This is a genomic window from Pseudanabaena sp. PCC 6802 (assembly GCF_000332175.1).
In the GTDB taxonomy this organism is placed as follows: Bacteria; Cyanobacteriota; Cyanobacteriia; order Pseudanabaenales; family Pseudanabaenaceae; genus PCC-6802.
On sequence record NZ_KB235914.1, the window covers coordinates 1,393,064 to 1,450,734 of the forward strand.

Here is a 57,671-nt window from a genome sequence, read left to right on the forward strand (position 1 = left end):
CTTGTCAGAGCGCAATTGTACTCGCCGAGAAGGTAGAAACCGATCGACTTAGCAACATGAAAGGCAAATAAGGACTGATAACAGTCATGGGTTTCAAAGTAAGGCAGGATAACTTCTTCGTTGAAGAAATCTTCCGCCCACTTTAACGGATGAGGGGTGCTTCTTTGAAGGCTCAAACTCAGTTGCAGCCAGATTTTAGCATCGTAGATGGGATGTTCTTGTTTTAGCTTGAGGATAAGATCGAAATAGCTATTGCGATCGGCATTTAGTAGTTCCAGGTGTTCTCCCCGCAAAAACAAGTAGTTGAGATAGGCAAGGATGCAGTAGCTGCTATGCTCGATGTCTCCCGTGTCAATGCCTGCGTCAATACCAGTTTTCAATGCAGCTAGAGATGCGGTAATGTGCTCTCGGCACGGACAAACAAAAACCCCAAACACCAAATTCACCTTGGACGCAATAGACTTGGCGTTATATCGATTCAACAAGCTTAGACCTAACTTACCTGCGTCATAGGCTGCAACCAAATCCTGTTTGACCGACCATAAATAGAAGCCGTAGAGTTCATAGGCATAGGCCGCCAATTCCGAATAACCAAAGCGAATACATAGTCCCATCATTGCTTGCACGATGCCTGGAAAGAGTTCGGGCCTCGAACGATGCACGGGCGGTGTTATCGCGATCAAAATCCTAAAGGCTGCTAGCTTCTCCGGATCGGTCATGGAAGGGGCTCGATCCAACTCTTGTGGGGAAGGGAGCAAGAACTCAAACGCTCGAGTTTCTACCTCACTCGATAAATGAATTCCCAATCTGGAGAGAAAATCCAACCCGGTTTCGATGGCTTTGAGTTGTTGACCTTGAGCCATATATATCTGAATCGCTAGTTCTGATGATGCGATCCGATCTAGAAAACAAGTTGCCTGTTGCCAGATAACTGTTACCAAAGTTTCTGCCTGCTCAAAGTGGGTATTGAGATATGCCACTTCCGCAGTTTCCTCATGCAGTGCTAGGGTCAAGGCATACTGAGTTTGCCAACTGTCGGGAGCTAATAGCTCTAACCCCATATTCAAATAGGCGATCGCCGCTGCGTAGGCAGTAGCTAGCTTTGCTTTGCGTCCAGCCATTAGGTTTAACTGGGCTAGTTTGTTCCGCTCCGCTGGATCGACAATTGACTCGATACATTGGTTCAACTGATAGGTAATTTCAAAAATTCTTGCTTCCTGCTTGCAATCTGGGGTATTAGCTAACAACAGTCGCCCGATTTTGAGGTGGGTTGCTTGTTTTTGCTCTAGAGGAATGAGGGTATAGGCAGCTTGCTGAATGCGATCGTGTAAGAAGCGATAGGCGATCGCCTGTCCCTGAGCCAGAACATCGACAAGTTCATTGTCATTCAACATCTGAGGCAAGCGATAGCCTTCACCGACAGGTACGAGCAACCCCGTTTGAATGGCTTCCCACAACTCCTGAGCCGTCTGACTCAGGGATCGTTCGCCCACTATAGCGAGCGTCTGTAAGTCAAACAAATTGCCAATGCAAGCGGCTAACCGCAATATGCGCTGGGTCGGTTCTGAGAGTTTAGTGATTTTACCAATCATCAGTTCAACCACGTTATCGGCAATGTCCCGTTGTTGAATCTGCTCGAGATCCCATTGCCACCCGCCCCCATTGTTATCCTCCCCTGGTAAGGGGTGACAGAGGAGGGGAGCCTCAAACCAGATCGAGCCATCCTCATATAGCGATTTGAGCAACTGGGTTAGGAAAAAGGGATTTCCCGCCGATTTCTCAAACAGCAGCTTCGCTAGATGGATAACGGACATTGGTGAGGTATGGAGCGTCTCGGCTACCAGTTGGGTTACATGTTCTAACTCCAGTGGCTCTAGATTAATCTCGGTAATCTTTGTACCCGCTTGTCGAAGCACCTCAACGGTTTGCATTAACGGATGGGCAGGGCTGACATCGTTATCTCGATAGGCCCCAATTATGAGAGAATAGTGACTCTCTCTATTAGTCATGAAGGATTGTAAAGACTGGAGAGAAGCTATATCTATCCACTGCACATCATCCATGAAAACGATCTGGGGATGGCCTGGCCCCTGGAAAGCGTGAGAAAATTGATTAAAAGTACGAACTAAACGGTTCGCTGATTCGAGCGCCCCCAACTCTGGGACAGGCGGTTGCTGACCCACGATCGGTTCCAGTTCTGGAATGGTGTCAATAATCAGTTGGGCATTAGCCCCCAGGTTGTGTAGGAAGCGATCGCGCCAATAGTGCAGACGCTCCGTACTTTCGGTCAACAATTGGCGAATTAATCCACGAAAAGCCTGCATCACAGCGGACAGTGGAATATTTCGCTGAAATTGGTCGAATTTACCCGATGCAATATAGCCTTTATAGCGGGTTAATTGCCTCAGAATTTCATGCACGAGCGCAGTTTTGCCGATACCAGAATAGCCTCTTACCAACACCAGTTCGCAACTACCTTGACTGACGCGCTCAAAGGCTTCCGACAGCATTCTTACCTGAGTTTCCCTTCCATAGAGCTTTTGCGGAATGTTGAATTGGGTAAGGTCGTCCACCTGTCCCAGCCGAAATTCGCCAATGGTTCCAGTTGCGGTGTATTGCTCTAGACAGATTTCCAGATCTGCTTTTAACCCCAAAGCGCTCTGATAGCGATCTTCAGCATTCTTCGCCATCAACTTCAGCACAATATCCGAAACAGCCTGCGGAATTTTTCCTTTTTCCTTTTCACTTTTTCCTGCGCTCAAAGGCGCTGGTTCCTTAGCCAAATGACAATAGACCAACTCTAACGGGTCGTCACTATGGAAGGGTAACTGCCCAGCCAGCAGTTCGTAGAACGTGACACCCAAGGAGTAAAAATCACTGCGGTAGTCGATGCCTCGATTCATCCGTCCCGTTTGCTCTGGGGAGATGTACGCCAGAGTTCCTTCTAGGAGGCTCGGACTCTGAATCTCTTGGGTTTCTTGGGAGAGCAAAGAAGATACGCCAAAGTCGGTCAGCACAATCTGTTTGATTGCAGGCTGAATGAGGATGTTTTGCGGTGTGATATCTTTGTGGATAATACGATTGCGATATAGCCTATCGAGAATATCCGCCAGTTGTATCGCAATCTGCAAAAAATCAGCCAAATTTAGAGGATGAGAGGAGGTATAATCCTGGAGGGATATGCAATTATCGTCCGGCATAACCAGAACTAACCCATTGCCAACGGTTTCTAAACCAAGGGATCGAACTACCCCTGATATATTCAGATTCTTGGTAATTATATAGTGGTTGCGGAGTCGCAACAGGTCGCGATTTGAAGGGCGATCGCTCCTGAGCAATTTCAGGATCGCGGGTTGCCCATCTGTAGATCGAACACCTCGATAGACAAGAGTTTTGCTGCCAGTATAAACCATCTGGGTGATGGAATAGCCAGCGATTGTAGGAAAGCGATCGCCGGGACTGTTAGTTTGCTCCTTCATGACTGCACCTCACACTCAATGAATCGATCGAAGGACTTGTGAGGTTGACGATTAGCTCCAGGTTGAAGTTGTCAACCAGCTCTTTGAGGGAACTGGCTAAGTGGGAGTAGTTGGAAGGCACTTGCTCCAGCAACTCTACCAACGCTTCCTCATCCGCTATGCGTGCCGCTCGATGCAACTGATGCAACCACGCACCTGGCATCACTGCTAAATCTTCCCTGCTGAGGGTCTGCCGCTTTTCTGTCCCTGCGGCCACACCATTCAGCGTCACTTCCTCGGCATAGAGATACTGCACGCCCAAATGTTTGACTAACTTCTCCAGAATCACCTCCTCTGATGCCGGCTTGATCGCGAGGTCGTCGCAGCCCGTCGCCAGGATGCGCGCTCGTTCCTCCTCAAACGCACTGGCAGTGAGCGCAATAATTACGGTCTTTTTCGCAGTGCTCTGGTTTTGCTGCTGTTGGACGATCGATTGGGTGGCCTCATAGCCATCCATGACTGGCATGTGGATGTCCATCCAGATCAGGTCTGGTTGCCACTGCTCCCATCGCTCGATCGCTTGCTGGCCGTTCTCCACCGTTTCTACGGCAAATCCCAATGGCTCCAACATCTGCACCATCAGTTGTCGATTTGCCACATTATCCTCTGCAATCAGAATCCGAAAAGTCGGTTGATTGGGAGCTAGATGCAAAACCCGATGTCTGGTAACTTGGGCTGGCATGTCTTCTGCCATTACCACCTCGATGGGAATGTCAAATTCAAAACTACTACCTATCTGTGGCAGGCTGCTAACTCGAAGCTCTCCCCCCATCAGTTCTACGAATTGATAGCTGATGGCTAAACCCAAACCCGTTCCGGTTTTGGCTGCCTTGCCAGACCGAGTTTGCACGAAGGGTTTGAACAGATAGGCGAGTTCGTTGGCATCAATGCCAACTCCCGTATCCTTAACTCTAAAGTGCAGGCGTGTTCGCTGAGATTCCAAGGCATCGGAAATGACATCGATCTCTAGACTTACGCTGCCACTGTCGGTAAACTTAACCGCATTGCTCAGTAGATTAATCAGAACCTGGCGGAGTTTGTTCTCATCGGCGCGGACGAAGCGCGGTACTGTATCCTGTCGCTCGATTTGCAACGCTAACCCTTTTGATTTGGCTTTGAGTGCAAACATTTCTTGTAAATTTGCGATTGCAGTGTAAAGGTCGAAGTTAATGGGCAAGAGCGAGATCTGTCCTGCCTCAATTTTAGACATTTCCAAGATATCATTGATCAGGTGCAATAGGTGCTCGCCGCTACGGTTGATAATACCCAGTTGTTGCTGTTGCTCCGTGCGGAGCGCATCATCGCGTCCCAACAGTTGACTGAAGCCGAGAATGGCGTTGAGTGGGGTGCGCAACTCGTGGCTCATGTTGGCCAGGAAGGTACTCTTGGCCCGATTTGCTGCTTCGGCTACTTCTTTAGCTTCTCGCAGCTCAGCCGTGCGTTGTTCGACGCGCTCTTCGAGTTCCAGTTTGGACTGATGCAGGGCTTCCTCTACGGCTTTACGATCGCTGATGTCTGTATGGGTTCCCATCATACGGAGGGGTAACCCATTTTCCCAAGCAACAATTTTGCCCAGAGAAAGGATCCACTTCCAGTCTCCGCTTTTCGTCTGTTGGCGAAATTCCACTACGTAATCAGAAAGCTCGCCGCGAACGTATGCTTGATAAACGCTGGCAACCCTCTCCGCATCTTCTGGGTGCATCCGCTCGAGCCACTTTGCGTTTGTTTCGTGAAATTCATATGGATCGTACCCTAGCATCGTGGCATATTCAGGACTGACAACCACCTCGCCAGTTTGCAGGTTGCGATCGTATAGTCCTTGATTAGCAGCTTTCAAGGCTAGTCGCAGGCGTTCTTCGCTATCTCGTAATTCTGCCTCTGCTTGTTTGCGATCGGTAATATTTTGATAGGTCCCAAGCAAACCAACCACCTCACCATTAAGGTTATATAAAGGCAGTTTGTTCGTTTCTAACCAGATCGTCGATCCATCTGTTTGAATTTGGGTCTCGATAATTCCTAGTTTGGCAGTACCAGATTCGATCACCTGGAGATCGTCCGCACGATAGAGATCTGCTTCCGATCTGCCCCAAGGCATATCATAATCATTCTTTCCGATAATCTCAGTTGATGATGCTAAACTAGCATCCTTCGCAAAATTTTGATTGCATCCTAAATAACTCGATTCTCGATCTTTCCAAAATACTGAGAGAGGAAAGGTGTCAAGCACGGTTTGGAGAAATCGCTCGGACTCTTGCAGGGCAATTTCAGCTTGTTTGCGATCGCTAACATCTCGACAGACGCAGATCAGATCTCCATCCTCTGTAATAATCAACGAAACTTCCTCATCAAAGGTCGTCCCATTTTTTCGCTTTGCTGTCACCTCACCTCGCCAGTGCTTCTGTTGCATCAAAACGGGAAAGACTTCCTGTTCGAAGAATTGCAGCTCTTTGGGGTAATAAAGTCCTCGCCAGCTTTTGTTCAACAACTCTGCTGGCGAGTCATAACCAAAAATACGGGCATGAGCCTCATTCAGATAGATGTAGGTATCTCCATTGACAATAGCAATACCATCTAGAGCTGCTTCTACTGTGGCAACTTGTCGGCGCAGTAACAGTTCTGTGTGTTTGCGATCGCTAATATCTTCGGCAATCCCGGCAATGCGATACACCTGACCGGATTCATCTCGAATTGGAAAGGCGCGATCGCGAATCCAGCGAATCTCTCCATCAGGCCGAAGGATACGATATTCGCAATCGTATCCAGCTTCAATGGTTGCCTCCAGTTCCGCTCTCATGGGATCGCGGTCTTCTGGGTGGATGGTTTCTAGCCAGAGCATGGGCGAGCGGTAGAGTTCTTCACAAGCACGTCCCCAAATTATTTCAAAAGCTGGACTGACATAGAGTACCTGGCTATAATCTGAATTGGCAAGCCAAAAAACTCGATCGATGTTTTCAGCAAGCTGGCGGAAGCGCTCTTCACTCTCTTGTAATATATGTTGCGATTGCACTAATTCCTTAGTGCGCTCCTGAATTAGAGATTCCAGTTCTTCGTTCAATTTCTGCAACGCGGCTTCTGAGTGCTTGCGATCGGTAATATCTTCAGCAACTCCAGTAACCCGACAGATATTACCGGATCGATCGCAGACTGGGAAGGTTCTTACTCTCAACCAACATACACTACCATTGGGTTTGACGATCCGGTACTCTTCATCAAAATTCTCACCCGCTAGCTGCTGCTGAAAGGCTGCATTGACGCGATTGCGATCGTCAGGATGAACGATTTCCTGCCACAGCATTGGATTCTCGTAGATAGATTCTTCGGGAATACCTATAATCTGCTCAAAGGTTGGACTAATATAGAGCAACTCGTAAGATTTGGCATCATGAATGAAGAAAATCTCTTGAATGCTTTCCGCCAGTTGCCGAAATTTCTCTTCGCTTTCACGCAAGGCTATTTGAGTTAGTGTAGATTCCGTAATGTCCTGAGTAATGCCAAAGAGTTTGATTACCTGCCCGCGATCGTTGAAAACTGCCTCACCTTTACTGATGGCATAACGTATGGAACCATCCGGGCGAATCACACGATGTTCGATTTCGTAGGGAATGCCATCGGAAATTGCCCGACTGATTGCCCGTTCTAATGGCTCCCAATCATCTGGATGAACTTGTTGTTGGAATTCGAGATAGGTAGGTTGCCACTCGGCAGAATTTCGCCCATAAATCGGGAACAGTCCCTCTGACCAGGTAACGACTTGGGTCGCCAGATCGAATTCCCAATTGCCTACATGGGCGATGCGTTGAGCCGCCGCCAAACTGGCTTCGCTCTTTTGCAGCAATTCTTCCGCCTGCTTGCGTTCGCGAAGTGCAGCTTGCTGTTCGCTAATATCGCGGCATACGGCAACGATCGCGGTTATCTCTTCATTCTCGTTGCGAATTGGCGATTTGATCGTACTGAATTGTCGTACTGCGCCGTCGTAACGGGTTACGTTTTCTTCCGGGATCTCCAGCATTTGCCCCGTGGTAAAGACAAAGGCATCATCCCTGATATATTGGAGCGTATAGTCCGGTTCATTAAATGGAGCATCGATAATTCCCTGTAGTTCCTCCTGAGTCATGCCATAGTAATCTCGGAATGCCTTATTTGCCCACACGAGGCGGGAACCTGCTTCCTTCACAATTACCATATCAGCAATGGAGTCCAGGATTTGGCGATATCTGAGTTCTCTCTCTCGCAGAGTCGCTTCTGCTCGTTTGCGATCGGTAATGTCCGCGATCGCCGCTAGCGATTGCACCACCTGCCCCGACTCATCGCGTTCCACAAAGGCCGACAGCAGCACATCTAATATGCCACCATCCTTACGCGTAAATTGGAAGGGAACATTCAAGCAAATGCCCGTTCGGAAAAATTGCGGCAGGACGACCTCTTCAGCGTAGTGGCGGGAATCCTCCGTCAAAAATTCCGTGGATTTGCGACCGATAACCTCTTCACGACTATAACCCAGCTTTTCCAACCAATAGTTGTTGACTTCGATCAGCCTACCGTAGCGATCGATCGAATGCAGCATAATGGGAGTATTTTCGTATAACTGCTCGTAGCGCTTCTCATTTTGCTGGTGCTGGTACGCCTCTCGCTCTAAGTTGCGAGTGCGTTCTTGTAACTGTCCTATCGAGGTACGCAGTTCGCTCTCCAGTTGTTGGTGGCGTTGAGCATTTCCCAGAGCTATTGCTGTCTGAGTGCAAGCGATCTCGAGCAAGGCAATGCATTCCGGCGCAAACGCCCCGATGGTTCGCTCGCGTTCTAGATATAAAACACCGATGACCTGCGCCTGAGCGATCAATGGCACGCACAACAGCGACTGAGGTCGGCATCGCAGGATGTAAGGATCGGATGCCCACCGCTCTGTTGTGGCGCAGACATCATCAATTGCCACGATCTTGCCCGTTTGGTATGCATCCCGAATAGGGGTGGCGGGCAGATCGGCACTGGCTGCGCTCGGCAGTAACCGTCCGTTACAGGGGCGATCGCTGAGGCGATCGCAAGCCAGCACGAACTGTTCCCCATCGTTCAGAACAATTGCTCCCTTTTCTGCTTCCCCACTTTCAAGCGCAATCCGCATCAGGTTATCTAGCAAGGACTCTGAGTGCAGATCGCCATCGAGCGACTGGAGCAGTCCAACGATCTGGGTACTTGTAAAGGTTGGGAGGGAGTTGCTCATGCTATTTACGTTGTCGTTTACGTCTGGCTCAAAAACTGGCTGGCCGACTGGCTATCGATCGGCCTGGAAATCAGGTATCCCTGGATAAAGTCGCATCCTAGCTGCTTGAGTCGATCGAGTTGCTCCATGGTTTCTACCCCTTCAGCCACTACGTTCATGCCCAGGCTGTGAGCCAACGTGACGATCATTTGGACGGTTTCCAGATTCTTGCCGGAGTTGAGATCCATGCGCTTGATAAAGGAGCGATCGATCTTCAACGTGTCAATGGGAAATTCGTGCAAGCGACTTAAGGAGGAATAGCCCGTACCAAAATCATCAATGCACAGGTGAATGCCCAGTTCTTTCAATCTTCGCAAGGTTTCGACTGAAGAAGCCGCGTTCTCAAGCAGATAGCTTTCGGTGATCTCCAGGTTGAGACTCTTACCCTCAAGACCCGTAGCGGCCAGAATCTGTTGCATCTGTTCGACTACATTAGCCTGTTGGAGTTGAATGGCGGAGAAATTAATATTTAGCTTGGGAGAGACATGTCCGGGACACTGTTGTTGCCAAAGGCGCAATTGTTCGCAAGCGGTACGCACGACCCACCAGCCCAAGGGAATAATCAATTTGGTTTCCTCCGCCAGGGGAATAAACTTAACTGGCGGGATCGATCTGCCAGAATGATGCCAGCGGATTAACGCCTCAAAACTACTGAGCAGATCGGTGGCAGAACAGATAATAGGTTGATAATGAAGGCTTAATTCTCCCCGATCGATCGCCTTACGCAGGTCATTTTCCAGTTGCAAACACTCTCTCACCTTAATTTGCATGATCGGGTCGAAGACTTCGTAGCGCCCTTTGCCCTGAGCTTTGGCCCAGTTCATCGCCACATCTGCATCGTGCAGCAATTCTTCAGAACGTTGGTAATTTTGAATCCCTAAAGCAATACCGATGCTGGCTTCAGAAAATATCTCCAGTCCCTCCAGATTGAATGGCTGCGCCAGCAACTCCTGAATGCGTTTGGCAACGGCGATCGCACAATGGCTGTCCTTGACATTTTCCAGCAAAATACCAAATTCATCACCCCCTAAACGCACGACAGTGTCTGGCTCGCGCAAGCAAACTTTGAGCCGTTCGGCGACTTCCACCAGCAGAGCATCGCCGATCGCGTGCCCCAAACTATCATTGATCAGTGTGAAGCGATCGAGATCGATAAATAGCAGTGCATATAACCGATCCATACCTTGATTTGTTTGTTCGATCAGCCGAGCAATACATTCTGAAAACCAGTTACGATTGGGTAATCCGGTCAATGCATCGTAATATGCTGCGTGGAATAGCTCCTCCTGCGCTTTTTGGATCTGGTATAGTTTTTCCCTAGATTGGTGTACGCATTCCAGCGTCTTCTGAATCGTCACTTCCAGATCTTGAAAGTCAATTGGCTTCGTGAGGAAATCAAAGGCACCCCGATTCATTGCTTTCCGAATATTGGGAATATCGCCATAGGCGGATATCACTACTGCCTTGAGGGTTTCATCAATTTCAGATAGCCTGCCAATTAGCGTTAAGCCATCCATTTTGGGCATATTAATGTCCGTTAGCACCATATCCACCTGCCGATCTGCTTTTAGCTTTTGCAAGGCTTCTAGTCCATCAGGTGCGAATAGGAAAGTAACTTCTTGCGCCCTAATTTTTTTTCTAAACCGCTGTTCGATCAGACGCTGGAGTTCTATCTCATCATCTACGACTAGAATTTTGATTGGTGCCATAGTTACTCAACTCAACACTAATTTTTTCTTACACTATCGTCTCAATTTTTCCAGGTACGCTCTGGTCAAAGACCACATAACAGCCTTTGCCCTCGGATTTAGCAACATACATAGCGACATCCGCATTATGCAGGAGGTCGTCGGGTTGCCGATCCTCTGGGCTGCTCAAAGCGATACCGATGCTCGCTCCACTCGATACCTGGCGATCGCCCAATTTGAAAGGGCGCTGCAAGCTTGCCTGGATTCGCTTGGCTACAATGGTGGCACTGTCAATATCTCCCCCTTCAAGAAATACCACAAACTCATCGCCGCCCAGTCGCGCTACGCTATCTCCTTCTCGCAGGGAATGCTTCAGGCGTTGAGCCACATACTTGAGCAACTCATCCCCCAACAGGTGTCCCAGTTCGTCGTTAATTTCCTTAAACCCATCAAGATCGATGAATAATAGAGCGTATAATGGTTCTTGCGATCTTGACTGCTGCTCGAAGATTTCAGTGAGGCGATTGCTGAGCCAGGCGCGATTGGGCAACCCGGTCAGCGGATCGTGGAGCGCTGCATGGAGCAATTCATCTTGAATTTTCTGGGTTTGGTCTTGCTTATGTTTGAGATGGTGGACGAACTCTACAGTTTTCTCGATCGTTCTCTCCAGATCCTGAAAATCAATTGGCTTTGAGAGGAAATCAAAAGCGCCTCGATTCATGGCCTGACGGATGTTAGCTATATCGGTATAGGCAGATATCACAACTGCCTTGAGGTTTTCGCTAATTGTGGGCAAGCAGCCAAGCAATGCCAGACCATCCATCTCAGGCATGTTGAGATCGGTCAGTACCATATCTACATGGTTGTCACCCTGCAATTTTTCGAGAGCCTCTACGCCATTAGCTGCAAAAATAAACTCTAGCTCCTTGGCTCTGATCCGCTTTCTAAAGCGCTGTTCGATCAAGCGCTGGATTCCCAACTCATCATCTACAACCAAAATTTTGACTGCATCCATAGCCTGCAACATCTAAGTGTAAGTAGAATTTATGAGATACTTTGAGCGACGCGTTTTGCGATCGGCAATCGGATCGTAACTGTCGTCCCCATTTTTTTGCAGCTTTCAATCGCAAATTCGCCCCCATAGAAGTCAACAATTCGCTTGACAGTAGCTAACCCTAGTCCCAAACCTTGCTGTTCGTAAAATTCGCGATCGAACTGCATATAAGCACCTAAATTAGCAATCTGCGCCTTGGTCATCCCCCGTCCGCGATCGCGAACGTACATAACGAACTGCTCGTCTACAATTGAGCTGACCAGCAGCACCCGCGTACCTATCTCAGAGAACTTAAAGGCATTGTCTAATATCTCCTCTACCACCGTCTTTAAAAAAGGCTCATAAATCCATAAAGTCCCATCTGCGATCCCTAAATGCAGATCCCGCTCGCGGTTATACTCCCTTGCTTTTCCCTGAGACCATTCTTCGATCGAGAACCTTACAGAATTAGCTGACATTTCCTTCAGTTGTGCGGTTTGCTGTGGATTCGATTTCAGGAGTTCAAACTTTACGTAAAGCAAAAAGCTTTGGCAAACCTTATTAAGACGGGTAGCAGAAGTACGTATATCCTCGATAATTTCCAAGACCTCTTCTTGGGGCATAGAACTGTAGTATCGCGATAATAACTCTGTGAATCCCAAAATTCCATTCAAAGGTGTATTGATCTCGTGGGGAAGCGATAAACTGATACTTTTACGCAGAGCAGACCTTTTGTAACGCTCTAACTGAATTAATTTCTCTTGAGCCTTACGTTCTTTTAGTTGTTTCTCTCTAACCTGATGGACAAACCCTTTAGTCTTCTGGATGGTCTTCTCTAGATCTTGAAAATCAATAGGTTTCGCCAGGAAATCCACTGCCCCTCGGTTCATTGCCTGACGAATGTTTGGCATGTCGCTGTAGGCCGACATCACCACTGCCTTGAGTGTTTCATCAACCTTGGTGAGCTGCTCGATCAGTGTTAAACCATCCATATGAGGCATATTGAGATCGGTTAACACCATGTCCACATGACCGTTATCCTGCAGTTTATGTAGAGCCTCCACCCCATTAGCAGCAAATATAAATTCAAGTTCTTGAGCTTTGATCTGCTTTCTGAAGCGCTGCTCGATCAGACGCTCCATTTCTACCTCATCATCTACAACCAGGATTTTTACAGGTACCATCTTTTACATACTCCAGAAAACTAGAAAACTTTTAAATCTAGAAGGTGGAAATTAAAGTCTAACTATTGAGCTTTTATCTCCACAAAAAGTAAATATTTAGCTTGCTTCTATTGTTAGAGAAGCTTCACTCAAGGTGCTTTCACCCTTCCAAGTATTACCTGTATCGCGATCGCTCGCACTGCGACTTTGCAAAGGTAGAATTATGACAAATTCAGTATAAACATTGAGTTCGGTCTCCAACTTCAAAATCCCTCCGTGTTGATTGACAACGATATTGTAGGCGATGGATAAGCCCAAACCCGTTCCCTCCCCGACGGGTTTGGTTGTAAAGAAAGGTTCAAAAATTTTAGCCTGGGTTTCCGTGTCAATTCCCATCCCGTTATCGCGAATTCGTATTTCTACTTTATTGCCTAGCTTTTGGGTTTTAACCGACAACTTGGGCGCAAATTCCTCCCCCATTTTATCCCGTTTTTTTTGCGCGGCATAACAGGCATTTTCGATCAGGTTGATAAAGACCCGACTGAGTTCGCTAGGTAGCACGTCAATTTGCCCGATATCTGAGTCATAGCTCGTCTCGATCGCAATGTCAAATCCAGGATGCTGAACTCGCTTGCTATTATAAATCAGGTTTATGGCATCAGCTAGCAAAGAATTCAGATCGGTCAATTGAAACTTGCCCACTTCCGAGCGAGCATGCTGCATCATGCTGCTAATGATTTGTGCAGCCCGCAGTCCGTGCTGGCGTATTGTCATGGCATTTTCCTTAATGTCTGCCAAAATTTCCCGAATGGAACTAGCAGTTTCTGAATTCACATACTGCAGTTGGCCTTCTATCTCCTCTTTAATTTCCTCGGCTAATTCGATCGACCCCTCCGCATAGTTCTTGATGAAATTGAGCGGGTTCCGCAGTTCGTGGGCAATACCGGCGGTTAGCGTACCCAGCGAAGCCAATTTTTCTCTGGCAATGATTTGCTCTTGAGCCGTTTTCAGATCCTGCAAAGCCCTTTTCAAATCTGCTTCTACAACTTTGCGTTGTTCGATCTCTTCTGACAAAAGAGAATTTTTGTGCTTGAGATCTCGATGCAAAGCCTGTATGTGCAGATGGGTTTTGACCCTAGCAATCACCTCTTCTTTCTGAAACGGCTTGGTGATGTAGTCTACTCCACCTACAGAGAAAGCTTTTACCTTGTCTTCAATGTCGTCCAGAGCGCTTAAAAATATCACCGGAATTGCCTGAGTGCGTTTGTTAGCTTTCAGCATTTGACAAACCTCATAACCGTCCATCTCCGGCATCATGATGTCCAGCAAGATCAGGTCAGGCGGCTCAAGTTGAGCCGCATCTAAAGCGCGATTGCCATCCAATACTTTACGAACCTTATGACCTTCATCCGTTAAAATCCTGGACAAAAGCCTTAGATTGTCCGGTTTATCGTCGGCAATCAGAATATTACCTCGATTTTCCTCCATTATCCCCCCTAAACATAAAATCCATTCCCCCCAAGGCAGCAGAAACTGAAGTCGGCAAAGCTGGTAGCGTGGATACAATTTTTATAGCTAAAGCCAGGAGATTAAGCCGGAGTGCAGGGGGTGCCCCCTGCACTCCCGTCCTAACAGATCTGCCTATGGCTATGCCTAATTATATTTGTCACCAAATTTGTCACTAATAAAAATGAGCTTGCTTGCGGCAGTGCAAACAGCAGTATATTTAATTGCTAATGCCCGCACATTAGCTCCCTTACAAATCCCCCAACAAGCCAAGAACAGCGATGTAGTTTGCATGCCTAAAACAGCCAAACCATTCACCTGCAATCAATCCAGGGAATACATTCAGCTATAGTCCCTGCAACCGACCCAGCATCTTAATTATATACCTGACTTTCTACAAGTCTCATTATTCCCCAATTTGCTATTAAACTAACCTCGATAGGACATTTTGTACGAACGGTTTGATAGTACCCTGACCAAATATAGCCATGGACAGATCTGTTAGGACAGGGCGTGTCGGGTAACAGGGGCTGCGCCCCCACGCAGGGGTTTCACCCCTGCACCCCGTCCTAAGCCTGTTGGCTATAGCTATATCGTCCTGGTTATCAACCCAAATCCGAGCAACCTGATACTGAAAGTTCTGATTTAGAAGCGATCGCTGGTTGACAGAAAACAAAGAGCGCGATCGCTCGGCAAATCTCGACAACTTCGCGAGCGATCGCTGGCTAACAGAAAACAAAGAGCGCGATCGCTTGACTTGTATTTATAGCCGTAGACAGATCTATCAGGACAGGGGGTGTGGGGGCTGCGCCCCCATGCAGGGGTGAAACCCCTGCACCCCGTCCTAAGCCTATTGGCTATAGCTATATCTCTGTGCGATTAATTTTCTTCTCTTGGCGATCGCTTTGGTGCGATTGTTTCGTGGGCAGCGCCCACCCTACTTCTAGCGATAATCTTAATTATCGCCAATTTATGCAGGAAAGCTATGGCTAACCTTACCGAGGGATTCATAAATAACGTCAACTTTTAGAAGTGTACGGGCTGATAGATAGGAAATATAAGTTATCCCTTTCTATGTCTCTAGCAATTATTTCATGGGTTCCAAGCGAGCAAATCCGATCAACTGCAGGTGACCCTCATTAACTTCAAACTTGAGGACGCGAGCAGTGATGCCACTGGATTCCAATTGTCGTAGATCGAGCAATCTATTCAGGGTGCGGACAAAAGCTTTCGTAATCTGACTGGGGACATCTACGCCTTTGAAAAAAGCTTTCGGATCGGTAAGCTCCAGGCGCGTACCTCCCACCACATCCAGTTTGGTTTCGATCGCCACTACTAAAGGCTCAGCCCTGGTACCGCCAGAAGTTTTGATAATGGGCTGCACGGTTGCATTCAATCGCAGTCGATTGCCATCGAGGAAAGTAACTTCCGGATCGACCAGGTCAAACTCCTCCGCTTTTGTTCCACTAGCAATCGATGAGAGATCGGCTTTAATACCTTTAAAAGATTTTGCAATGGTTGGCGATCGCAGCGCCCGATTTAGATCCTCTGATTTTAAAACGACTCTGACAGCCGCTTGCAGTGGGCGCAGTAATTTTAGCTCTCCGGATCTAACGCGATCGGGATCGATACTGATGGAGTCAGTTTCCAGATCCAAACTATCGATGCGCAGAAATGGAAGGATATACAGCCCTCTACCCGCCATGCGGATGCGATCTACCTTGCCCTGAAGAATCTGAAAGTTGGGTGTATTATCTACTCTCACCTCTAATGTCTCGGCACTGACTAACTGACCGCGCAACAGATCGGCGGCGGTGCGATCGATGACGACACCGGGCGCGCCTGCCAGTCCTAATAAGCTCGTGAGTAATGCTGCTAGAAATTCCATATTAGATGAGATAAGGATTACTCTAAGGTATCTTCAGAATTTAACTTTTGTGGAGAGCAGATATATATATCGGGTGGATCGATCGCTAGTTTGCCGATCGTACTACCATTAATCGGGTGAATCCAGTCCGGCACGATTTCAGCTAATGGTAGCAGGACAAAGGCGCGATCGCACATGCGCGGGTGGGGAATCGTGAGATTTGGCGTATCGAGGACGAAATTTTCGTAGAGCAATATGTCCAGATCGAGCGTCCTGGCTCCCCAGCGTTCGCGCCGTTCGCGACCAAAATGTGCTTCGGTTGCCAGCAGTACTGCCAGCAAGCGATTGGGCATTAAGCTAGTCCGCAATAGCGCGCAGCCATTTATGTAATCCGGTTGAGTAACTGGACTGGCTTCGGTAGTTGAGCGATCTGAGTATAGTCCGGCGATCGCTTCAGTAACTGGTTTAGTGCGATACCAGTGCGAAACTTCGACCACCTCAACCTCGGGGGTAGAGGCGAGATAGTCCAGTGCCGCTCGCACAATTGCGAGAGAATCGCCAAGGTTACTACCAAGCGCGATCGCGCACTGATATGACTTAATGTTCGAGCTTGTAGGGGAAGAAGTAGGCTTAACCAAGGTTGTTACGCGCTCCGAGACTTGAGCAAAAGTCTTTTATATAGCTACAGACAACAGGCTTAGGACGGGGTGCAGGGGTTTCACCCCTGCGTGGGGGCGCAGCCCCCACACCCCCTGTCCTAACAGATCTGTCTATGGCTATAATTTGCATAAATTGTTTCACAAATGCCTGTCAACCAGTTTGCACGTATTTAGGAGATGGATGTCTGTCATTTAGAAGCAAAAGTCAATAAGCTAAATAAATCATTTGCAGATAGGTGCCAATCTTTTAACTCATCCAGAACAGGTAGGAGATCGTCTCCTTGTTTAATCTCAGGTAAGCGATCGCCTTGAAATACAAGTACAGTCCGTTCTTCTGATGCAATTAGCCAGCCTAATTTCGTCCCATGCTTAATCGCAAACCCGATCTTCTCAATCGTCTGAATGGACGATTGGTCTGGCGAGAGAATTTCCACGATCCAGTCAGGGGCGATCGTAATTTTGTTAATAATCTCGCCTGCCTCATCTACAGGAATCCGCTCCCAGGTAAACACAGCTATATCTGGAACAATTGAGCGTCCTGAAAAAGTACAGCGTAACTCCGTCAGAGCATAAACACTACGATCTGCCTCACCTTTTTGATTAATCCACCCCGAGAGTCCAACCTGTAATTTACTATGTTTCCCTTGAGGCATGACTTTTTGGCAGATTTGTCCGTTGTTATACTCGCTTGCCGGTTTAGTTTCTGGTAACTCCAGAAACTCTTCTAGGGAGAGTATATGTTTTTCGGGTTGAGTAGCGATCGGCATAGGTTATGTCTCCTTTGCGTATAGAACCAGTATTATTCTTTTTTAGGTATTTCGCCTACCTTCACCACAATTAAAAATATAAAAATATCCCCCACTAAGCCCTAGGTTAGCAGGGGGGTATATAGCAATCCGAAATGATTTGTGAAAGCTAGCTAGCAGCGATCTGCGGTCGGCAGTCAGCGCAGAAATTTTACAATTCAGATAGGAGTGCTATATCAAGTTCGCGATGAATCCCAATCGCTACAACTAAGCTACAGGAGCCTCAGATGTGCGATAGATATTGGCTCCTAGCTGCCTAAGCTTATGTTCGATGCGATCGTAGCCGCGATCGAGGTGGTGTAAGCCCTTAATTTGGGTTTCACCTTGGGCTGCTAAACCTGCCAGCACCAGCGCCGCCGACGCTCTGAGATCGGTTGCCGTCACAGGCGCGCCCGACAGTGTTGGAACGCCCGTCACCACAGCAATATTACCCTTCAAGCGAATATTGGCTCCCATGCGGCAAAGCTCGGCCACATGTTGGAGGCGGTTTTCAAATACAGTTTCTTTGACTACGCTATTACCTTCGCTCAAAGTCAGCAAAGCCATAAACTGTGCCTGCATGTCCGTGGGAAACCCTGGATAAGGCAGAGTTTCTATATCAGTGCCGCGATGGCAGTCGCTGCCTTCCACGCGCAGACAGGTGGGCGATTCGTAGCTGACCTTCGCGCCGATTTCCTGCAATTTGGCAATTACTGCCGTCAGGTGATCGGGCACGACTGGTGATATATCCAGGATCGATTTAGTAATGGCAGCAGCCACCATAAACGTGCCTGCCTCAATGCGATCTGGAATAATGGCATATTCCGTGGCGTGCATGCGATCGACACCATCGATATAGATAGTCTTGGTGCCTGCACCCTGGATCTTTGCGCCCATAGCAATGCAGAAGTCGGCCAGATCGACTACTTCTGGTTCCTGAGCCGCATTCTCAATAATTGTCTCGCCCTCAGCCAGCGTTGCCGCCATCATTAATGTTTCAGTGGCACCAACACTGGGATAGTCCAGGTAAATCTTGGCACCGCGCAGTCTGCCACCGGGTTGGCGGGAATAAGCCTGCACAATACCATGCTCAATTTGTACGTCTGCACCCATAGCCTGCAAGCCGCGAACGTGCAAGTCTACAGGTCTGGCTCCGATCGCGCAGCCACCTGGCAATGGTATGCGTGCTACGCCCAAACGTGCTAGCACTGGACCGATCGCAAAAAAGCTAGCTCTTAGTTTGCTGACCAACTCGTAGGGGGCGCTGGATTGCCCGATATGACTGGCATCAATATCTAAGGCATCACCATCGCGATCGATCTTAATGCCCAGGGCGGACAGGATATCGATCATGCGCTGTACGTCGGCTAAAGACGGCACGTTAGTAATGCGACAACCATCGGATGACAGCAACGCTCCTGCCATAATCGCTAAGGTTGAATTTTTAGCACCACTAATGGGGACGTGACCGCTTAGTCTGGAATTTCCTACAATGTGCAACACCGATGACTCTTGATCCTCATCATCCGGCTGCGTGGACTGCACACCATCTGTTTGTATAGTTGAAATAATAGCCCTAACCTCCTCACACATCATTTTGGCTTAGATTCTACTGCAAACTTGCAAAAACTCAATATGGAAAGACAAACTTACGCTTTTATTGCGTCCATATACCGATGAACCGCCTGATTCAGGAGATTCCTAGCAAATAAAATCCCCATAGGCGCAGGTTGTGTAGTTAATACTATGGCTGTGACCATATTTATTTAAGCTCAACCTGCCTGCATCAAGATGGTATCTTTACTCTCTGAGAAATCTTCTTAGAATCTTTAGCTCATTAAGTTAACTGGATGAATAAAAATAAACTACTAAGAGCTATTTCTTGGATCGAATGTTCCCAAAAATTGAGACGCTAAAAGGCAAGCCTTACTTAAGTATTTCTATCATTGAATGTGGCGAAAAGTTGGTAGCAATTCCGACGAATTTTGCCTTTACCACTCCCCATCCTTACCAATCGCTGGGCGCACAGTACGGAGATCGCTCTCCGTTTTCCCTGCGTGAAGGGGTGTTGCACTGCCTGGAGGCATCGCAAAAATACCTACGAAGTACTAAGCCAAATTGGTGCATCAAAATTTTTGATGCTTATCGCCCACTGCATATACAAAAATTTATGGTGGAACATACATTTTTGCAGCTAATTGAGTCAAGGGGCTGGGAGCGGGACAATCTTACCGCTGCTCAACGCGAAGAAATTATGGACTTGACTTTACAATTCTGGGCAATGCCCAGCGAAGATCCCAAGATGCCGCCGCCGCACAGTACTGGTGCTGCGATCGATGTAACGCTGCAAGACGAACGCGGGCAAGAAGTTAATATGGGTTCTGACATTGATGAGGTGTCGCCGCGCTCTTTCCCAGATTATTTCAAATCGGTCGATTCCCCAGAAGCAAAACAATTTCATGCCAACCGCGAGTTACTATATGCAGTGATGTCGTCATCAGGATTTCAGCGCCATCCCAACGAGTGGTGGCATTTTTCGTTGGGCGATCAGATGTGGGCATGGCTGGTTAATCAGTCCTGCGATTCAGGCGATCGAAATCGGGTAGCACGTTACGGGAGGGTGGGGTGATGGAGTTTGGTGATGGGTGGTGGGGGCGCAGGGGTTTAGCATTTGTCATAAATTCTTGTGTTTGATGCCAAGACTGTCGCACAAATGCTAAACCCTTACCGAGGGTGGGGTGATGGAGTTTGGTGATGGGTGGTGAGGGTTGGGTGGTGGGGGCGCAGGGGGCACAGCCCATCAGGGAGGGGGTTAGGGGTTAGGGTTTCAGAATCTTGCGTGTAAGGTGGGTAAGTAATGAATTTACAAACTAAGGTCAGCACATTTGAATTTCAAGTTGAGGCTCAATGCAGCAAAACCGGAGCAAGGGCAGGCACATTTTACACTCCGCACGGTAAGGTGCATACACCTCGGTTTATGCCTGTGGGAACGCTGGCAAATGTTAAAACCGTCACGCCCGATCAACTGCAAGCTTGCCAAGCCGAAATGATTCTAGCGAATACCTACCACCTGCATTTACAACCCGGTGAGGATTTAGTAGCAGAAGCGGGGGGCTTACATCGGTTTATGCACTGGCAAGGCCCAATTTTGACCGATTCTGGTGGCTTTCAGGTGTTTAGTCTCAGTGAAATTCGCTCGATCGCCGATGAAGGGGTAACGTTTCGCTCGCCTCGGGACGGTCAGATCGTCGCCCTCACGCCCGAAAAGTCGATCCAAATTCAGAACCAACTTGGTGCCGACGTAATCATGGCATTTGATGAATGCGCGCCCTATCCCGCCACGCGAGAGCAAATTAGCCAGGCTAGCGATCGCACCACCCGTTGGTTAGAGCGCTGTGTCAAAGCCCACGATCGAAGCGATCGACAGGCACTATTTGGCATCGTGCAGGGCGGTACGTTTCTAGATTTACGGCAGCAATCGGCTCGCGAGTTGGTGGCGTTTGACTTACCCGGCTATGCGATCGGGGGCGTAAGCGTAGGGGAACCGCCGGAATTAATTGCTAAGATCGTGCAAGCGACAACCCCACTGTTACCTGTCCATAAACCCAGGTATCTGATGGGCGTTGGCACGCATCGGGAGATGTCGCAGGCAGTGGCAGCAGGAGTGGATCTATTTGATTGCGTCATCCCTACGCGCCTGGCCAGGCATGGTGCCGCTATTGTTGGTAGCGAACGGTGGAATCTCAAGAATGCGAAATATAAGCGGGATTTTACGCCCATTGACCCCAATTGCTCCTGCTATGCCTGTAGCAACTTCAGTCGCGCTTATATCAGCCATTTACTCAGAGCGCAGGAAATCCTCGCCTATACACTGATTTCTATTCACAACATTACAGAATTGGTACGGTTTAGCGATCGCATGCGGCAGGCGATTCTTGGCGATTATTTCTACGAGGAATTCGGTCATTTCCTCGCCCAGGAGCAGGCAGGCAATTAATTACGAGTATGAAAGGTGAACTATGTTGCGAATACTTGTTTATGGACTGCTGTGGGTTTTGCTAATGGGTGTAGCCATCTTTGCAACTCAAAATACGATGTTGGTGACAATTAAGTTTTTTACATTCGAGTCAATTAACTTACCTGTGGGGTTGGTTCTAGTGTTTAGTGCTGGCTTAGGAGCGATCGCCACCACAGTTTGGCAAAACATGGAAATGACAGAGGTTGAGGCAACTACACCTGGGCCAGATACAACTAGTGCAACTAAGCAGCCCAGTAGTTACAGCGCTTACCGAGCCTCTGCTGCTAGCAAAAACAGCGAATCCAGCAAGTCCAGCGCCTCAAAAAGTAGCGGCGCATCTGCCAAGAACGCAACTAAAAGTGACAAATTCGACGATTTTGATGAAGAATGGGACGACGATTGGGGTTAAGTTAGTAAGGGGAACGCCTAAAGCCCCTTTTCTTTCCGTACTCATGTGCGGGAGTCCTAACTTAACAGCCATAGGGTCTGCACGAGTTAAGTCCAAACTATATGAGCCACGATCGCGAGAAATTGCCAAGCAGCATTACGATTGTTGACGATCCGATCGCCAACCTCCAACTGTTATCGACAATTTTAGTCAAACATGGCTATCAAGTCAGGTGTTTTTCGTTTGAGCAAATATCCTTAGTCAAGGTAGAAGAACTTAAAGATCTAATTTTGCTTGCTAGTAGCGACGATCCAGAACGCAGCTACGCTTTCTACCAAAAACTCAGGAACGATCCGCTAACTCGTCAGATTCCCGTAATTTTAATCGACCCTTCCGAGCAAACGCTCGCCCAAATTCAAGCTATTGCTGTAGGCAGCGCGGACTATATTACCAAGCCTTTCCACCACGTTGAGATTTTAACTCGGGTCGAAAATCAACTGAAGATCCTGCACCTGCAAAACCAATTGCAAGATTGTCGCATTCAATTACAACAGGAGATATTCGATCACGACACCACAAAGCGGGCATTAAAGCGATCGCAAAAGGACTTTCGCGAAATTGAAGAATGCACGAACGCGCTACTCAATGCTATTCCAGACAAGATTTTCCGCCACCATATCGATGGTTCGTTCTTAGATATCAAAGGAAAGTCAGCCGATCTAATTTTGCCGCGCGAAGCTTTAATTGAAAGCAATTTGCGCAATTTACCCATGCCTGAAGCTCTCAAAGCCGATTTGTTAGAGCGCATCCGCACTGCAGTGGAAACAGGAGAGACCCAGACCTTCGAGCATGAGTTGGCTAAACCGGATGGAATTTTTATCTACGAATCGCGGTTTGTCAAAAGTGGGGCTGATGAGGCAGTTTGTATCGTGCGCGATATTACGGAACGGCAGCGCATGGAAGCCGCCCTGCAACAAGCAAATCTGGAGCTAGAGCGCCTTGCTAACCTGGATGGCTTAACTGGAATAGCCAACCGCCGTCGGTTTGACGAATATCTAAATCGAGAATGGTTGCGACTAGCACGGGAGCAATTTCCCTTGTCGTTAATTCTGTGCGATGTGGATTGCTTCAAACAATATAACGATACCTACGGGCATTTAGAGGGCGACAAATGCTTGCAACAGGTTGCCAAAGTATTTGCCGCAGTAGTGAAGCGTCCTGCCGATCTTGCTGCGCGCTATGGAGGAGAAGAATTTGCCCTACTGCTTCCCAATACCGATCTCTCAGGAGCCATTGTCTTAGCCGAGCAAGCTAGACTTGCGATTAAATGCTTGTGTATCCGCCATGACACTTCGTCGGTGGGAGCGTACATTACCCTGAGCTTGGGCGTAGCTAGCACGATCCCGATCGTCGGGTCTCAACCCCAAGTCCTGATCTCTGCGGCTGATGCTGCTCTTTATAAAGCCAAATATGAAGGGCGAGATCGCATGTGTGCGGATAAAACAAAAGGGTAAAATGGATGTTAAGCAACGGTTCAAATTATGAAGATTTCCGTCAAAATTCAGCGTCAGGCATCTCGCTCTAGCAATCCTGTATATCAAACCTACGAAGTGGAAGCCGATCCTCAAGCCAACACTGTCCTGGATATTTTGAATAAAATCCAATGGGAGCAGGATGGCTCGTTGGTATTTCGTCGTAATTGCCGGAATGTTATTTGCGGCTCCTGTGGTATGCGCATCAATGGGGTCTCAGGTCTAGCCTGCCAGAAATTAGTCAGTGAAGTCTTAGAAATTCAGGGTTCGCTGCGCCACTCTCCCGCATCGACGGAGAGCGATCTCAATCGCGATCGCGATCGCGTGCTTGTAATCGAGCCAATGCACAATTTGCCAGTGATTAAGGATCTAGTAGTCGATATGTCGAAATTTTGGGACAACCTCTCTAGAGTCGATCCCTACGTTTCCACTGCGTCGCGGCAAATCTCTAACACCGAATTCTTACAAACTCCAGCGCAAAGGGAGAAGTTACAAGCAGCGGCTAACTGTATCCTTTGCGGTTCCTGCTATTCAGAGTGCAATGCTACCAATGTCAGCGATCGCTTTGTCGGTCCCCATGCGCTGGCTAAAGCGTACCGCGTACTGGCAGATAACCGCGATGACCTTACCACCGAACGGGTTGCGAAATATAACGATCTCGACTTTGTTTGGGGTTGTACGCGCTGCTATAACTGCAATGAAGTTTGCCCCGTGGGAGTACAGCCCCTGGATCGCATTTCTCAGATCAAGCAAGAGATTTTGCAGGATCGGGAGCTACCAGAATCAACGGCTCAACGCCACCGCCATACGATGGTGGAGTTAGTGAAGGAATCCGGTTGGATTGACGAAAGCAAGTTTGGGGTTAAGGTAGTTGGCAATAACTTCAGCGACATCAAAGGGATGTTGAGCCTCATACCGCTAGGTATCCGCATGATTCTCTCTAGGAAAATGCCCTGGCCTTGGGAGTTTAAGCCATCCGAGGCAAAACAACAAATCAAAACTCTCATCGAGTCAGTACAGAAACGAGGTAAGGATGGAGGTAGTTAATAATGGTTGCACAACTTCTCAACGAACCAGAAACCAGAATAAAGCAGGAGCAGTTTCATGAGAAAAGTATAACCAAAGCCATCAATGAGTTTCGCAAGGGCATATCTATTTCAATTAGTAATTCATCACAAAAGGATAACTAACAATGAGACTGACAAATCCGGATCTAGATATAGCAGGTTATGATAAAAACAATCAACTAGTCTTAATTGTTGAAGTAAAGCAAAAATTGAGAGCTTCTTCAGAGTGGGTGACTAAATTGCGTCGTAATATGCTTGCGCACGGTTATTTCCCACAAACTAGTTTCTTTTTGCTAGTAACACCGGATCGCTTTTATTTATGGAAGAACGCTGGTGTTTTACCAGAGATTATTCAACCAGATTATGAAATCGATGCAACTCCGATTTTGCAGCCATATGCTGACAGAACTGGCGTACCAATAGAGCATATGAGTGGGAGAAGTTTGGAGTTGATTGTTGAGGCTTGGCTGGATGAGATTATGCGCTCGGATATCCCGCCCGCTAAATTGGGAAGCACCCAAAACTGGCTATTTGAGTCTGGTCTATATGATGCAATTAAGGGCGGTCATGCTGTACTTGAGTTAGCAGCATGAAAATATATGTTGAGTCAAACTTTATTTTGGAAATGGTTCTCAGACAGGAGCAATATAGAAGTTGCGAAGCAATAGTCGCTATTTGTGAGGATCGAAAAGCGCAGCTAATTATTCCTGCTTACTGCGTAGTGGAGTCTTATACAACCATTCGCACTTTTGAGAACAAGAGACAATCTATACTCAATGGTGGAGTCAAAGCCGAGCTTAAGCAACTATCTCGTTCAGAAGTATATAAAGAGGGTGCTAATGATTTATTGCAGAACCTAACCAGCTTTTTAATTCGGAGCATTGAAGAAGAGAAAAACACACTGAGACTGACAATAGACAGAATTTTGAGCGTAGCTGAAATTATATCTTTAGAGAAAGACATATTAACTGCTGCAACTAGATTTGAGACCGATCTTAGTCTTTCTCCACAGGATGCTGTCGTATATGCATCCGTAATTAATCATTTGAGTATACCTAGCACAGCTAAGAAATGCTTTCTCAATCGTAATTCCAAGGACTTTGACGCACCCGATATTGTCGAAGCCTTGGATAAATATGGATGTAAGATGCTTTTTAGTTTTGAACAAGGCTATAACTATATTCAACATCAACTTCTTCAAGAGTAGTTTATAAATCGAACTTGTCTTACCTTAGCTAAATTATTTATTATTACGGTGTTAAATTATGACGGAAACTAAAGAATTGAAATATGCATATTATCCTGGGTGCGTGGCAAAGGGAGCCTGTAAGGAACTTCATGCTTCGACAACGGCGATCGCAAAAGCCCTGGGTATCGAGTTAGTCGAATTACATAAGGCATCCTGCTGTGGTTCCGGCACGTTCAAAGAAACCGACGAGCTAATGGAAGATACGGTGAACGCTCGCAACATCGCCCTGGCGGAAGAGTTGAATTTGTCTGTCATGACGCAATGCAGTACTTGTCAGGGAGTGCTGGGCAGAGTAAACGATAAGCTGAAGTTTACTAATCCGGAACGACGCGAGCAGGTCAATCAGTTACTAGAGGCGGAAGGACATCATTTTCAGGGTTCTACAGAAGTGTTGCACCTGCTGTGGATTTTGCTGCGCGACTATGGCCTGGAACGGCTTCAAGAGAAGGTAAAGCGATCGCTGAGCAATCTCAAATGCGCGGCTTTCTATGGCTGCTATCTTTTACGCGCCCAAACGGTAACGCGGTTTGACGATCCCTATAAGCCGGAGTCTTTGGAGAATGTGTTTCGCACCTTGGGAGCAACGCCAATTTATTATGCCGGTCGAGTGCAGTGCTGCGGTTGGCCGATCTCCAGTTATGCTACCAATGCTTCATTTTCAATGGCAGGACGACATCTCAGCGAAGCGATCGATGCTGGCGCTGATTGTATTGTCACGCCATGCCCGCTATGTCATCTCAATTTGGACTCGCGCCAGCCAGAAGTGGAGCGGGTAATTGGGAGAAAGTTAGGAATTCCCATCTTACATTTGTCCCAAGTAATCGGTTTGGCTTTGGGGATCGATCCCGTTACGCTCGGACTCGATCGCCATATTGTTTCTACGGCTCCCGTACTCAAAGCGTTGGGATAAATTCATGCTGCCGAGCGAACTTCTGATCCAGAGGCGGAACGGAGAAACGATTATTCCTAAATGCTTGAAGTTAGACGTTCGGAATATCGCGATCGCCGCTGAATTGATTAATATTTTTCAATCCACCCGAGGCGAGCCGCAAAGAGAACTGGATCGCCAATTGCAGGAGTTGGAAGGCGATAGCCCTGACTATCGCATGAAACGGGGATTGGCTTATATCCTCCGCCATAGCTTCAGTACGTTTGAGATCGTCAGTCCCCTCGATCCGCAGGATCTGCGCGCGCGCGTCTTCCAACTCTCGGCTCAATCTTTGCCATCTCTGTCTGCCACCCAACAAACTTTAACGAAATTAGCGGATGAATTAACGCAGGAACTCAAGCGCGAGGTCTTACCCGCCCAAATTAGTGCCGGATTGTACGCCGATCTCGCCGAAAATCGCATTCTCACCCAGTTCGATCCGCCCACACCGGAAGCATTATTGCATCGCTACAATCTCTCCCAAGTACAGGGCATATTTTATCGTGCCAGCGATATCGTCTTGAACGTGCATCGCAACGATCCGGGTGAATATAAACTACTATTTCGCTATCTCAAGCTATTTCAATTAATGGCATATATTGAAGGCGACACGGAGCATGGTTTTACGATCGCGATTGATGGTCCTGTCAGTCTATTTAACAGCAGTACGCGCTATGGACTGGCGATCGCCAAGTTACTCCCCGCTCTCCTGCACGTCACAAAGTGGAATCTCAGAGCTAATCTAATCGAACGCGATCCCTACAGCAAGCAGATGCGGAAAGGTCAATTCGATCTCGCCTCTGACTGTGCCTTAGTCAGTCATTACCCTCCAGGCAAAACCTACGACAGCATGTTAGAAGCCTCGTTTGCCGATCGCTGGGATGCTCTCAACAGCGAGTGGAAATTAGAGCGCGAGGTGGAACTGATTCCCATTCCAGGCAGCGTGATGATTCCTGACTTCCGGCTCGTGCATCCAGACGGGCGATCGTTCCTCTTGGAAATTGTGGGATATTGGCGACCGGAATACCTGCGCAAGAAATTCTCTCAGGTACGACAGTCGCAGTGCGAAAACTTAGTTCTGGCAATATCGGAGCGCTTGAATCTAGAGAAAGCAGGCGTGAAGGTAAGCGACACGCCAGCCAGGATCGTCTGGTTCAAAGATAAACTATCGCCAAAAGCTATCCTGGAGGCGATCGCTTAGGGAGATTGCCACGACACAAACAAAGTCCGCCTGCGCAGACTCCGAGAAAAAGGGGAAACCCAGGATTTGGGATCGGGGCGGTTGCGGGGGAGTTTAGGAAGAGGGATTTTAAGATTGCTTCGCAAAGACAACCGAGAGATTATTGGCTGGCATCGTGTAGGTTCGCAGGAATGAGAGATTGCGATCGCCAGCGATCGCAATTACATCCTCTAAGTTACGCACGCCCCACTCTGGGTTTTGTGCCTGCAAGCTGCGATCGAACGCGACATTGCTAGGTGCTGTATGCTGACCGCCTTGTTTGAATGGGCCGTAGAGATACAGGATACCTCCTGACGGTAAAATTCTCTGCGCGCCAGCCATTAAGCCCAAACAGGCCGTCCAGGGGGAAATATGAATCATGTTGATATTGACGATCGCTACAATTGGGGATTGCTTCGGGTCGAAATTTGGTAGCAATAGATCCTGCTCGACCGGCCAAATGCGATCGGTAGCATCTATGGCGATCGGAGGGAATAAATTAGGTGCGGGGTGAACTTGTTGCCATGCCGATATGCTCGCCCGTGCTACGGGATTTGGATCGGAGGGGAGCCACTGGCGGGGATAAAGCTTTGGTGCCAGAAAAACCGCATGTTCGCCCGTTCCGCTAGAAACCTCTAACACCGTTCCTGTTGGTGGTAAAACTTGTAAGAGTACTTCTAGAATCGGTTCTCGATTGCGCTGAGTAGCTGGCGCGTACTGGCGTGCGTCCCGAGAAAAATCTGCCGACTCGCTCATTTTCGATCGCCTCCTTTCAGTCCTAATGCTTCTGCTACTTCCAGATCGATGCTTCGCTCCCGTTCTCCTTCTTTAGTTAAGCCAAAGCCGCCACTATATTCCCACATTGTCCAGCCGATATCGTACTTCTCAAACAGCGATCGCACGTCCCCAATCCAGTTGAGACGGTAACTTGCTGGAGTTAGTTTGTAAACGCCAAACTCAGTCACTACTAATTTGGCATTGTGTTCCTTTTGCCAGACGGCTAGTTGGGCAATCTCTTTTTCTAATTGCGCCTTCCCCCAATTTTCTTTGCAGTACCACGCGATCGCGCCTCTAGATTCTGCTTTTAGCTGCGGCAGATTGCTCTGACATGCCTGGGAAGAGAAAGGATAGGGAATATCCTGCAAATCTTTGAAGCGCTCGATCCAATCCGCTCTCTGATGAGTGAAAACCATTGGCTCGTAGAAATGGATGTTATAGATAACATTTTTGTCTGCGAGTAAGGGCATCTGGCGCAGATGCTCGATATTGCCAAAGTCGGCATCAGTGACGATTAGCGTATGCTGGGGAGCACTTTGGCGGATGGCTTTGACCAGTCTCTCTTGCACGCTCGCCCAACGTTTGACTGCTGTTTGTCGATCGGCAAACATGTAGGTAAACGCCGGTTCGTTCAATACCTCAAAAAATAACAAATTAGGATCGTAGGAGGCGTAATGTTTGGCAAGACTACGCCAAAAATTCTCAATCGCCACTACAAAACTGTCATCATGGGCTAGTTTTTGCCTAAATCCATCGCCAGGGTGATGTAAATCGACGATTACCGCTAGATCGTTTGCCACAATTGTAGCGATCGCTCGATCTAGTTGCGTTAAATAGTCTGGATTGATGCCGCCAGGATTATTCTCATCCAAAAAATAAGTGGGATCGATAGGTAGACGCACGTGGGTAAAGCCCATGCTTTTGATCTTTCGGATATCCGCCTCTGTAATAAAGGTTTTAACGTGCTCTAGATCGCCACTTTTTCCCTGCGCAAACCAGTTACTGAGATTAATCCCTTTGCGCAATCTAGCAAGGCGCTCGGGGCCTGGTGGTAGATTCGACGCGCTCGATCGAACATCTGGTACGCCCACTAAACTCTTATTGGAATTGCTTATTTCGCCAAGCGAACAGCTTGCTAACAATAGCATTAAACTAACAAAAATCACCTTGCTCACAGGATTAACCAGTTATTATCAGCTAAACATCTGCTGTACTTCTATTGATATCTCTGGAAACGCAATTGGAGAAACTATACCATCAGTCAAAATGGTTTTGATGAGACACTCCCTCAGAAGCCATCAGCACTATTTCTCCCTTTAATAACTCAACTGGCCGGTCGTCAAAAACACCAGCTTCAATTGCCTGGTGGTAAGAGTCAGTCGTCCATTTGTAGGCTCCTACAGCCATAGCGATCGCCCCTACTCTATACAATCCGCCTCTTCTTTAGCTCTGCTTCCCTCATTTTAGGCTAGTTGACTAAGCGGGTGGCGGGAATCGAACCCGCAACATCTGCTTGGAAGGCAGGAGTTTTACCACTAAACTACACCCGCGTATTTGATTTGCGCGAAATTTGAGTGTAACATTAGCTGCTACACTTCGTTAAGCAAGTTTTACTTTTTCTTTGGCAAATGGCACATCTAGCAGGACAGGTAGCAGTCGTAACTGGGGCATCAAGGGGTATTGGACGCGCGATCGCGATCGCGCTAGCCAATGAGGACGCTAAGGTCGTCGTCAACTACGCTAGCTCTAGTAACGCCGCTGACGAGATCGTGCAAGAAATTCAGGCGGCGGGTGGCGAAGCGATCGCCGTTCAAGCCAATGTTTCTCAACCAGATCTCGTCGATCGACTGATCGAAGCAGCGATGACCAAATGGGGACGGATTGACATCCTGGTCAATAATGCGGGCATTACCAAAGATGCCCTGCTGCTGCGCATGAAACTGGAAGACTGGCAAGCCGCGATCGACCTCAATCTTACAGGCGTGTTTTTGTGCACTCGCGCCGTTGCCAAGATCATGCTGAAGCAAAAGTCGGGTCGGATCGTTAATATTGCCTCAGTAGCTGGACAAATGGGTAACCCCGGACAAGCAAACTATAGCGCTGCCAAGGCGGGCGTAATTGGTTTTACCAAAACCGTTGCCAAAGAGCTAGCCAGTCGCGGCATTACCGTGAATGCAGTCGCACCAGGTTTTATTACTACCGATATGACGGCTGGCTTGCAAGCGGAGGGAATTTTACAGTTTATTCCCCTCGGTCGTTACGGCACGCCTGCCGAAGTGGCAGGTATGGTGCGCTTTCTTGCTGCCGATCCGGCTGCCGCATACATTACCGGACAAGTATTTAATGTCGATGGCGGCATGGTAATGGCTTAGAAGGTTTTCCTCATAAATAAAATACCCAATCCCAAATCCTCCTGTTTAGTTACCCCCTTTTACTTAAAGTCCGCGCAGGCGGACTTTAATATAGCGGTTTTCAGATGAAAACGAGAAGGGGGTTTGGGGGCGTTGCCCCCAAGAAGGGGTGAAACCCCTTCACCCCGTCAATAAAACCTGTTCTCAATTGAAAAACGCTATAACTATGGCAGAATGAAGCTAACGTCAAGTACCAAGAGTGTCAGAAACATATGATTACTGTACACGACTTGGAAGGTTATATAAATATATCTAGATAGACAGTGTGAAGTTAAGCAAGCATAAGTACCTCCAAAGCCTGAGTCGTAGATCGGCCATTAGCAAACAAGGCATGAGCCAACTCCAATAGTTGAGCAAGTGCTTCGCGCGAGAGGGAATAGAGGGGAGCATCTCAACTTTGCACTGAGTAATAATGCTTAATATAGATGGGTAGCCAAAAGGGGGAAGAAATCAGAAGATAGGAATACGAGAAACCAACCCCAAGGAGAGCAACCATGACTCCAGAGCAGGAAAAAGAAATGCAAGCGCACGTTCAAGCTATTGCCGCCATCCTTTATCAGAATACACCATCGGAACAACTAACCAGCTTGGAAGGGATCGAAATCGCTGTGCGGCAGCAAATCCTCGAACATATCAGCCCAGAAATAGGGAGTTTTTTATCCGCACAGTTACGGGCACAGAAGCAGGACGCCACAGGCGAGTGCAAAGCAGCATCGGACAGCTCCACCTCACGCAAAAGCAAGCGCAGAAGCTCAAAGTAGCCCCCTATAGCCAGGTGAGCCCGTATGTGGAAAGATGTAGCCTGATCTTGAGTGCGAATGTATCCTACGAACAAGCCGCCAAAGACTTAGCCTGCCTCACCTCATGAATAATGCAGGTTAGATGGCACTTGTATGCTCTTGTGTGAGACGGGATAGCGAGAGGCAATGGTGGGAACTGTTAGCCTCTATGACGCTCAAGCCGACATTTCGCAGGCAGGGAAATAGAGGTAGGATATTTTTTGATGAGTTAGGACTTTCATCTTGAATATCCAAGTACAAGACTTGAATCATTTGGGGATCGTATAGCGGTTTTCAGATGAGAACAGCATGGTACGATCGTGAGAAAAATGCCAAAAGGAATAACCATCTCCGAGGATTTACGCGCACGAGTAGTGGCAGCCTATCAAAGTGGACAAACCACGATGCAGGCAGTAGCAGAGCGCTTTGCCGTCAAACGCGGTTGGGTAAACGAGATCGTGCAGAGGTATAAACGCACAGGCAACGTCGCCCCTAGTCCACGTGGCGGTGGAGCAATTGCTAAACTAGGCGAACAACACTACCCGGTGTTAGCAGACATTGTCGAACGGCAAAATGATGCCACATTAGCCGAAATCGCCGTCCAATTAGCCGAACGCACTGGCGTAAAAGTGAGCCCAGCGACAATTTGTCGAACTTTGCAGAAAATAGAGTTGAGTCGCAAAAAAAAACTGAGCACGCCGACAAACGAGATACAGAGGCAGTGAGAAACTTACGTCTGGAATACCAACTGCTGCTGTGGGCGATTGAGACTGATAACCTGGTATTTATTGATGAAGCCGGGGTAAACCTGAGCATGAGACGCACCCATGCCCGTGCAGCTAAAGGACAACGTGCTTATAGCAGCAAACCTGCACGTCGAGGTAAAAACCTGACTATGATTGCGGCACTGGCAATGTCTGGCATCATTGCCGCGTTGACGTTTCTCAGCAGCAATGACACATTGACTTTCCTATTCTACGTGAGTGAGGTACTGGTACCACAGCTATGGGCAGGTGCGGTTGTGATTATGGATAATATCAATTTCCATGTTACTGATGAAGTGCGTCAGGCGATTGAGGATGCCGGTGCTACCTTAATCTTCCTGCCGACTTATTCACCGGAGTTATCGCCGATTGAATTGTTTTGGTCTAAGGTCAAAGCAATCCTGCGGTCTAGCGCTCCCAGAACCAAAGATGAGCTTGATGCTGCCATTACTGACGCTTTTAATGCTGTCTCTCATTCCGATATCTTAGGTTGGTTTGCTGAGTGTGATGCTCGTACTGTTCTCATCTGAAAACCGCTATAGTGACCACATTAACCTTTCGCACTTGCCAAACATTCAAAAAAACAGTTCGGGCATTGCGATAATGATTCACTTACGTAGAGGTTAGAAGCTCCTGAACTCATCTATCAGGGTAATTGGTAGAATTAGGTGGGTGCTAGCGATAAAGGGGCGATCGCTCAGGGTAAAATGGAGGGGCAATGTTGAAACTGAGGGCAACCCTATGACATTGCGTCAACGACGTTACAGCAAAGAAGAGTTAGCTCGACGCGGGCAAGAACTCTATCGAAGTTTTGCGATCTTGCTGAAAGCGATCGGTGTGAGGAGCTATTTTTTGAGGAAACGAACAAACTTTTCGATAAACGTTTAGTATTGATGGAGGCTGTATCAAATGTCAAACTTATTTGAACGAATCACAGTGAATCCTAGACAGTGTGGTGGTCGCCCCTGTATCCGTGGCATGAGAATCCGAGTATCTGATGTTTTGGATCTATTTGCAGCAGGGCTGAGTGCTGAACAAATTTTGGAAGAACTACCAGATCTAGAAATGGATGACTTAAAAGCGGCACTTGCCTACGCTTCACGTAAACTCAATCACCCTGTTTTAGTCGCATGACAACGATTTGGATCGATGCGCACTTGTCACCTGCGATCGCAACTTGGATTACAGACACATTTGGAATTACCGCAGTAGCTTTACGCGATCTCGGATTGAGAGATGCTGAAGATCCTGAAATCTTTGAAGCAGCAAAAGCTCAAGGCGTTATATTTATGACTAAGGATAGCGATTTCGTAGATCTAGTTGAACGTTTGGCAGCACCGCCACAAATTATTTGGTTAACTTGTGGAAATACATCGAACGCTCGGTTACGTGAAATTCTAAGCTCGACTTTACCTGATGCATTAGAGTTATTGAGTTCTGGCGAAAAATTAGTAGAGATTAGTGGAGATTAACACAGCGGCAGAATTGGGTCGAGGAGAGATATTACTCTCTGCTCCTCCCAGTTAGATTAAGACCTGCGCGTTTCCGTGCGTCCGTATCCCAATATTCTGAGCTTTTGCTTTTGCTCATGTAGATGTAGTGGTAGGGTTGGCAGTTCCCACCTTGCCCCTTGGTACTTGCCAAACATCCAAAAAGAAACGTTTGGGCATTGCGATAATGATTCACTTACGCAGAGGTTAGAAGCTCCTGAGCAATCTATCAGGGTAATTGGTAGAATAGGCGGGTGCTATAGCGGTTTTCAGATGAAAACGAAAAGGGGGGGTGGCGGCGTTGCCCCCAAGAAGGGGAGGCAGGGCGGTCTTGGGGGTTCCCCGCTAGAGCTACTGCCGCGTTCCACCCCTTCACCCCGTCAATAAAACCTGTTTTCAATCAATTATTGGATCGAACCATTTAAAATCACCGAACTCTTAGCCAGAGTGAGACCTTAAACTCGATTCAACGCCAAATATTGCGCCAAAATGGCATGTTTGGGCTAGTTGTCGCAGTCACGCCTATTTTACGGCGGATATCCTGGATATCCCAGCCCGTGAGCGTGGCTAAGGTCTGAGCCTCCCGCTCGAAGCGCTTTGGTAAAGATCGCTTATATTCTTTCCCAGCTTCGCAGCTTGCTTCACCCTTGAAGGCGTGACGCATCACGTACCGCCCTTGGAACTGTTCGCGATTGGAAGTAGATTTGAAAATCAAATCCTCGGGGAAGCGATCGCGGGTGTAACGAATATGCAGGCGCGTAATAAATACACCACCACTAAATTGGGGATTGGGAAAGGGACGACGGCGACGGAACGGTACGGTTAATCCAGCAGGAGCACCAGAGTCCAACCAGAATACACCAGCTTGGCGCAACTCCTCTGGTGTCAGGGGATCGGCAGAGCAGGGGTCGCAGCTACTCATATCCCAGGCATATTCCATAAATGCGACTTTTCTGTCTTCGCGATCGTAGGCAGTCTTGAACATGGCCTTGTAGAAGTCACCGAATTCGTTTTTGACAAATACGGGAATCTCGTCGCCGGAGGGAACCTTAACCGTGCGATAGTTCGCTACTTCCACCTGTCCCTTCGGAGACAGCAGGTAGACGATCAAGTCCTGGGCGGCATTGGCGTTGACCATACCCAGGCGAATCGGCAGCATGAAGCGAGGCGATTCATACGCCATCATCAGAGGACGCAACAACTGCGAACCAGTTTTATCAAATTCCTTGAGATTCACCTTCGCTACGAAGAATTTCATGTTCTGGCGAATATAGGGTTGCAGCAATTGGCTTGCTCCTGCGGGAATGCGGTAGCCGTTTTCCGTCAGCCAGGTTTCCAGACCATCGGATTCCTTGGCACTGAGAATGAGAATGTCATATTCTCCTACAGTAAATCTCTCTTCGATGGTCACGCCCAATCCTCTTTCGTCCAACATACCTCTTGTTCCACCAGCAGTCCGTGATTGTAGCGGTGCATTTTTGAATACGCGATCGTATTCAACTATAGCACAGGGATCGGAATCGTAATATTCTACTAATCGCGGCGCACTAAAGGCGTCGAGGCGATCGAGAATCTTCGATTCTCCGACGCGCACCTGTTCTTTTTTGAGTAGAGTCGGTACTGGTACCACGATCGCAAAGTCTTTGACATCGCCTTTATAGTCGTTTGCCATAGTAAGAATGGTGCGATTGCTATCGCGGGCAATAATTACCTGTGATGCCTGGTTGTAGAGCTTCGTGTCGGCTTTGGCGACGTAGAAACCGCAGAACGCGGATGCTGGTAACGCAAAGGATAGGATTAATGCGAACACTAGAATTATGCTAATTAAGATTCTTAGTGGTTTCATGGCGATCGTTAATTTAGGAGTTTTCTCATAAATAAAATATCTATAGGGATCGTCTCCCTAGGGCTAACCAGATTATCCCCTAGGTTTGGGGCAGGCACGGGGGCGCTGCCCCTACAAGTATGGGTATGTTTCTAGTGGATATCTCCTTAGCGCCAAATATTGCGCCAAAATGGCGTGTTTGGAATGGTTGTCGCAGTCACGCCTATTTTACGGCGGATATCCTGGATATTCCAACCCGTGAGCGTGGCTAGGGTCTGAGCCTCCCGCTCGAAGCGCTTTGGTAAAGATCGCTTATATTCTTTCCCAGCTTCGCAGCTTGCTTCACCCTTGAAGGCGTGACGCATCACGTACCGCCCTTGGAACTGCTCGCGATTGGAAGTAGATTTGAAAATCAAATCCTCGGGGAAGCGATCGCGGGTGTAACGAATATGCAAGCGCGTAATAAATACACCGCCACTAAATTGGGGATTGGGAAAGGGACGACGGCGACGGAACGGTACGGTTAATCCAGCAGGAGCGCCAGAGTCTAACCAGAATACGCCAGCTTGGCGCAACTCCTCTGGTGTCAGGGGATCGGCAGAGCAGGGGTCGCAGCTACTCATATCCCAGGCATATTCCATAAATGCGACTTTTCTGTCTTCGCGATCGTAGGCAGTCTTGAACATGGCCTTGTAGAAGTCGCCGAATTCGTTTTTGACAAATACGGGAATCTCGTCGCCGGAGGGAACCTTAACCGTGCGATAGTTCGCTACTTCCACCTGTCCCTTCGGGGAAAGCAGGTAGACAATCAAGTCCTGGGCAGCATTGGCGTTGACCATACCCAAGCGAATCGGTAGCATGAATCGAGGCGACTCGTACGCCATCATCAGAGGACGCAGCAACTGCGAACCAGTTTTATCGAATTCCTTGAGATTCACCTTCGCCACAAAGAATTTCATGTTTTGACGGATATAGGGTTGGAGCAGTTCGCTAGCTCCTGCGGGAATGCGATAACCGTTCTCCGTCAGCCAGGTTTCCAGACCATCGGATTCCTTGGCACTGAGAATGAGAATGTCATATTCTCCTACAGTAAATCTCTCTTCGATAGTTACACCTAGCTTCCTCTCATCTCTAGCTCTACCTGTAGTGGCTGGTGCTACTGGGCGTGGAATAGCTTCATTGAGCCGATCGTACATCTCTACCACACAGGGATCGGAATCGTAATATTCCACTAGTCGCGGCGCGCTGAAGTCATCGAGGCGCTTCAGGATTTTTGCATCTCCCACCCGTACCTGTTCTTTTTTGAGTATGGTGGGAACGGGCACCACGATCGCAAAGTCTTTCACATCGCCCTGATAGTCGTTCGCCATAGTCAGAATCGTGCGATCGCCATCGCGGGCGATCGCTACCTGCGATGCCTGGTTGTAGAGCTTCGAGTCGGCTTTAGCAACGTAGAAACCGCAGAACGCGGATGCTGGCAGCGCCAAGGTCAGGACGAGCGCGATCGCCAGGACAATACTAGTTAAAGTTCTTGTTAAAGTTCTTGATGATTTCATAGTTATACCTGCCCGCCTAAACGCGATAATGGAGGTGAAAAGTTCCGATCGGCAGACATTTCCCATGTGAAACGCCTTTCCGCCCAGATGCGATCGAGCCAGATGGTCAACGGCGAGAGCATAAATAATGCCCAGAACATCGCTGTAGTAATAAAGAAGAAATTACTGAGGATAAATGTGAGAATAGCGATCGCTGCTGCCCAAATTAATCTTGCCGTTCGAGCGTTGGGAATCGAGCGCGGATCGGTAATCATAAACAGGGCGAACAGCAACAGGGAACCGCTCATCAGTCGATGTGCCAGGACATCCCAAGTCCAACCCAGATAGAGATTGCGGATCGTTTCCAGCAGAGCAAATGTCCCCAGGAATGCGACCGAAGTATCCCAGCGACCGACCCGCTTGAGAACTAAGCCACCGGCTCCAGCAAAAAGCAGGACGTACCAAATTTCGTCACCCCATTGTCCTGGCGAGACCCAAGCATCATTGGTCAGACACAGCGCGGCAATAATGCCAAAATTGCCTGGATTAAACCAGTGTTTGCCATTGGCGGTAAAGATAAACTTGCTTAAGATCGCCAAACAGGCAGCCAGCATCATGGTTTGGGGATGGGGCGATCGCAGTAGTAAACTCAAGCCCAAGGCAGTAATCGTAGCGCTACGCCAATTAAACTGCCAAAACTGCCAATGGAATTTTTGGGGGAGTACCTTCGTCCAAGGTGTCTTGCTATTAGCAACTGAAGTTCGCCACTGCATCGCTTGCAGACCTAATTGGGCCAGCCATTGCGTTAGCCAGCAGGTAATGAACGTAGCGGCAATTGTTTCGGGATGAAGCGTCCAATCTCTTGTACCTATGCCCAGGCAGAGAAAGGCAAGTAGGAATAGAATCTGATCGTCTCTAGCATCTTTTCTATGTAAAAGCATAGTGCGTTAGGTAGATAACGTGTTCGATCAGTATATAAACTTGCTATTTGTTTTAGGGCGATCGTTGCGTTTTCTGTAACACTTGATTCTAGTGCTAACGTAATTTGCACTCGTCTCTGAGAATGACTTGCTTATGCTAACCAAACTCTGCCGCCAGGTTTGTTCCTTCGTTTTAATCTTTGCGATCGGGTTGCTTCTGTGCGTTAAGTTTGACAATTTAATCGATGCTGCGATCGATCATCTGGCAAGCAACAAACAAAACGAACACTACGGGCAGGTCTTGGCGCAGCCGATATCTATCTCCCCCAGATCCCCATCGTCCCAAAATTTACTAGCACAGGGGATAAAGCTCTATCGGATGGGGAAATACAAGGCGGCGATCGCTCGGTGGGAACAAGCACTAGCCCTGCCTCTAACAGTTAAAGATAAAGCAGACATTCACAATAATCTGGCCCAGGCATATCGCCAGATCGGTCAAACGGAACTAGCGATCGCCCAGTGGCAGCAGGCGATCGCAATCTATCGCGCCGATAATTTTGCACGACCCACTAGAGATACTTTGCTTGCTGCCGCATTAATCGAGCAAGCTCAGATGTATAGCGATTTGGGACAGGATCGCAATGGCATTGCATTCGTGCAGGAGGCGATCGCGATCGCGCAACGGATACAGGATCGCAAACTAGAAGCGGCTGGTTTGGGAGTTCTGGGTAATGCTTACTGGCGATTGGGGCAATATGATGGTAGCGATCGCGATGACGATCGTATTGGCGATCGCGGCAGTAATAATATTCCTGCCAATGCTTTAGATGCTCATACCGCCAGCTTGCAAATTGCCCGTCAACTTAGCGATCCAACCTATGCGATCGCAGCTTTAAACAATCGCGGTAATACGTATTTTAGAAGGGCTGAGCGCTATCGCTGGCGAGCAGAAGCTGCCGATCTAGCTGGGGAAACCAAATCTCACCAACGATTTCGTCAACTGGCTGAAGATGACGAACGGGCAGCACGGCAGGATTACCAAGCCAGCGTGCAGCTAAGTCACCAAATTGGTGGTATGCCGGAAGTCCAAGCTTTGCTAGATCTCAATCAACTCTTGACTCGCACTGCTAATCCCGATCGCGTTGCCATCCAAACCAATCGCGATCGCATTTTGTCAATCGTACAAGCCCTGCCCGATTCTCAGGATAAAGCTTTTATCCTGACCAGGCTGGCGATGGAATTGCAACAGCAAAATCCCAATTCGAGCATCCAGTACCTTACTCAGGCGATCGCCACCGCCAGAAGCATAGAACACAAACGTGCGGAGTCTTTCGCGCTCGGCTCTCTGGGACATGTTTACGAAACCCTGCAACAGTACGATCGCGCTTTAGATCTAACGCGGCAAGCCCAGAATATCGCCCAAGTGGTAAATGCCAGCGATAGCCTCTATCGCTGGCAGTGGCAGGCGGGACGCATCCTCAAAAACACCAACGAATTAGAGGCGGCGATCTCTGCCTATCGCGGCGCGATCGCGACCTTGCAAACTATTCGCAGCGATCTGATTTCCGCCGATCGAGAGCAACAGTTTAACTTTCGCGACTCCGTGGAGCCAGTTTATCGGGAGCTAATCGATCTGCTCCTCTCGGAAGTTCCCAGCAGCATCGCACCCAATCCAAACAGGATTAACGAAGCGTTGAATACTTTGGAGTTATTGAAGCTAGCGGAACTGCAAAATTTCTTTGGCGATGAATGCGTGCAAGTAGCGAGAGATAGGGCAAAGGCTAGCAACCCGTTGCGCGATCCTAAAACTGCCATTATTTATTCTATTGTCCTGGATCGGCATACCGTGCTAGTTTTGCGATCGCCAGGTACCGATCGATTGAAGCGCTACACCGTTAAAATTGCCGCCCGCGATCTGCGATCGCAAGTAGATCGATTGCGGCAACTTCTAGAGAATCAGGCAACGGAAGAGTATTTGCCAGTCGCCCAGCAAGTATACGATCTGCTGATCCGTCCTCTAGAGACAGATCTGGCCGCAATTAAACCGGACACGCTCGTATTTATCCAGGATGGGGATCTGCGCAAGTTACCCATGTCCGCTCTGCATGACGGTCAGAAATTCTCGATCGAAAAGTACGCGATCGCAACCACTCCTAGCTTAGAGTTGACCGCTTTGACTGCACCGACTTCGGATCGCGATCGCGCCCAAAGCCGTGCCTTGATTCTAGGTGTCACTGCCGCCAGTCCGCCCTTTGCCGCCCTGCCAAATGTAGCAATGGAAACCAGTCAGGTTCAACAAATTATGGGCGGTACCGCATTCATAGATACAGAATTCACCCTGGAACGTCTGACTCAACATTTACGCAATGAAGACTACCGCATTCTCCATATTGCCACTCACGGTAAGTTTGGTGCCAGTCCCGCCGACACGTTTCTGGTGGGAGGGAACAACACGCGCATTAACATTGTCGAACTCGATAAGCTGATCGGCGCGCGTAAATATAAACAGGCGATCGAGTTGCTGACCCTCAGTGCCTGCCAGACAGCCACAGGAGATAATCGCTCCACGTTGGGCATGGCAGGCATAGCAGTGCGCTCTGGTGCGGTCAGCGCGATCGCCACCCTATGGTTTATCAACGATGAGTCTACGGTGCCGCTAATTGCCGAATTTTATCAGCAGTTTCGCCATGCTAACATCACTAAAGCCGAAGCCCTGAGAAGAGCGCAGATGAAATTAATTAGCGATCGCGACTACAATCATCCTGCCATCTGGTCGCCGTTTATTCTAATTGGAAGCTGGCTGTAGGGAGATCGCCCGCCAATTCTGGGTAACTTTAAAAAATCTGTCTCCTTCAATTTCTGGGATTGGGAATTCATCAAGAAGCATTGGCAGGTAAAAAACGCATCGAGTATGGCACGCGCAATTAGGCAGACGATGGCGAGATGGCTGCCAGTTTTACTGGCTGCTACTGGTGTCACAGTCTCGATTCTGGTGCTGCGTTTGTTGGGCTGGCTGCAAGTGTGGGAATTAGGTATGTTCGATCGCTTTATGACACTGCGTCCCCCAGAAACCAAAGACGATCGCATTCTGATTGTGGGCATTAATGAAGCCGATCTGCGCAAAATAGGCAGATGGCCGGTATCCGATGCCGTCTTAGCCCAGGCGATCGCAAAGATCGAGCAAGCCCAACCCAAAGCGATCGGACTGGATCTCTTTCGCGATCTCCCCGTCGAGCCGGGTTATGCCGAACTGCAGCGCATATTCCAAAATACGCCTAATCTAATTGGTGTAGAGAAGAAGGTGGGCGACACTTATAGTGCTACTGTCGCGCCGCCGCCGCTTTTAAAACAGCAGGGTAAGGTAGGTTTAGCGGATGCCGTCCTCGATCCTGATGGTAAGCTGAGGCGAGGCTTGCTTTATCTTACCGATGCCGACGGTACATTTCATGAAAGCCTGGGTCTTCGCTTAGCTCTAATTTATTTAGCAGCGCGTAACATCGAACCGGAGGCAGGAGTAAACCATCAGCTAAAGCTGGGTAAAGCCACGTTTCGGCAATTTAAAACCTATGATGGTGGCTATGTCGAGGCCGATGATGGTGGTTACCAAATTCTCATCAATTGGCGCGGCCCCGCCCGTAGTTTTACAACCGTATCGCTCACACAAATCCTGGAGAACCAGGTTGCCGCCCACCTCATCCGCGATCGCGTTGTTTTAATCGGTAGCAATGCTACTAGCGTAAAGGATGTTATCTTCACACCCTATAGCATAAATTCAGGCGCTTACATGCCAGAACACATGACCGGGGTAGAAACCCAGGCAAACTTAACCAGCCAGATTATCAGCGCAGCCCTCGATGGACGTAGTGCTATTAACTACTGGGACGAATGGCTGGAATGGGTATGGATTTGGGGTTGGGCGATTGGTGGCGCTGCCTTAAGTTGGACTTTGCGATCGCCATTTGCGATCGCGACTGTCATCTCGTTTGCTGGAGCTGGTTTAACGACCGTTTGCTATCTTGCCTTTGTCGCAGGGTGGTGGCTCCCAATTGTACCCACTAGTATGACTTTAGCTGGTGCCGCGATCGTAGTCATGGCTTACAAAAACCAATCCCTACACCATCGCAATCGACAATTGCAAGCACTGGCAACCGTTGATAGCCTGACGGAATTAGCCAACCGCCGCCGCTTTGACGAGTACCTGAATCAAGAATGGCTGCGTCTATTGCGAGAAGGAGGCGGGCGATCGCTGGCATTAATTCTTGGCGATATCGATCGCTTCAAAGCCTATAACGATAACTACGGTCACCAGGCTGGGGACTTATGTTTGAAACGAGTTGCCCTTGCGATCGCAGGCGTATTGTATCGACCTACAGACTTAGCTGCACGCTACGGTGGCGAGGAATTTGCGATCGTGCTGCCCTATACGGACATGAACGGGGCAATAAAGATTGTAGAGGACATTAGAAAGGAGCTTAAAGTTTTGGCAATTCCCCATGAAACTTCAGCGAGCAAATATGTCACAATGAGCTTGGGGGTGGCCGTGACTATTCCTCAGTTTCATAAATCTCCTACAGAGCTAATTGCTGAGGCCGATCGCTTGCTTTATCAAGCTAAGCGGTTGGGAAGAGACTGTTATGCAATTGAAAACGTAGAGTAAAAGCAACCTAACAGCCGTTTAGCTACGCTAAAAGTTACAAGAAGGGTTCCCACCTATGTTCGCAAATCGACGAATATCTCAGAAGTCATTCCAGAGCCTCTGCTCCTATAAGTTAATGACTCAGTTAGTCGCTCCAATTGCTGGAGCCAGTTCGCTGCTATTTCTCCAATTCTCTGCACCGCAGATATCCCATCAGGACTTTCCAAATCTGCCAGTTCTTACTAACTTACTCAGTTCTCCTGCTCTAGCATCTTCGCGCCGCATCACCTACATACCCCCAAATAACGGCTCGCCCAGGCGAACCACTAGCAATGCTTCGCGGGGCTGCGATAATCTATCCCATCTCTCGCTCTATCTGTTAGCCCCCAGAGATCGCGTTGGTACAACCGCATCAGATCGCCCCACGCTTGCTTGGTATATCTCCAGAGTGCCCGACGTACCTGTGGAGTTTGCTCTAGTGGAAGAAGGCGTGCCGACACCGCTATGGAAGCAAAAAATAGAAGTACAAAAGGCTGGGATCGCTACAATTTCCCTACCTGAAAATTCGCCCCATTTAGTAGAGGGGCGAGAATATAAATGGTCTATACGGTTGATTTGCAACCCGGTATCGCCTTCTGCCGCACCACCTTATATTAGTTGGATGCGTAAGGTACCTCTACCTGAAGCATTGCGATCGCGTCTAAGCACTGCTACTTCCAATCGCGATCGCGCTTTTCTGTACGCCCAAGCAGGCATGTGGTACGATGCCGTTGCCGCAACGGTTAATCAATTCAGCGATCGCAGTGCTTCCCAATCTGAAGTCATGGCCGACCTGCGATCGTTACTCAGTCAGGCTGGGTTACCGCCATTAGCCAACAGCAATGATATGAAATGACATGGGATAAAATTTTGTGGCAAAAACAACAGCAACATATTGGAACCCATTGAGTCCGGCCAATAGAAATAAATGGCATCCCATCCAAGGACTTGAGGGTATTGCTGAAGAACTAACCCTCAGTATTGACGAGGAGACGGGTGAATATACTCGTTTAACTCGATTTTACCCAGGTGCGGATACAACTCCCTGTGGTGGCAAAAGTCATGCCTATCCCGAAGAGATTTTGATCGTGAGCGGTCGTTTGTACGATCGAGCGTTCGATTTGTGGCTAGAAACCGGACACTATGCCAGCAGACCCCCTGATGAGGTGCATGGCCCCTTTAAAACCGATATCGGATGTGTTGTACTTGAGATATCATTTCCTAACAGAGTGTAAGATTGAAAATTGATGCTAGTGTGGCAAATATCAAAATGACTGACCCAAGTTTTGAGCAGAATGGCAGGCAGAAAACGATCGCAGAACAACTCAAGCACAGCGATCCGCAAAAATACGCTCGCCTCAAAGCGGAAGCACAAGCACCATATCGGGGACTGCGGAAATTTATCTACGTTACCTTAGCGGCTTGGGGTGGCATCGGTGCGTTTGTGTTTTTGACAGCGCTGCTGGCAGGTAAAGGTGATACTAACACCAACCTGAGCAATCTCGTGCTTCAACTCGCTCTAGTTGGTTTAATGATTTTCCTGTTTCGTCGCGATCGCCCTAATCCTTAGGCGCTCAAGTAGCACCATCTTTAGTAACTTCTATCTCAATGCGATAGTCGCCAGCTCGAATGCGATTAAAGGAGACTGCTTGCCTTCATCCATTTCCTTGTTGAGATAATAATCTTCGATTGAACAACGCTATAGCTATAAAACGAGAATTTGAAACTGGCGATCGCATTGAGATATGCATACTGGTAAGGACGAAGTTCTGAGATCGTGCGGAAAAATGCAAGATTTCCAGTTTTCTTTCGTGTTAAGTTTTTATTAATTTGCAAATTTTGATAGGTGTTTGGAGTTGCTATGCGTAATCTATCATTTGGTATTTTTACCGCCATTCTGGCAGGAGCGTTGTGTCAGCCAGTCCAGGCTATTCCCTTAAAGGGAAAATTTGTTAATCCCGTTGTCAATCAAGATCCCGAACGGGGCAGCTTTGCCACTGCCGATATGGAAGCACTGCTGGCGGTGCAAGCCGTCAAAACCCCCATTAATCTTCCCAGCACTGCCTATGAGTATAGCGAGGAGATTAGAAAGGCGAGGTTTATGGTAGAGCGATCTGCAAAAACTAATTTTGCCGATTCCTATGCGGTCAAATCTCTCCAGTCGGCCATTGATAATCACGCCCTCGCCCTACAATTCTGGCGTGACTGCATCAATGCTCGCACCGATTTTATGTGCGATGAGAAATTGCCCTCCGTGGCAGAAGTCTTAGCTCGTTACCCCAAACCGCGCAAGATTGAAACCATTGCCCCCATATCTGTAGTCGAGGCGCTGCGCCGCTATCCCAAGCCCTGGGTGGCGACGCGAGTACGGGCAACCCTACGCGAAGTGGTGGAGTACGTTCCCGCCTCGGAACACAAGAAAGTGCTGGAATTGCTGTGGCAAAAGGCAGCACAGGATACCAAACAAGCAGCGATCGCCCTGGGCAGACCCTAGCAATCCAAATAAGCAATCTAAAATGTTTGTTGCAACTGACTCAGATCGCCTCCAGCTTTGCCGGAGGCGATCTGAGCTAGTATGCTGAAACAAAGGTTTTGAAGGGGGTGAAGGGCTTTAAACCCCTTCCGGGGGCGCAGCCCCTACTCCTCCGCGTTGCCAAATTTATGACTTGCAACACTAAGTTTAGCTAATGGTTACTAGCAGAGCCGTTAGCTACATGAGGTTGAATTACACCGTAGCCCCCGTGATTGCGCTCGTAAACAACATTGATTTCCCCGGTACTGACGTTGCGGAATACGAAAAAGTCATGATCGACTAGATCGAGATGCTCGACCGCCTCGTCAATCGTCATAGGGTTCATGATGAAGTACTTGTTCCGCACAACTTGAGCTGGCAATTCTAGGGTCTGGTTATCCTTAGGCAAAGATGCTGGAGCCGTCTCTGCAAAAGCTAGAGCAGTTTTAATGCCGGTCTTACTATTCTTCCTTTCTTTAAATTTACGCAGTTTACGAGCAATTTTATCAGCGACCAGATCTATACTGGCGTAGAGGTTTTCGCTCTTTTCTTCCGCACGAATTACCGCACCGTTAGCATAGATGGTTACTTCTGCGGCTTGTTTAGATGTAATGCGTGGATTACGCGCAACGGACAGGTGTACGTCTACTTCTGTAGTCAGCGATTTAAAATGGCTGACGGCCTTGTCAATTTTTTGACTGACGTACTCGCGAATAGCATCAGTGACTTCGATGTTCTTGCCTTGGATTACAAGTTTCATATATTGACCTCGCTTTGCGGTACCAACCAGTGGGAAAATCTAAGATAATAGCTGTAGCCATAAGGCTGAGGGTGGGTTGCAGGGTTGTCACCCTGGCGTGGGGTACCCCACACACCCTTTGTATTAACCGAAGTGTCTGCAACTATACAATTCTTAGGATTTAAGAGATTTTAGCAAGCTCAATTACTGGTCGATCTATAGGATCACCATATCATCAACTATAGGCAATAACTGGAAATGCAAACTGTTCTTAACATCTGGTTAATATCTGGTAAAAGGAACCGCTCGCAGGCTAATGTTTTTATATGTTAAGGACTAAATCAAGATGAATTCAGCTACAGAGTTGTGGCAACGTTATCAAGACTGGCTGTACTATCACCCTGAGTTAGGCTTTTACCTCGATATCAGCCGCATGCGGTTTACAGATGCCTTTGTCGCCATGATGAAGTCAAAGTTCGAGCGGGCGTTCGCCGATATGCAAGCTTTAGAAGCAGGGGCGATCGCTAACCCAGACGAACAGCGCATGGTGGGGCATTACTGGTTGCGCCGTCCCGAGTTGGCTCCTGCAGAGACGTTGCGCCAGGACATTATCACAACGATCGAACGGGTAGAAGCATTTGCTAAAGCGATCCATACAGGGGCAATTCACCCACCCGATCGGCCCAAATTTACGGATATCCTCTCAATTGGGATTGGCGGCTCGGCTCTAGGGCCGCAGTTCGTGTCGCAGGCATTGGCAGGTGCCCGTCCACCCCTCAAAATTAGTTTTATTGACAATACCGATCCCGATGGGATCGATCTGGTTCTAGGACAACTGGGCGATCGCCTTGCTACGACGTTGGCGATCGTAATTTCTAAATCAGGCGGTACGCCCGAAGCCGCCAACGGCATGAAGGAAGTCCAGTACGCCTACAAGCAAGCTGGACTGGATTTTGCTAAATATGCCGTAGCAGTGACGGGGATAGGTAGCGGACTGGAAAAGCTAGCCAAGTCAGAGGGATGGCTCGATGTTTTCCCCATGCACGACTGGATAGGGGGACGCACCTCAGAATTATCTGCTGTGGGCTTATTACCTGCTGCTTTAGAAGGCATAGATATTCGCGGGATGTTAGCAGGGGCAAGAATGATGGACGAGGCAACCCGCGTACAGGACCTCAAACAAAATCCAGCAGCGCTATTGGCGATGTCATGGTATTTCTCCGGCAATGGCAAGGGAGAAAAGGATATGGTCGTGTTGCCATACAAAGATCGGCTCTTGCTATTTAGCCGTTACCTGCAACAGCTCGTGATGGAATCGCTAGGTAAAGAGAAAGACCTGGACGGTAACGTTGTCTACCAAGGCATAGCCGTCTACGGCAATAAAGGCTCCACCGATCAGCACGCTTACGTGCAGCAACTGCGCGAGGGCATACCCAACTTTTTCCTCACATTTATTGAGGTATTAGCCGATACGACTGATAACAGTTTCCATCCAGAGCTAGAACCTGGTGTTACCTCTGGCGATTACCTGTCAGGGTTATTGCAGGGTTCCCGTCAGGCACTGTATGACAACGGACGCGACTCGATTACGGTAACAATTCCTACGGTTTCAGGAGTGACTGTGGGGGCTTTGATCGCTCTGTACGAAAGAGCCGTGAGTTTCTATGCTTCGCTAGTGAATATTAATGCCTACCACCAACCAGGCGTGGAAGCAGGTAAAAAAGCGGCGGCGCAGGTGCTGGAGTTGCAGAAGCGAGTTGTTCGGGCTTTAACAACGGAAGCCCAGCCAATTTCAATTTACCAACTGGCGGCAAAAATTGATGCCATTAGCGACACCGAAACTATTTATCGCATTCTGCGACACCTGGCAGCCAATGGCAAAGTCCATTTGGAAGGGAGCATGGGTAAGCCCTCCAGTTTACTTGTATCAGTTAGTCGCTAGAGGGGGTTTGAAATGTTTCCTAAATCGCTAGATTAGACCCCTGCCCCCAATTTTGAGGGGTTCTGAAGCTCAAAGTCCCCTTTTTCAGGGGGTTGGGGGATCGAATCCAGCATCTTCAGTCTTTTTAGAGATGTGTGTACGCGGTAGAGGGAGAAGGGCAGCACGATGCTTCGCCTCGCTAGCTAGCTATAGCCAATAGGCTTAGGACGGGGTGAAGGGGTGGAACCCCTTCACCCCGTCCTAATAGATCTGTCTACGGCTATAGTTTCAAGTCCTTCCGCGTAAGGTGAGTCAATAAAATCTAGCAAGATCTAACCCTGGATTCAGGAAATTCTCATTTAACGCAAAGTGTTATTTGCTAAAAATAACCTTATACCAATTTGAACAGTAAACACGACAGATCGAACGGGGTGAAGGGGTTCTACCTCTGCGTGGTGGCAACGCCCCACCCCCCATCTGTAACCACAAGAATTTAAATTGGTATTAGATCGCGGCTTTTAGGTTTAAGCTGATTCTTGGACGATAGAAAAAGTGAATGGTTAGCAATTACACACTTTCCTTGCAAAAGCAACAGATTTTGCAGCGCCTCATGCAATCTCGTTCCTCTACCCTGAGTTTGGTCGCAGGGCTTGACCCTGAGATATTCCGCACCCAGGCCCATTCCGACTTTAGTCCTGTAGGGTGGCATTTCGGGCATATTGGTTACACCGAGTCGGTGTGGCTGCTAAGACGATGCGCCAAACTAGCCCCCATAGAACCGAGCTACGATCGCCTGTTTGCCGCCGACAGCTTACCCAAGCGAGAGCGCACTAACCTACCCACCTATGCTGAAATATGCGACTACCTGAAGCGCATCCGTCAAGATGTATGCAGCTACCTGGAAGAGATTAGCGATCGAGAAATGCGATCGCAGGAAAAATTATGGTACTGGCTTGTCCAACACGAAAGTCAACACTGCGAAACGATCGCGATCGTCCTCCAAATGCTGGGTCATAATCGACATCCTCCAGCTCTACTTGTGCGCAATAACTCAAGTGGTAACGGTGACAGAGATACGGATTTAACCGAAATGGTGCAAATCCCGGCGGGGAGTTTTGTGCAGGGTTACAGCGCGATCGATGCCCTAGATAACGAGCTAGGCGAGCATCAGGTCGATTTACCCACCTACTGGCTCGATCGCTATCCCGTCACGCGAGCCGCTTACCAAGAATTTATCGATGCCGATGGCTACAAGCAGCAACGTTGGTGGTCGGATGCAGGTTGGCAATGGTTAGAGAGTTACCGAACTGAGATGCCATCCCCACAGCCTCTATATTGGCAGTCCTGGGCAGTAACAGACGAGCATCCCGTATGCGGCGCGAGCTGGTATGAGGCAGATGCCTACGCCCGGTTTCGCGGCAAAAGGCTTCCCACAGAAGCCGAATGGGAAAAGGCTGCCAGGTGGAATCCCCACATGCATCGCAGCCAAATCTACCCCTGGGGAGACTCATCCCCAGAGCAACTCCATTGCAACCACAATCAGTTCCAAGGTATGACCACTCCTGTCAATGCTTTCCCATTGGGGCAAAGTGCCTATGGCTGCTATGACATGCTCGGTAATGTTTGGGAATGGACTGCCAGCTTGTTTCAGCCCTATCCAGCTTTTAGCAGTTTTCCTTACCCTGGCTATTCCAGTACCTATTTCGATCGCTCCCATTACGTACTTAAGGGGGGAAGCTGGGCCACTCGCCCTTGGGCATTACGTGTCTCCTTCCGCAATTGGTACTACCCCCACGTACGCCAGATTTTTGCTGGTTTTCGCTGTGCAAGGGATGCCTAAGCTGTTGGATCGATTTCTGAAATTGAGATTTCTCTCTTTGGAGATGTTTCGTACACCAACCTCACACTGCCAAAATATAACAAGCTATACCAATTGAGGAGAATTATGGCAATTTCTAAGGCTGAGTCTGAGGTTTCTAAAGCTATGCTGGGCGATCGCCTTTTTCTGGAGCGTTTAGTCAATGCAACGGACTCAGTCTATACCTCTGGTGCTGATGTAGTAAGTGGCTTGAGCCAGCAGCCTAAAACCCTACCTGCCAAGTATTTTTATGACGATCGCGGCTCCGAGCTATTCGAGCAGATTTGCCAACTGCCGGAATATTATCTAACCCGTACCGAGACTTCAATTCTGCAAGCATGTGCGCTCGACATTGCCAAAATTACGGGGCCTTGCGAACTAGTTGAGTTAGGTAGCGGTAGCGCAACTAAAACGCGGATTTTGCTGGATGCCTATACAGAGATGGGTTACCCCCTGCACTACCTTCCAATTGACATCAGCACGGGCATCTTGGAAAGCAGTGCCCTCGATCTTCTGCATGATTACCCAACCCTTAAAGTACACGGTTTAGTCGGTACCTACGAACTTGCCTTAGAACGATTAAGCCTGCCGCATTTGCCCACACGGACGATCTGTTTTCTGGGCAGTACGCTCGGCAACTTAAACAATCGGGAGTGCGATCTATTTTTCAACAGAATTGCATCTACTCTGAACAAAGGCGAGTATTTCTTGCTAGGTGTGGATTTACAGAAACCAATAGAAATACTGGAAGCAGCCTATAACGACGATCGAGGTGTAACTGCCCAATTTAACTTGAATATGCTGCGCCACTTAAATCACAGATTTGACGGTGACTTCGATCTGACTCAGTTCAACCACCAGGCATTTTACAACCTCTCCGAGCATCAGATCGAAATGCACCTGCGCAGTTTGAAACCTCAGTCTGTGAAGTTGCGATCGCTAGATCTAACAATTAATTTCGCCCCAGATGAAACAATCCGCACCGAAATTTCGCGCAAATTTGACACCCAAAAACTAACCCAAACCCTTGAAAATATTGGCCTAGCCAGAGTTAAAACCTGGACAGATCGCAATCGATGGTTTGGGCTTTTACTTATGCAAATGTCTTGAAGCGAGACGCGATCGAGCTAGTAAAAACTAGCCCTGGCGAGCTTTGAATTTGGGATTGCTTTTGCAAATCACATAAATCTTGCCACGACGGCGCACCACCTTACAGTCTTTGTGGCGAGTTTTTGCAGACTTGAGCGAACTTAGGACTTTCATGGCAGGACTATTTCAAGGTTTTAAAATTCAAAAATTCAAACACGGTCTTTTATTCTACCATAGGCCAGTAATAATTAAGCCTGAAAATTTGCGTGGGTCGCAGTAATGGTTTGATTACTTTTGCAAACCCTGCTAGGATTGAATTCTATTACACCGGGATGTAGCGCAGCTTGGTAGCGCACCTCGTTCGGGACGAGGGGGTCGAAGGTTCAAATCCTTTCATCCCGATTACTGCAAATCCTTTCCAGAAAAGCGTTTCCACCTCTTTCTGAAACCGACTTAGCACTTCGTTATTGAGAATGCACTGCTACGTTTTGCTATGGGTTGCCACATTTTAAAGGGTTTTCGGGTACGATTATGGGTACGGTATTTCGTACCCAACGTATGGGCAAAAAGAGCATTGTTAGCATTGAGCGATCGCGTCCTGAGGTTACGCTGGCGACATAACTGTAAACGGCACTGTGTGGCTCTGGGACTACAAGATAGCCTGACCAGTAGAGTTGACAGAGATATTTGGACAAAAATTTTCAGACAGCCTCCAACTTTCAGAATCTTCACGTAAGGAAAGAATAGGTCTGGTAAAAGCAGCTTGGGATTACGGCATAAAACTTAATCTCGTTCAGCGCAATCCTTGGGAAGCAGTGCTGCGCAAAATTACAGTACCACCCCAACAAGCGCCGAAGCCTTTCACTCGTGAAGAGATAGTCACTAATGTTCGATCCAGTTGATAGGGATTGAGATATTGGGTTCCTTTCGTCACCCCAACCTGCGGCTACAGCGATAGGCTAATATGGGGGCAACAATCGACGAAAACCATGACTCAATACTACCAAAAGAAAAAGTACATTTCGTAGCAATAGGCCGGGAACTGATAGTTGAATTGGCTGATTTGCCGTACCAGTTTGAATGCTTGCACCAAGTTGCTTTGCCAAACATTCCATCCACTTGATTGAGCGAGAAGGTTCCAGCAATCTATGCAGCCATTCTGTCGGAATTCCTTCCTTACCAACTGATGCCCCGACAATACCACCTACCATCGCTGCAATTGAATCGGTGTCACCGCCACATTGAACTGCTGCGATAATTGCTCCCTGGTAGTCATGTTGATGACTTAACCAAGCATGGATAGCTACGGCTACAGAATGATAGACGTATCCAGAAACACCTCCAGAAAGTCCCAATCCTGCTGCAAATTGTGGTGTGGATTCAGCTTTCTTAACACTATCTACTGCTTGGCTAATTAATGAAATTAATTGATTAGCATCGCTATCCAAACAAGAGTTTAGTTGAGCCATAAAATCATCCCCCGATACGATTGTTTGACAAGCATTTCTGGCTGCTAATGCGATCGCAAAAGCACCATATTCTGCTTTGGGATCTGTGTGCGTGATTCTTGAAGCAATCCGAACTGCTTCTCGAAGTCTATCAAGATCGCTGATAGCTACACCTAAAATTGCCGAACGCATAGCAGGACCATTTCCAGCAGAGAAAACCCCACTTTTGTTGGGAGAAACTCCGAACCATAACTTCAGGATAGAGCGTAGGGTCGCCAACCCAACTCCTGCTGGAAAACCAAGAAGCCACCAACGGAGCCGCCGAGCTAATTGATTCTGAAACTCAGCTAAATTACCGCCAGAGGCAATAAGTGACTGTGCAACGATACAAGTATGCTCAGTATCATCAGATATCATTCCAAATCCAAAGAGTAAGCGATGCTGATTCGGAAATCCAAGCAACTTAGAGGCACGATGACGAGACAAGCCTTCATAAGGAAGCCCAATTGAGTCCCCTATAGCAGTACCTAAAATTGAACCAGTGATGTGAGATGGTTTCATGAAGCTCAGGTTTCACGGGTTAACAAGCCCACCAAAGTTCTTATACCAACTCTCCAAAGTATACTACAGATTGTGTAACCCCTAAAGATGAATGCAGGGAGTAGGTCAGGAGTATACAAATGACGGCGATCGCAAGAGGTGTGGGGCTTGTTTCAGCCATAACAAATCCCTTTTACATTTTGTACTTTAGCTAGATAACGTTTGCGATCGCCGGACTCAAAACATCTTGCTAACATGATACTTTAAAGTTCCGGTGCATTGGGTTTATGGGGAGACGCACCGCTTTCCCAAAAATCCGATCTGACAGGTACCCTCGCGAGTAGATTCAGGATGGTATATTGCTCTTTAATCAGTTCTGCCTACCACAAATAACCTTTATTTTGCAAGTTCTAGTTCGACAACCCGATAGAACTCTTTCACGTGTTTAGGAGACTGAAGATGATAAACACGCTTGTTTTCCTTAGATTTATGCACGTACTCTCGGTACTTTGGAGTGAGCTTCTTATTGCACAGCCAAACCGTGTAATAACTGTTTAGCGTCCCCCTCAAGAGCGGACTATTCTCAGGCCAATTTTCTGGTGGAACTAGACAGCCTTTCAGGAATCGCTTCGTTACCCACCAATAGTGCTGGAGAACTGGCATATCCAGATAAACCAAGGTGTCTGCAACCTCCAGCCGTTCCCATACTGTATCCCACGATCCATAGCCATCAATTATCCACTGGTCTTGTTGGAGAAGTCGATCGTGGGCGGCTTTATATTCTTCGTAGGGAATTTCGCTACCGCCGGGTTTATACTTCAGAAGGTCTAAAGCGACCATAGGTAAACCTGTCATTTGTGCTAAACGTTTACTGAGAGTAGACTTCCCACCTCCAGCATTACCAAAAACAGCAACTTTATTCATGGGTATCTCCTTCATAAACCTTGCCTTTAAACTACTCTTTAGTTGAAAATTGTTTGTTATCTTCTCAAGAAGAACTTGAAAGCCAACGTTGCCCATCACCTGCCGTAGATAACCTGTGCATCATAATAGCTCAACTCTCGGCAGTCGGTGGGCATGGGCGTTGTTAGCTGGATGTTTCGTAGTGGCACTCTGAAAGCCGATGCATAGACGTTGCCTGTAACCAATAACTAAGCGCAAGGCTTTATCTACCTTAATTAAAAAGAAATGGCTTGACAGAAGAAATCATACGCTCCAACTCAGTTTTGTTATGCCTGAGAAGATCGTGCCCCCATAATCCATCAGTATTATCAGAACAATTAGCTGAAAGAGACTCTCCAATCGATTCAAAGCTCTTTCCAAGACTCTTTCTTAATTCCTCTGGATTAGATAAGACTCCAAGGACAAAAACTCTGTCCTTTACATCATCTGGAATCTGTTGCTTGACGTAATCAAGGCAACTTTCTTGTCTATCAAAATCAATAAGTAATACAAAATATCTATTCGGATACTGTCGCATTTTAGGTATAAAATTCGTTGTAAACTTCTCTACTACTACTTTCCAGCCACCGACATATGGCAAAACTTGAATCGATCGTTCGTTAAGTTGAGGATGAAGCAAAAAACCATTTGCGATGTCTGAATCAGCCTCATCTTCGGGCAATACAAGAATATGTGGAAAGTACTTGTTAACACTCATAATTCTGTATCACCAAGGATTAAGTTATCTATAAGGTCGCCGCTGATAGATACTTCGCTCAGCGATTGGATCAAAGTTGGTTCTAGATGGCTTTTCTGATCGAGCAAAAAAGTGTTTTCACTCGAAAATTTTCGGATAGCCTCCTCATTGTGTGAGGTTGCTAAAAGTTGCCCACTATTTTTAAAAGAACGTCGTAGTGAAACAACAAAATGTCCAACTTCTGATAAAGAAAGGTAGTTATCAGGCTCGTCCCAAAAGCAAAAAAGTGGGCCGTAGTATTTGTTGGCAGCTAGGGCAACTGCACAAAGGAAAAAGCATTTCTCTCCATCAGACAAGTCTTTAAATTCAATAGTCAAGTTTGTATTATTCTTTTCAAACCTGACGATCATACTCTTGAAGTCTTTGCCAACTAATTCATTTTGAATATCGCTAATATCAGGCATTACTGCTTGGAGGTATTTGTCTATCTCTTTATAAGCAGCAGGATAACGGCTAAGCAACCCTGAGAACCACTCTCCAAAATTTGAACCATCTCGCTTTGGCTCCAAAGTTTCACCGTTGGAGTCTCCAGTAATCAAGCTTGGAATTGGAGCTAGAATAATCATTCGTGCAAGCCAAGTTCTGAAAATACGTAGCGGATCGGTTTCTGATTGTTCTTGGATCACTGGAAGGGCAATAAGATGTCAATCTACTAAGAACTGAGCTTCTCGATTTCGTGAAGTAAGAGTAACTTGGGCTTCTTTTCTAGAGTAAACCGCCTCTCCTGAAACTAGCAATTGTTCTTCAAATACCCGAAGTTCTTTAAAGCCTTCGGGCAACTCCAATGCAAGCACATACTTATACAACTTGTTTTCAATTAGCACCTCTATTTCGAATCGAATTGGGACATTAGATCTATTGGGGGAAAAGTCTTTGGGTTGGACTAGCTGACTAACTCTATTGACACCTTGACCAATGCTCTGAAATAGCTCTAGTGAACTAGCAATGGTTGACTTACCCACACCATTTCTTCCAATTAAAAGTGCGGATGATATTTCCTTGAGGGAAAATTCAAAATTCTCCAGGCATCTAAAGTTATGTACGTACAGCCTTTGGAGCATAGCAAAATAACTCCGAGTTTTGGGAAATGAAGATTTTTGGGACAACCTATTTAACCAATTTACACTATCGGTAACTCTCAGCGAAGCCATGTATAGAAAGCAGAGACTTTGGGGCTTCCAGCTAACTATATATTACTATGCAAAATGCTATATAAATTCCCCATAGGGGAATTTATTCTCCTATTTGCAAAATAAATCAACCATTAGCTTTATTATCCGGCTTTTTTTGGTAATGTCCCCATCTTGGGGTTTATTTAACAAAATACAAAATAAAGTACCAAAATCTTATGCACTAATCGCTTTTTATGTTTTTGCAGTGATCCTTAGATCGAAAATTTGCGTAGTACATGTGATGGCTAGCAAAACAAAGGAGTAAAGACATGTCTGGAAGCGATGATAACAGCAGTGGTGGTGGCAGAGATGATACTCTACCCGGTGATGTTCGACACTCTGGTCTCGATGATGGTGCGAACCACGACCTGTTCGACGATCGCGGCAACCACTTTGAAATTGACGACAGAGGAAACCACTTTGAAATCGACGATCGCGGCAACGATCGCTTCGTTGGGAACGATGCCAACGAGGATTTTCACGGTGGTATGGGTGATGACGATCTATTCGGCAATGGCGGCGATGACAGTCTTTCGGGTAGTAGAGGCAGGGATACGCTCGATGGCGGCATCGGCGATGACAGCATGCTTGGCGGCAGAGGTGCCGACGATCTGATTGGTAGAGAAGGCGACGATTTTCTCCATGGCAATCGGGGCGATGATATCCTGAATGGCTTTGGCGGTGGTGCAGGAGAAGTCGATACCTTGCAAGGAGGGTTGGGTGCCGACATTTTTGTCCTAGCTGATGCGAACGGTACTTTCTATGGTGCTGACGACTCTTTTGCCATAGTTCTGGATTTCTCTGGAGCAGAAGGAGACACAATTCAGTTGAGTGGTGGTGCCGCTAACTACAGGTTAGAGTTCGATTTCAGTAATAGTTCCTCTGGAGATACTTTACTGCGGCGCAGCGACAATAACGATCTAATCGCCATCTTCACAGATACGACATCGATCGATCTATCTCTGGATGCTATTTTTGTTTGATTGACTGACTTGCTAATTGGCGCAACGCGATCGCCCAAATAAATTCCCCCGAGTAAACAAACCAGGTCGATAAAAATGCTTGGGAATGCTCTAGTTTTCTGGTTAAATGAGATCCGATTCACTACCAGCTTACTTTCAGTCGCCTGTGGACGCACCACCCTCCGATCTGGAGTTATTCCGGGCATTGCAGACTAGACAGCCCTTAGTCCTGGGGCAGTTATACGATCTCTATGGAGACATTATGTACAGTCTGGCGTTACGAATTCTCGGCAATCCTCAGGAAGCAGAAGATTTGGTGCAGGAGATTTTTTTATCCCTGTGGAGAGCCTGTACTTTTAACCCCGATCGCGGCTCTTTTAAAACTTTTCTATTAGTGCTGGTGCGATCGCGGGCGATCGATCGGTTGCGATCGCAGAAGAAGACGCGAACTATGCTAGAACGATCTGGCAAAGAGATAACGGACAAACAGTTCAGCAGTGCTCCTTTGGATGAAGTTGCTGCCGATGAAGTAGGTCAACGGGTGCGCTTAGCGCTCGCCAATTTGCCAGAAAACCAGCGTCAGGCACTTGAGATGTCTTATTTTGAGGGACTGACGCAACGGGAAATATCCGATCGTTTAGAAGTTTCGCTCGGAACCGTGAAAAGCTGGTTTCGACTGGG

At 47.9% G+C, this 57,671-nt stretch carries 49 protein-coding genes, 2 tRNA genes and 1 pseudogene (2 of these 52 running past the window's edge); 29 read left to right on the forward strand and 23 right to left on the reverse strand.

Going from position 1 to position 57,671, the window contains the following annotated elements:
* The 6 genes from PSE6802_RS28660 to PSE6802_RS28670 form a co-directional block, all read right to left on the reverse strand.
* On the reverse strand, positions 1–3,479 hold the 5' portion of the coding sequence (locus tag PSE6802_RS28660; RefSeq protein ID WP_019500246.1) for a PAS domain S-box protein. It extends 3,376 nt beyond the left edge of the window; the window shows 3,479 of its 6,855 coding nt (coding positions 1–3,479); it begins with the start codon at positions 3,477–3,479; its stop codon lies beyond the left edge, outside the window.
* Positions 3,463–8,733, reverse strand: a complete 5,271-nt coding sequence (locus tag PSE6802_RS31020; RefSeq protein ID WP_019500247.1) for a PAS domain S-box protein — start codon at positions 8,731–8,733, stop codon at positions 3,463–3,465. Before PSE6802_RS31020 ends, PSE6802_RS28660 begins: the two co-directional genes overlap by 17 nt.
* 17 nt (positions 8,734–8,750) lie before the next feature.
* The gene (locus PSE6802_RS0111710; RefSeq protein ID WP_019500248.1) at positions 8,751–10,481 is read right to left on the reverse strand and encodes a putative bifunctional diguanylate cyclase/phosphodiesterase; all 1,731 of its coding nucleotides are present in this window, start codon (positions 10,479–10,481) and stop codon (positions 8,751–8,753) included.
* 28 nt (positions 10,482–10,509) lie between these two features.
* Positions 10,510–11,475, reverse strand: a complete 966-nt coding sequence (locus PSE6802_RS0111715; RefSeq protein ID WP_019500249.1) for a diguanylate cyclase domain-containing protein — start codon at positions 11,473–11,475, stop codon at positions 10,510–10,512.
* 29 nt (positions 11,476–11,504) lie between these two features.
* Positions 11,505–12,677, reverse strand: a complete 1,173-nt coding sequence (locus tag PSE6802_RS0111720; RefSeq protein WP_019500250.1) for a hybrid sensor histidine kinase/response regulator — start codon at positions 12,675–12,677, stop codon at positions 11,505–11,507.
* A 96-nt stretch (positions 12,678–12,773) separates the two neighbouring features.
* A complete protein-coding gene (locus PSE6802_RS28670; protein ID WP_019500251.1) occupies positions 12,774–14,144 on the reverse strand; it encodes a hybrid sensor histidine kinase/response regulator in 1,371 nt (456 codons plus the stop codon).
* A 680-nt stretch (positions 14,145–14,824) separates the two neighbouring features.
* On the opposite strand from PSE6802_RS28670, the gene PSE6802_RS33380 reads away from it, so the two are divergent.
* Positions 14,825–14,989: a hypothetical protein gene (locus PSE6802_RS33380; RefSeq protein ID WP_019500253.1), complete on the forward strand. Its 165-nt coding sequence runs from the start codon at positions 14,825–14,827 to the stop codon at positions 14,987–14,989.
* A 260-nt stretch (positions 14,990–15,249) separates the two neighbouring features.
* On the opposite strand, the gene PSE6802_RS0111740 is transcribed toward PSE6802_RS33380, so the two are convergent.
* From PSE6802_RS0111740 to murA, 4 genes are all read right to left on the reverse strand, one after another.
* Positions 15,250–16,050 (reverse strand): LmeA family phospholipid-binding protein, encoded by an 801-nt coding sequence (locus PSE6802_RS0111740; RefSeq protein WP_019500254.1) that lies wholly within the window; start codon positions 16,048–16,050, stop codon positions 15,250–15,252.
* Between the two features lie 17 nt (positions 16,051–16,067).
* Positions 16,068–16,631, reverse strand: coding sequence for a 2-amino-4-hydroxy-6-hydroxymethyldihydropteridine diphosphokinase (folK, locus tag PSE6802_RS0111745; protein WP_026103245.1), 564 nt, complete (start codon positions 16,629–16,631; stop codon positions 16,068–16,070).
* A gap of 245 nt (positions 16,632–16,876) precedes the next feature.
* The gene (locus tag PSE6802_RS0111750; RefSeq protein ID WP_019500256.1) at positions 16,877–17,455 is read right to left on the reverse strand and encodes a Uma2 family endonuclease; all 579 of its coding nucleotides are present in this window, start codon (positions 17,453–17,455) and stop codon (positions 16,877–16,879) included.
* A gap of 246 nt (positions 17,456–17,701) precedes the next feature.
* Positions 17,702–19,069: a UDP-N-acetylglucosamine 1-carboxyvinyltransferase gene (gene murA, locus PSE6802_RS0111755; protein WP_156815500.1), complete on the reverse strand. Its 1,368-nt coding sequence runs from the start codon at positions 19,067–19,069 to the stop codon at positions 17,702–17,704.
* Between the two features lie 295 nt (positions 19,070–19,364).
* Between murA and PSE6802_RS0111760 the strand changes: the two genes are divergently transcribed.
* From PSE6802_RS0111760 to PSE6802_RS0111805, 10 genes are all read left to right on the forward strand, one after another.
* On the forward strand, positions 19,365–20,102 hold the full coding sequence (locus PSE6802_RS0111760) for a M15 family metallopeptidase (protein ID WP_019500258.1): 738 nt from the start codon (positions 19,365–19,367) through the stop codon (positions 20,100–20,102).
* Positions 20,103–20,330: 228 nt separating this feature from the next.
* Complete coding sequence (gene tgt / locus PSE6802_RS0111765) at positions 20,331–21,470, forward strand: tRNA guanosine(34) transglycosylase Tgt (RefSeq protein WP_019500259.1); 1,140 nt, start codon at positions 20,331–20,333, stop codon at positions 21,468–21,470.
* A gap of 22 nt (positions 21,471–21,492) precedes the next feature.
* Positions 21,493–21,900 (forward strand): lipopolysaccharide assembly protein LapA domain-containing protein, encoded by a 408-nt coding sequence (locus PSE6802_RS31025; protein ID WP_019500260.1) that lies wholly within the window; start codon positions 21,493–21,495, stop codon positions 21,898–21,900.
* 101 nt (positions 21,901–22,001) lie between these two features.
* Positions 22,002–23,393, forward strand: coding sequence for a GGDEF domain-containing response regulator (locus PSE6802_RS0111775; protein WP_019500261.1), 1,392 nt, complete (start codon positions 22,002–22,004; stop codon positions 23,391–23,393).
* 27 nt (positions 23,394–23,420) lie between these two features.
* Positions 23,421–24,458: a succinate dehydrogenase/fumarate reductase iron-sulfur subunit gene (locus PSE6802_RS0111780; RefSeq protein WP_019500262.1), complete on the forward strand. Its 1,038-nt coding sequence runs from the start codon at positions 23,421–23,423 to the stop codon at positions 24,456–24,458.
* Positions 24,459–24,460: 2 nt separating this feature from the next.
* A complete protein-coding gene (locus tag PSE6802_RS33385; protein ID WP_019500263.1) occupies positions 24,461–24,601 on the forward strand; it encodes a hypothetical protein in 141 nt (46 codons plus the stop codon).
* 2 nt (positions 24,602–24,603) lie between these two features.
* Positions 24,604–25,071: a hypothetical protein gene (locus PSE6802_RS0111790; RefSeq protein WP_019500264.1), complete on the forward strand. Its 468-nt coding sequence runs from the start codon at positions 24,604–24,606 to the stop codon at positions 25,069–25,071.
* The gene (locus PSE6802_RS0111795) at positions 25,068–25,685 is read left to right on the forward strand and encodes a PIN domain-containing protein (RefSeq protein ID WP_019500265.1); all 618 of its coding nucleotides are present in this window, start codon (positions 25,068–25,070) and stop codon (positions 25,683–25,685) included. The genes PSE6802_RS0111790 and PSE6802_RS0111795 overlap by 4 nt, the downstream gene beginning before the upstream one ends.
* 58 nt (positions 25,686–25,743) lie before the next feature.
* Complete coding sequence (locus PSE6802_RS0111800; protein WP_019500266.1) at positions 25,744–26,637, forward strand: CoB--CoM heterodisulfide reductase iron-sulfur subunit B family protein; 894 nt, start codon at positions 25,744–25,746, stop codon at positions 26,635–26,637.
* 4 nt (positions 26,638–26,641) lie between these two features.
* Positions 26,642–27,856 (forward strand): DUF790 family protein, encoded by a 1,215-nt coding sequence (locus PSE6802_RS0111805; protein WP_019500267.1) that lies wholly within the window; start codon positions 26,642–26,644, stop codon positions 27,854–27,856.
* Between the two features lie 108 nt (positions 27,857–27,964).
* Here PSE6802_RS0111805 and PSE6802_RS0111810 read toward each other — a convergent pair whose 3' ends face one another.
* The 4 genes from PSE6802_RS0111810 to PSE6802_RS0111825 form a co-directional block, all read right to left on the reverse strand.
* Positions 27,965–28,630 carry a DUF938 domain-containing protein gene (locus PSE6802_RS0111810; protein ID WP_019500268.1) on the reverse strand — a complete coding sequence of 222 codons (666 nt, stop codon included), beginning with the start codon at positions 28,628–28,630 and terminating at the stop codon, positions 27,965–27,967.
* On the reverse strand, positions 28,627–29,826 hold the full coding sequence (locus PSE6802_RS0111815; RefSeq protein ID WP_019500269.1) for a glycoside hydrolase family 5 protein: 1,200 nt from the start codon (positions 29,824–29,826) through the stop codon (positions 28,627–28,629). Before PSE6802_RS0111815 ends, PSE6802_RS0111810 begins: the two co-directional genes overlap by 4 nt.
* Before the next feature lie 82 nt (positions 29,827–29,908).
* Positions 29,909–30,082 (reverse strand): hypothetical protein, encoded by a 174-nt coding sequence (locus tag PSE6802_RS33390; RefSeq protein ID WP_019500270.1) that lies wholly within the window; start codon positions 30,080–30,082, stop codon positions 29,909–29,911.
* A 48-nt stretch (positions 30,083–30,130) separates the two neighbouring features.
* Positions 30,131–30,201: transfer RNA gene (locus tag PSE6802_RS0111825), tRNA-Gly, on the reverse strand.
* Between the two features lie 78 nt (positions 30,202–30,279).
* Here PSE6802_RS0111825 and fabG point away from each other — a divergent pair.
* The 6 genes from fabG to PSE6802_RS0111855 all read left to right on the forward strand — a co-directional run bounded on the left by fabG (position 30,280) and on the right by PSE6802_RS0111855 (position 34,077).
* Positions 30,280–31,023: a 3-oxoacyl-[acyl-carrier-protein] reductase gene (fabG, locus tag PSE6802_RS0111830; protein WP_019500271.1), complete on the forward strand. Its 744-nt coding sequence runs from the start codon at positions 30,280–30,282 to the stop codon at positions 31,021–31,023.
* A 533-nt stretch (positions 31,024–31,556) separates the two neighbouring features.
* Positions 31,557–31,823, forward strand: coding sequence for a hypothetical protein (locus tag PSE6802_RS0111835; RefSeq protein ID WP_019500272.1), 267 nt, complete (start codon positions 31,557–31,559; stop codon positions 31,821–31,823).
* Positions 31,824–32,170: 347 nt separating this feature from the next.
* Positions 32,171–32,566: an IS630 transposase-related protein gene (locus PSE6802_RS0111840; RefSeq protein ID WP_019500273.1), complete on the forward strand. Its 396-nt coding sequence runs from the start codon at positions 32,171–32,173 to the stop codon at positions 32,564–32,566.
* Positions 32,563–33,135, forward strand: coding sequence for an IS630 family transposase (locus tag PSE6802_RS0111845; RefSeq protein ID WP_019500274.1), 573 nt, complete (start codon positions 32,563–32,565; stop codon positions 33,133–33,135). Before PSE6802_RS0111840 ends, PSE6802_RS0111845 begins: the two co-directional genes overlap by 4 nt.
* 379 nt (positions 33,136–33,514) lie before the next feature.
* A complete protein-coding gene (locus tag PSE6802_RS0111850; RefSeq protein WP_026103247.1) occupies positions 33,515–33,739 on the forward strand; it encodes a DUF433 domain-containing protein in 225 nt (74 codons plus the stop codon).
* On the forward strand, positions 33,736–34,077 hold the full coding sequence (locus PSE6802_RS0111855) for a DUF5615 family PIN-like protein (protein WP_019500276.1): 342 nt from the start codon (positions 33,736–33,738) through the stop codon (positions 34,075–34,077). The genes PSE6802_RS0111850 and PSE6802_RS0111855 overlap by 4 nt, the downstream gene beginning before the upstream one ends.
* 484 nt (positions 34,078–34,561) lie before the next feature.
* Here the strand turns inward: PSE6802_RS0111855 and PSE6802_RS0111860 are convergent, their stop codons facing one another.
* From PSE6802_RS0111860 to PSE6802_RS0111870, 3 genes are all read right to left on the reverse strand, one after another.
* Positions 34,562–35,941 carry a DUF2330 domain-containing protein gene (locus PSE6802_RS0111860; RefSeq protein WP_026103248.1) on the reverse strand — a complete coding sequence of 460 codons (1,380 nt, stop codon included), beginning with the start codon at positions 35,939–35,941 and terminating at the stop codon, positions 34,562–34,564.
* A gap of 146 nt (positions 35,942–36,087) precedes the next feature.
* Positions 36,088–37,476, reverse strand: a complete 1,389-nt coding sequence (locus tag PSE6802_RS0111865) for a DUF2330 domain-containing protein (protein ID WP_019500278.1) — start codon at positions 37,474–37,476, stop codon at positions 36,088–36,090.
* A gap of 2 nt (positions 37,477–37,478) precedes the next feature.
* Positions 37,479–38,396: an RnfABCDGE type electron transport complex subunit D gene (locus PSE6802_RS0111870; RefSeq protein ID WP_019500279.1), complete on the reverse strand. Its 918-nt coding sequence runs from the start codon at positions 38,394–38,396 to the stop codon at positions 37,479–37,481.
* A gap of 133 nt (positions 38,397–38,529) precedes the next feature.
* Between PSE6802_RS0111870 and PSE6802_RS0111875 the strand changes: the two genes are divergently transcribed.
* The 6 genes from PSE6802_RS0111875 to PSE6802_RS0111900 all read left to right on the forward strand — a co-directional run bounded on the left by PSE6802_RS0111875 (position 38,530) and on the right by PSE6802_RS0111900 (position 45,544).
* Positions 38,530–41,181, forward strand: coding sequence for a CHAT domain-containing protein (locus PSE6802_RS0111875; protein WP_019500280.1), 2,652 nt, complete (start codon positions 38,530–38,532; stop codon positions 41,179–41,181).
* 105 nt (positions 41,182–41,286) lie between these two features.
* Entirely contained in the window at positions 41,287–43,032 is a 1,746-nt protein-coding gene (locus PSE6802_RS0111880; RefSeq protein ID WP_019500281.1) for a CHASE2 domain-containing protein, read from the forward strand.
* Positions 43,033–43,147: 115 nt separating this feature from the next.
* On the forward strand, positions 43,148–43,906 hold the full coding sequence (locus tag PSE6802_RS0111885) for a DUF928 domain-containing protein (RefSeq protein ID WP_019500282.1): 759 nt from the start codon (positions 43,148–43,150) through the stop codon (positions 43,904–43,906).
* Between the two features lie 16 nt (positions 43,907–43,922).
* Positions 43,923–44,285 (forward strand): cupin domain-containing protein, encoded by a 363-nt coding sequence (locus PSE6802_RS0111890; protein WP_019500283.1) that lies wholly within the window; start codon positions 43,923–43,925, stop codon positions 44,283–44,285.
* Positions 44,286–44,320: 35 nt separating this feature from the next.
* The gene (locus PSE6802_RS0111895) at positions 44,321–44,620 is read left to right on the forward strand and encodes a DUF3493 domain-containing protein (protein ID WP_019500284.1); all 300 of its coding nucleotides are present in this window, start codon (positions 44,321–44,323) and stop codon (positions 44,618–44,620) included.
* 291 nt (positions 44,621–44,911) lie between these two features.
* Complete coding sequence (locus tag PSE6802_RS0111900) at positions 44,912–45,544, forward strand: hypothetical protein (RefSeq protein ID WP_019500285.1); 633 nt, start codon at positions 44,912–44,914, stop codon at positions 45,542–45,544.
* Between the two features lie 190 nt (positions 45,545–45,734).
* Here PSE6802_RS0111900 and hpf read toward each other — a convergent pair whose 3' ends face one another.
* On the reverse strand, positions 45,735–46,322 hold the full coding sequence (hpf, locus tag PSE6802_RS0111905; RefSeq protein WP_019500286.1) for a ribosome hibernation-promoting factor, HPF/YfiA family: 588 nt from the start codon (positions 46,320–46,322) through the stop codon (positions 45,735–45,737).
* Positions 46,323–46,647: 325 nt separating this feature from the next.
* On the opposite strand from hpf, the gene PSE6802_RS0111910 reads away from it, so the two are divergent.
* The 3 genes from PSE6802_RS0111910 to egtD all read left to right on the forward strand — a co-directional run bounded on the left by PSE6802_RS0111910 (position 46,648) and on the right by egtD (position 51,190).
* The gene (locus PSE6802_RS0111910) at positions 46,648–48,243 is read left to right on the forward strand and encodes a glucose-6-phosphate isomerase (RefSeq protein WP_019500287.1); all 1,596 of its coding nucleotides are present in this window, start codon (positions 46,648–46,650) and stop codon (positions 48,241–48,243) included.
* Positions 48,244–48,778: 535 nt separating this feature from the next.
* A complete protein-coding gene (locus tag PSE6802_RS0111915) occupies positions 48,779–50,062 on the forward strand; it encodes a DinB family protein (protein ID WP_019500288.1) in 1,284 nt (427 codons plus the stop codon).
* 105 nt (positions 50,063–50,167) lie between these two features.
* Entirely contained in the window at positions 50,168–51,190 is a 1,023-nt protein-coding gene (gene egtD, locus PSE6802_RS0111920) for an L-histidine N(alpha)-methyltransferase (protein WP_019500289.1), read from the forward strand.
* Positions 51,191–51,217: 27 nt separating this feature from the next.
* Here egtD and ykgO read toward each other — a convergent pair whose 3' ends face one another.
* Entirely contained in the window at positions 51,218–51,343 is a 126-nt protein-coding gene (gene ykgO, locus PSE6802_RS31935) for a type B 50S ribosomal protein L36 (RefSeq protein ID WP_071592284.1), read from the reverse strand.
* Between the two features lie 154 nt (positions 51,344–51,497).
* Here ykgO and PSE6802_RS0111925 point away from each other — a divergent pair.
* Positions 51,498–51,571, forward strand: a tRNA-Pro gene (locus PSE6802_RS0111925).
* 557 nt (positions 51,572–52,128) lie between these two features.
* Here the strand turns inward: PSE6802_RS0111925 and PSE6802_RS0111930 are convergent.
* The 4 genes and pseudogenes from PSE6802_RS0111930 to PSE6802_RS35810 all read right to left on the reverse strand — a co-directional run bounded on the left by PSE6802_RS0111930 (position 52,129) and on the right by PSE6802_RS35810 (position 55,917).
* Complete coding sequence (locus PSE6802_RS0111930) at positions 52,129–53,178, reverse strand: ADP-ribosylglycohydrolase family protein (RefSeq protein WP_019500290.1); 1,050 nt, start codon at positions 53,176–53,178, stop codon at positions 52,129–52,131.
* 375 nt (positions 53,179–53,553) lie between these two features.
* Complete coding sequence (locus PSE6802_RS0111935; RefSeq protein ID WP_026103250.1) at positions 53,554–54,081, reverse strand: P-loop NTPase family protein; 528 nt, start codon at positions 54,079–54,081, stop codon at positions 53,554–53,556.
* A 250-nt stretch (positions 54,082–54,331) separates the two neighbouring features.
* On the reverse strand, positions 54,332–54,817 hold the full coding sequence (locus PSE6802_RS0111940) for a hypothetical protein (RefSeq protein WP_019500292.1): 486 nt from the start codon (positions 54,815–54,817) through the stop codon (positions 54,332–54,334).
* Positions 54,814–55,917: pseudogene (locus PSE6802_RS35810) on the reverse strand (AAA family ATPase). Before PSE6802_RS35810 ends, PSE6802_RS0111940 begins: the two are co-directional and overlap by 4 nt.
* 380 nt (positions 55,918–56,297) lie before the next feature.
* On the opposite strand from PSE6802_RS35810, the gene PSE6802_RS33395 reads away from it, so the two are divergent.
* Both PSE6802_RS33395 and PSE6802_RS0111955 read left to right on the forward strand, forming a co-directional pair.
* Positions 56,298–57,011, forward strand: a complete 714-nt coding sequence (locus tag PSE6802_RS33395) for a calcium-binding protein (RefSeq protein ID WP_019500295.1) — start codon at positions 56,298–56,300, stop codon at positions 57,009–57,011.
* Positions 57,012–57,117: 106 nt separating this feature from the next.
* Positions 57,118–57,671 carry the 5' portion of a sigma-70 family RNA polymerase sigma factor gene (locus tag PSE6802_RS0111955; RefSeq protein ID WP_019500296.1) on the forward strand. Its footprint extends 43 nt past the window's final position, so the window shows 554 of its 597 coding nt (coding positions 1–554); it begins with the start codon at positions 57,118–57,120; the stop codon falls past the right edge of the window.

Excerpts from the sequence above, each read along its gene's own strand:
- PSE6802_RS31020 (WP_019500247.1), bottom strand. The coding sequence starts at position 8,733 with ATGAGCAACTCCCTCCCAACCTTTACAAGTACCCAGATCGTTGGACTG.
- PSE6802_RS0111710 (WP_019500248.1), bottom strand. The coding sequence starts at position 10,481 with ATGGCACCAATCAAAATTCTAGTCGTAGATGATGAGATAGAACTCCAG.
- PSE6802_RS0111715 (WP_019500249.1), bottom strand. The coding sequence starts at position 11,475 with ATGGATGCAGTCAAAATTTTGGTTGTAGATGATGAGTTGGGAATCCAG.
- PSE6802_RS0111720 (WP_019500250.1), bottom strand. The coding sequence starts at position 12,677 with ATGGTACCTGTAAAAATCCTGGTTGTAGATGATGAGGTAGAAATGGAG.
- PSE6802_RS28670 (WP_019500251.1), bottom strand. The coding sequence starts at position 14,144 with ATGGAGGAAAATCGAGGTAATATTCTGATTGCCGACGATAAACCGGAC.
- PSE6802_RS0111740 (WP_019500254.1), bottom strand. The coding sequence starts at position 16,050 with ATGGAATTTCTAGCAGCATTACTCACGAGCTTATTAGGACTGGCAGGC.
- PSE6802_RS0111750 (WP_019500256.1), bottom strand. The coding sequence starts at position 17,455 with ATGCCGATCGCTACTCAACCCGAAAAACATATACTCTCCCTAGAAGAG.
- murA (WP_156815500.1), bottom strand. The coding sequence starts at position 19,069 with ATGATGTGTGAGGAGGTTAGGGCTATTATTTCAACTATACAAACAGAT.
- PSE6802_RS0111760 (WP_019500258.1), top strand. The coding sequence starts at position 19,365 with ATGTTCCCAAAAATTGAGACGCTAAAAGGCAAGCCTTACTTAAGTATT.
- tgt (WP_019500259.1), top strand. The coding sequence starts at position 20,331 with ATGAATTTACAAACTAAGGTCAGCACATTTGAATTTCAAGTTGAGGCT.
- PSE6802_RS31025 (WP_019500260.1), top strand. The coding sequence starts at position 21,493 with ATGTTGCGAATACTTGTTTATGGACTGCTGTGGGTTTTGCTAATGGGT.
- PSE6802_RS0111775 (WP_019500261.1), top strand. The coding sequence starts at position 22,002 with ATGAGCCACGATCGCGAGAAATTGCCAAGCAGCATTACGATTGTTGAC.
- PSE6802_RS0111780 (WP_019500262.1), top strand. The coding sequence starts at position 23,421 with ATGAAGATTTCCGTCAAAATTCAGCGTCAGGCATCTCGCTCTAGCAAT.
- PSE6802_RS33385 (WP_019500263.1), top strand. The coding sequence starts at position 24,461 with ATGGTTGCACAACTTCTCAACGAACCAGAAACCAGAATAAAGCAGGAG.
- PSE6802_RS0111790 (WP_019500264.1), top strand. The coding sequence starts at position 24,604 with ATGAGACTGACAAATCCGGATCTAGATATAGCAGGTTATGATAAAAAC.
- PSE6802_RS0111795 (WP_019500265.1), top strand. The coding sequence starts at position 25,068 with ATGAAAATATATGTTGAGTCAAACTTTATTTTGGAAATGGTTCTCAGA.
- PSE6802_RS0111800 (WP_019500266.1), top strand. The coding sequence starts at position 25,744 with ATGACGGAAACTAAAGAATTGAAATATGCATATTATCCTGGGTGCGTG.
- PSE6802_RS0111805 (WP_019500267.1), top strand. The coding sequence starts at position 26,642 with ATGCTGCCGAGCGAACTTCTGATCCAGAGGCGGAACGGAGAAACGATT.
- PSE6802_RS0111810 (WP_019500268.1), bottom strand. The coding sequence starts at position 28,630 with ATGAGCGAGTCGGCAGATTTTTCTCGGGACGCACGCCAGTACGCGCCA.
- fabG (WP_019500271.1), top strand. The coding sequence starts at position 30,280 with ATGGCACATCTAGCAGGACAGGTAGCAGTCGTAACTGGGGCATCAAGG.
- PSE6802_RS0111835 (WP_019500272.1), top strand. The coding sequence starts at position 31,557 with ATGACTCCAGAGCAGGAAAAAGAAATGCAAGCGCACGTTCAAGCTATT.
- PSE6802_RS0111840 (WP_019500273.1), top strand. The coding sequence starts at position 32,171 with ATGCCAAAAGGAATAACCATCTCCGAGGATTTACGCGCACGAGTAGTG.
- PSE6802_RS0111850 (WP_026103247.1), top strand. The coding sequence starts at position 33,515 with ATGTCAAACTTATTTGAACGAATCACAGTGAATCCTAGACAGTGTGGT.
- PSE6802_RS0111855 (WP_019500276.1), top strand. The coding sequence starts at position 33,736 with ATGACAACGATTTGGATCGATGCGCACTTGTCACCTGCGATCGCAACT.
- PSE6802_RS0111860 (WP_026103248.1), bottom strand. The coding sequence starts at position 35,941 with ATGAAACCACTAAGAATCTTAATTAGCATAATTCTAGTGTTCGCATTA.
- PSE6802_RS0111865 (WP_019500278.1), bottom strand. The coding sequence starts at position 37,476 with ATGAAATCATCAAGAACTTTAACAAGAACTTTAACTAGTATTGTCCTG.
- PSE6802_RS0111870 (WP_019500279.1), bottom strand. The coding sequence starts at position 38,396 with ATGCTTTTACATAGAAAAGATGCTAGAGACGATCAGATTCTATTCCTA.
- PSE6802_RS0111875 (WP_019500280.1), top strand. The coding sequence starts at position 38,530 with ATGCTAACCAAACTCTGCCGCCAGGTTTGTTCCTTCGTTTTAATCTTT.
- PSE6802_RS0111880 (WP_019500281.1), top strand. The coding sequence starts at position 41,287 with ATGGCACGCGCAATTAGGCAGACGATGGCGAGATGGCTGCCAGTTTTA.
- PSE6802_RS0111885 (WP_019500282.1), top strand. The coding sequence starts at position 43,148 with ATGACTCAGTTAGTCGCTCCAATTGCTGGAGCCAGTTCGCTGCTATTT.
- PSE6802_RS0111895 (WP_019500284.1), top strand. The coding sequence starts at position 44,321 with ATGACTGACCCAAGTTTTGAGCAGAATGGCAGGCAGAAAACGATCGCA.
- PSE6802_RS0111900 (WP_019500285.1), top strand. The coding sequence starts at position 44,912 with ATGCGTAATCTATCATTTGGTATTTTTACCGCCATTCTGGCAGGAGCG.
- hpf (WP_019500286.1), bottom strand. The coding sequence starts at position 46,322 with ATGAAACTTGTAATCCAAGGCAAGAACATCGAAGTCACTGATGCTATT.
- PSE6802_RS0111910 (WP_019500287.1), top strand. The coding sequence starts at position 46,648 with ATGAATTCAGCTACAGAGTTGTGGCAACGTTATCAAGACTGGCTGTAC.
- PSE6802_RS0111915 (WP_019500288.1), top strand. The coding sequence starts at position 48,779 with ATGGTTAGCAATTACACACTTTCCTTGCAAAAGCAACAGATTTTGCAG.
- egtD (WP_019500289.1), top strand. The coding sequence starts at position 50,168 with ATGGCAATTTCTAAGGCTGAGTCTGAGGTTTCTAAAGCTATGCTGGGC.
- ykgO (WP_071592284.1), bottom strand. The coding sequence starts at position 51,343 with ATGAAAGTCCTAAGTTCGCTCAAGTCTGCAAAAACTCGCCACAAAGAC.
- PSE6802_RS0111930 (WP_019500290.1), bottom strand. The coding sequence starts at position 53,178 with ATGAAACCATCTCACATCACTGGTTCAATTTTAGGTACTGCTATAGGG.
- PSE6802_RS0111935 (WP_026103250.1), bottom strand. The coding sequence starts at position 54,081 with ATGAATAAAGTTGCTGTTTTTGGTAATGCTGGAGGTGGGAAGTCTACT.
- PSE6802_RS0111940 (WP_019500292.1), bottom strand. The coding sequence starts at position 54,817 with ATGAGTGTTAACAAGTACTTTCCACATATTCTTGTATTGCCCGAAGAT.
- PSE6802_RS33395 (WP_019500295.1), top strand. The coding sequence starts at position 56,298 with ATGTCTGGAAGCGATGATAACAGCAGTGGTGGTGGCAGAGATGATACT.